The sequence below is a fragment of the Streptomyces sp. NPDC001508 genome (assembly GCF_040298665.1).
In the GTDB taxonomy this organism is placed as follows: domain Bacteria; phylum Actinomycetota; class Actinomycetes; order Streptomycetales; family Streptomycetaceae; genus Streptomyces.
This window is the reverse complement of sequence record NZ_JBEPAP010000077.1, coordinates 1-43,858: the sequence shown is the minus strand read 5'-3', so window position 1 is coordinate 43,858 and position 43,858 is coordinate 1. Positions and strand designations below refer to the sequence as shown.

Annotated in this window: 42 protein-coding genes and 3 pseudogenes; 22 read left to right on the top strand and 23 right to left on the bottom strand. The window is 72.1% G+C overall.

Features of this window, described 5'->3' with window-relative positions:
- Window positions 1-168: 168 nt before the first annotated feature.
- From ABT245_RS40265 to ABT245_RS40250, 4 genes are read left to right on the top strand one after another with little or no spacing between them, the layout of a single operon-like run.
- Window positions 169-387 (top strand): hypothetical protein, encoded by a 219-nt coding sequence (locus ABT245_RS40265; RefSeq protein ID WP_502982290.1) that lies wholly within the window; start codon window positions 169-171, stop codon window positions 385-387.
- Complete coding sequence (locus ABT245_RS40260) at window positions 368-904, top strand: DUF6879 family protein (RefSeq protein ID WP_351744353.1); 537 nt, start codon at window positions 368-370, stop codon at window positions 902-904. The genes ABT245_RS40265 and ABT245_RS40260 overlap by 20 nt, the downstream gene beginning before the upstream one ends.
- Entirely contained in the window at window positions 888-1,745 is an 858-nt protein-coding gene (locus tag ABT245_RS40255; protein WP_351744350.1) for a helix-turn-helix domain-containing protein, read from the top strand. The genes ABT245_RS40260 and ABT245_RS40255 overlap by 17 nt, the downstream gene beginning before the upstream one ends.
- A gap of 38 nt (window positions 1,746-1,783) precedes the next feature.
- Window positions 1,784-2,815 carry a tyrosine-type recombinase/integrase gene (locus tag ABT245_RS40250; RefSeq protein WP_351744347.1) on the top strand — a complete coding sequence of 344 codons (1,032 nt, stop codon included), beginning with the start codon at window positions 1,784-1,786 and terminating at the stop codon, window positions 2,813-2,815.
- Between the two features lie 199 nt (window positions 2,816-3,014).
- On the opposite strand, the gene ABT245_RS40245 is transcribed toward ABT245_RS40250, so the two are convergent.
- A complete protein-coding gene (locus ABT245_RS40245; protein WP_351744344.1) occupies window positions 3,015-4,163 on the bottom strand; it encodes an acyl-CoA dehydrogenase family protein in 1,149 nt (382 codons plus the stop codon).
- Window positions 4,164-4,246: 83 nt separating this feature from the next.
- Here ABT245_RS40245 and ABT245_RS40240 point away from each other — a divergent pair, with 83 nt between their 5' ends.
- A complete protein-coding gene (locus ABT245_RS40240; RefSeq protein WP_502982289.1) occupies window positions 4,247-4,981 on the top strand; it encodes a TetR family transcriptional regulator in 735 nt (244 codons plus the stop codon).
- Window positions 4,982-5,227: 246 nt separating this feature from the next.
- Window positions 5,228-6,430 carry an AI-2E family transporter gene (locus ABT245_RS40235; protein ID WP_351744341.1) on the top strand — a complete coding sequence of 401 codons (1,203 nt, stop codon included), beginning with the start codon at window positions 5,228-5,230 and terminating at the stop codon, window positions 6,428-6,430.
- A 22-nt stretch (window positions 6,431-6,452) separates the two neighbouring features.
- Here ABT245_RS40235 and ABT245_RS40230 read toward each other — a convergent pair whose 3' ends face one another.
- The 4 genes from ABT245_RS40230 to ABT245_RS40215 all read right to left on the bottom strand — a co-directional run bounded on the left by ABT245_RS40230 (window position 6,453) and on the right by ABT245_RS40215 (window position 10,218).
- Complete coding sequence (locus ABT245_RS40230) at window positions 6,453-7,232, bottom strand: maleylpyruvate isomerase family mycothiol-dependent enzyme (RefSeq protein WP_351744338.1); 780 nt, start codon at window positions 7,230-7,232, stop codon at window positions 6,453-6,455.
- A 154-nt stretch (window positions 7,233-7,386) separates the two neighbouring features.
- Window positions 7,387-8,151 (bottom strand): polysaccharide deacetylase family protein, encoded by a 765-nt coding sequence (locus ABT245_RS40225; protein ID WP_351744335.1) that lies wholly within the window; start codon window positions 8,149-8,151, stop codon window positions 7,387-7,389.
- A gap of 118 nt (window positions 8,152-8,269) precedes the next feature.
- On the bottom strand, window positions 8,270-8,974 hold the full coding sequence (locus ABT245_RS40220; RefSeq protein WP_351744332.1) for a response regulator transcription factor: 705 nt from the start codon (window positions 8,972-8,974) through the stop codon (window positions 8,270-8,272).
- Window positions 8,971-10,218, bottom strand: coding sequence for a sensor histidine kinase (locus ABT245_RS40215; RefSeq protein WP_502982293.1), 1,248 nt, complete (start codon window positions 10,216-10,218; stop codon window positions 8,971-8,973). The genes ABT245_RS40220 and ABT245_RS40215 overlap by 4 nt, the downstream gene beginning before the upstream one ends.
- Window positions 10,219-10,352: 134 nt before the next feature.
- On the opposite strand from ABT245_RS40215, the gene ABT245_RS40210 reads away from it, so the two are divergent.
- The 4 genes from ABT245_RS40210 (at window position 10,353) to ABT245_RS40195 (ending at window position 13,256) form a co-directional block, all read left to right on the top strand.
- Window positions 10,353-10,997, top strand: coding sequence for a class I SAM-dependent methyltransferase (locus ABT245_RS40210; RefSeq protein WP_351744365.1), 645 nt, complete (start codon window positions 10,353-10,355; stop codon window positions 10,995-10,997).
- An 89-nt stretch (window positions 10,998-11,086) separates the two neighbouring features.
- Window positions 11,087-11,851 (top strand): GNAT family N-acetyltransferase, encoded by a 765-nt coding sequence (locus ABT245_RS40205; protein WP_351744363.1) that lies wholly within the window; start codon window positions 11,087-11,089, stop codon window positions 11,849-11,851.
- 23 nt (window positions 11,852-11,874) lie between these two features.
- Window positions 11,875-12,003 (top strand): hypothetical protein, encoded by a 129-nt coding sequence (locus tag ABT245_RS40200; RefSeq protein WP_351744326.1) that lies wholly within the window; start codon window positions 11,875-11,877, stop codon window positions 12,001-12,003.
- An 86-nt stretch (window positions 12,004-12,089) separates the two neighbouring features.
- The gene (locus ABT245_RS40195; protein WP_351744323.1) at window positions 12,090-13,256 is read left to right on the top strand and encodes a S1 family peptidase; all 1,167 of its coding nucleotides are present in this window, start codon (window positions 12,090-12,092) and stop codon (window positions 13,254-13,256) included.
- Window positions 13,257-13,689: 433 nt separating this feature from the next.
- Here the strand turns inward: ABT245_RS40195 and ABT245_RS40190 are convergent, their stop codons facing one another.
- The 3 genes and pseudogenes from ABT245_RS40190 to ABT245_RS40180 all read right to left on the bottom strand — a co-directional run.
- Window positions 13,690-14,601: a serine hydrolase gene (locus ABT245_RS40190; RefSeq protein ID WP_502982288.1), complete on the bottom strand. Its 912-nt coding sequence runs from the start codon at window positions 14,599-14,601 to the stop codon at window positions 13,690-13,692.
- 147 nt (window positions 14,602-14,748) lie between these two features.
- The gene (locus ABT245_RS40185; RefSeq protein ID WP_502982287.1) at window positions 14,749-15,495 is read right to left on the bottom strand and encodes a nuclease/transposase family protein; all 747 of its coding nucleotides are present in this window, start codon (window positions 15,493-15,495) and stop codon (window positions 14,749-14,751) included.
- 246 nt (window positions 15,496-15,741) lie between these two features.
- Window positions 15,742-17,145 (bottom strand): annotated as a pseudogene (locus ABT245_RS40180) (glycoside hydrolase family 2 protein); the annotation flags it as partial.
- A gap of 148 nt (window positions 17,146-17,293) precedes the next feature.
- On the opposite strand from ABT245_RS40180, the gene ABT245_RS40175 reads away from it, so the two are divergent.
- Complete coding sequence (locus tag ABT245_RS40175; protein WP_351744320.1) at window positions 17,294-18,307, top strand: LacI family DNA-binding transcriptional regulator; 1,014 nt, start codon at window positions 17,294-17,296, stop codon at window positions 18,305-18,307.
- A pseudogene (locus ABT245_RS46360) lies at window positions 18,199-18,536 on the top strand (IS630 family transposase); the annotation flags it as partial. The gene ABT245_RS40175 and the pseudogene ABT245_RS46360, both read left to right, overlap by 109 nt.
- Window positions 18,537-19,096: 560 nt before the next feature.
- Here ABT245_RS46360 and ABT245_RS40170 read toward each other — a convergent pair.
- Together ABT245_RS40170 and ABT245_RS40165 are read right to left on the bottom strand one after the other, a co-directional pair.
- Complete coding sequence (locus tag ABT245_RS40170; protein ID WP_351744317.1) at window positions 19,097-19,747, bottom strand: response regulator; 651 nt, start codon at window positions 19,745-19,747, stop codon at window positions 19,097-19,099.
- Window positions 19,744-20,886, bottom strand: coding sequence for a sensor histidine kinase (locus ABT245_RS40165; protein ID WP_351744314.1), 1,143 nt, complete (start codon window positions 20,884-20,886; stop codon window positions 19,744-19,746). Before ABT245_RS40165 ends, ABT245_RS40170 begins: the two co-directional genes overlap by 4 nt.
- 150 nt (window positions 20,887-21,036) lie before the next feature.
- Here ABT245_RS40165 and ABT245_RS40160 point away from each other — a divergent pair, with 150 nt between their 5' ends.
- Window positions 21,037-21,759, top strand: coding sequence for a class I SAM-dependent methyltransferase (locus ABT245_RS40160; RefSeq protein WP_351744311.1), 723 nt, complete (start codon window positions 21,037-21,039; stop codon window positions 21,757-21,759).
- Window positions 21,756-22,436, top strand: a complete 681-nt coding sequence (locus ABT245_RS40155) for a DedA family protein (protein ID WP_351744308.1) — start codon at window positions 21,756-21,758, stop codon at window positions 22,434-22,436. The genes ABT245_RS40160 and ABT245_RS40155 overlap by 4 nt, the downstream gene beginning before the upstream one ends.
- A gap of 488 nt (window positions 22,437-22,924) precedes the next feature.
- Here the strand turns inward: ABT245_RS40155 and ABT245_RS40150 are convergent, their stop codons facing one another.
- Complete coding sequence (locus tag ABT245_RS40150) at window positions 22,925-25,063, bottom strand: amylo-alpha-1,6-glucosidase (protein WP_351744305.1); 2,139 nt, start codon at window positions 25,061-25,063, stop codon at window positions 22,925-22,927.
- A 131-nt stretch (window positions 25,064-25,194) separates the two neighbouring features.
- Here ABT245_RS40150 and ABT245_RS40145 point away from each other — a divergent pair, with 131 nt between their 5' ends.
- The 4 genes from ABT245_RS40145 to ABT245_RS40130 all read left to right on the top strand — a co-directional run bounded on the left by ABT245_RS40145 (window position 25,195) and on the right by ABT245_RS40130 (window position 29,773).
- Window positions 25,195-26,265, top strand: a complete 1,071-nt coding sequence (locus tag ABT245_RS40145) for a LacI family DNA-binding transcriptional regulator (RefSeq protein ID WP_351744302.1) — start codon at window positions 25,195-25,197, stop codon at window positions 26,263-26,265.
- A gap of 152 nt (window positions 26,266-26,417) precedes the next feature.
- Window positions 26,418-27,662, top strand: coding sequence for a sugar ABC transporter substrate-binding protein (locus ABT245_RS40140; protein WP_351744299.1), 1,245 nt, complete (start codon window positions 26,418-26,420; stop codon window positions 27,660-27,662).
- Between the two features lie 228 nt (window positions 27,663-27,890).
- On the top strand, window positions 27,891-28,877 hold the full coding sequence (locus tag ABT245_RS40135; protein ID WP_502982292.1) for a carbohydrate ABC transporter permease: 987 nt from the start codon (window positions 27,891-27,893) through the stop codon (window positions 28,875-28,877).
- Complete coding sequence (locus ABT245_RS40130; protein ID WP_351744293.1) at window positions 28,874-29,773, top strand: carbohydrate ABC transporter permease; 900 nt, start codon at window positions 28,874-28,876, stop codon at window positions 29,771-29,773. The genes ABT245_RS40135 and ABT245_RS40130 overlap by 4 nt, the downstream gene beginning before the upstream one ends.
- Window positions 29,774-29,848: 75 nt before the next feature.
- Here the strand turns inward: ABT245_RS40130 and ABT245_RS40125 are convergent, their stop codons facing one another.
- From ABT245_RS40125 to ABT245_RS40115, 3 genes are all read right to left on the bottom strand, one after another.
- Entirely contained in the window at window positions 29,849-30,364 is a 516-nt protein-coding gene (locus tag ABT245_RS40125; RefSeq protein WP_351744290.1) for a DUF4232 domain-containing protein, read from the bottom strand.
- A gap of 696 nt (window positions 30,365-31,060) precedes the next feature.
- On the bottom strand, window positions 31,061-31,318 hold the full coding sequence (locus tag ABT245_RS40120) for an LSm family protein (RefSeq protein ID WP_351744287.1): 258 nt from the start codon (window positions 31,316-31,318) through the stop codon (window positions 31,061-31,063).
- Window positions 31,305-31,601 carry a DUF6400 family protein gene (locus ABT245_RS40115; RefSeq protein ID WP_351744284.1) on the bottom strand — a complete coding sequence of 99 codons (297 nt, stop codon included), beginning with the start codon at window positions 31,599-31,601 and terminating at the stop codon, window positions 31,305-31,307. Before ABT245_RS40115 ends, ABT245_RS40120 begins: the two co-directional genes overlap by 14 nt.
- Before the next feature lie 181 nt (window positions 31,602-31,782).
- On the opposite strand from ABT245_RS40115, the gene ABT245_RS40110 reads away from it, so the two are divergent.
- Window positions 31,783-32,283 carry a carboxymuconolactone decarboxylase family protein gene (locus ABT245_RS40110; RefSeq protein ID WP_351744281.1) on the top strand — a complete coding sequence of 167 codons (501 nt, stop codon included), beginning with the start codon at window positions 31,783-31,785 and terminating at the stop codon, window positions 32,281-32,283.
- 38 nt (window positions 32,284-32,321) lie between these two features.
- Here the strand turns inward: ABT245_RS40110 and pgm are convergent, their stop codons facing one another.
- Complete coding sequence (gene pgm, locus ABT245_RS40105; protein WP_351744278.1) at window positions 32,322-33,962, bottom strand: phosphoglucomutase (alpha-D-glucose-1,6-bisphosphate-dependent); 1,641 nt, start codon at window positions 33,960-33,962, stop codon at window positions 32,322-32,324.
- A gap of 346 nt (window positions 33,963-34,308) precedes the next feature.
- Window positions 34,309-35,055, bottom strand: a complete 747-nt coding sequence (locus ABT245_RS40100; RefSeq protein ID WP_502982291.1) for a methyltransferase — start codon at window positions 35,053-35,055, stop codon at window positions 34,309-34,311.
- Between the two features lie 301 nt (window positions 35,056-35,356).
- On the opposite strand from ABT245_RS40100, the gene ABT245_RS40095 reads away from it, so the two are divergent.
- Together ABT245_RS40095 and ABT245_RS40090 are read left to right on the top strand one after the other, a co-directional pair.
- Entirely contained in the window at window positions 35,357-36,049 is a 693-nt protein-coding gene (locus tag ABT245_RS40095; RefSeq protein ID WP_351744275.1) for an alpha/beta fold hydrolase, read from the top strand.
- Between the two features lie 360 nt (window positions 36,050-36,409).
- Window positions 36,410-37,327 carry a PfkB family carbohydrate kinase gene (locus tag ABT245_RS40090; RefSeq protein WP_351744272.1) on the top strand — a complete coding sequence of 306 codons (918 nt, stop codon included), beginning with the start codon at window positions 36,410-36,412 and terminating at the stop codon, window positions 37,325-37,327.
- Window positions 37,328-37,407: 80 nt separating this feature from the next.
- Here the strand turns inward: ABT245_RS40090 and ABT245_RS40085 are convergent, their stop codons facing one another.
- The 4 genes and pseudogenes from ABT245_RS40085 to ABT245_RS40070 form a co-directional block, all read right to left on the bottom strand.
- A complete protein-coding gene (locus ABT245_RS40085) occupies window positions 37,408-38,754 on the bottom strand; it encodes a cytochrome P450 (RefSeq protein WP_502982286.1) in 1,347 nt (448 codons plus the stop codon).
- Window positions 38,664-38,858: pseudogene (locus ABT245_RS40080) on the bottom strand (ferredoxin); the annotation flags it as partial. The pseudogene ABT245_RS40080 and the gene ABT245_RS40085, both read right to left, overlap by 91 nt.
- A gap of 83 nt (window positions 38,859-38,941) precedes the next feature.
- The gene (locus tag ABT245_RS40075) at window positions 38,942-39,619 is read right to left on the bottom strand and encodes a hypothetical protein (protein ID WP_351744266.1); all 678 of its coding nucleotides are present in this window, start codon (window positions 39,617-39,619) and stop codon (window positions 38,942-38,944) included.
- A 179-nt stretch (window positions 39,620-39,798) separates the two neighbouring features.
- Window positions 39,799-40,200 (bottom strand): cold-shock protein, encoded by a 402-nt coding sequence (locus ABT245_RS40070; protein ID WP_351744263.1) that lies wholly within the window; start codon window positions 40,198-40,200, stop codon window positions 39,799-39,801.
- 209 nt (window positions 40,201-40,409) lie between these two features.
- Here ABT245_RS40070 and ABT245_RS40065 point away from each other — a divergent pair, with 209 nt between their 5' ends.
- Window positions 40,410-40,631 (top strand): twin-arginine translocase TatA/TatE family subunit, encoded by a 222-nt coding sequence (locus tag ABT245_RS40065; RefSeq protein ID WP_351744260.1) that lies wholly within the window; start codon window positions 40,410-40,412, stop codon window positions 40,629-40,631.
- A 30-nt stretch (window positions 40,632-40,661) separates the two neighbouring features.
- Here ABT245_RS40065 and ABT245_RS40060 read toward each other — a convergent pair whose 3' ends face one another.
- From ABT245_RS40060 to ABT245_RS40050, 3 genes are all read right to left on the bottom strand, one after another.
- Window positions 40,662-41,339 carry a lytic transglycosylase domain-containing protein gene (locus ABT245_RS40060; protein ID WP_351744257.1) on the bottom strand — a complete coding sequence of 226 codons (678 nt, stop codon included), beginning with the start codon at window positions 41,337-41,339 and terminating at the stop codon, window positions 40,662-40,664.
- A gap of 133 nt (window positions 41,340-41,472) precedes the next feature.
- Complete coding sequence (locus ABT245_RS40055; protein ID WP_351744254.1) at window positions 41,473-42,672, bottom strand: TerD family protein; 1,200 nt, start codon at window positions 42,670-42,672, stop codon at window positions 41,473-41,475.
- Between the two features lie 110 nt (window positions 42,673-42,782).
- The gene (locus ABT245_RS40050) at window positions 42,783-43,367 is read right to left on the bottom strand and encodes a TerD family protein (protein WP_351744355.1); all 585 of its coding nucleotides are present in this window, start codon (window positions 43,365-43,367) and stop codon (window positions 42,783-42,785) included.
- Between the last annotated feature and the right edge of the window lie 491 nt (window positions 43,368-43,858).

The following is a 43,858-nucleotide window of genomic DNA, read 5'->3' as shown; positions in this document are numbered from 1 at the left end:
ACCGGCACCTGCGCCACCTGCCACCAGCCCCTGCCCCACACCCGAACCAGACACCGATCAGCCAGAACCACACCGACCTAACGGAGCCCTACTAGAGGCTCGCCGCTCTTGTGGCACGGGTAAGACGCTCCGTAGCTTGCTGACCACACCAGGCCGGAGGGGGTCTCAGTGGACGAACTACGCATGATCGCGGGCGGACCGTGCAAGAGCAGTGAAGACGACAAGTGCGGCAACGGCGACTGTCCGACCGTGTACGAGACGGCAGAGCCCGGGATGTTAGCCATCCAGGGGTACGACGTGGACCGGCAGACGCCCGAGGGGGAATCGGTGGTCCTGATCCCTGAGGAGATCGTGAAGGAGGCGGCCCGTGCCCGTGGATGGCTCTAGCCCGATCCTCTTGGACGGCGACGAATGGCAGTCGTGCTTCCGGGACTTCAAGCGCTCCGCGTTCCGCCTGGAGGTCCACCAGACGTACACCATGCCTGCGGAGGCTGAGACGGTCCGTGCGTTCCTCGCTGGGGAACCGATGCCGGAGGACTTCAACTCTTCGTGGCATGACCTGATCCGGGAACACGCCGTGGCCGGACGCAGGATGACGCGAGCCAAGGTCGTTCGACGGCCGCTGACCGACTACAGCCGCTACCTGTTCGAGTGGTGCATCCCCGGCAATGTCACGGCCGGGGAGAACTACCAGATAGTTGATTTGACCGACGGCGCAAACCCGGGACTTCCGGAACAGGATTTCTGGCTCTTCGACGAGGCCACGGTAGTCCACCTCAACTACCGCGCCGACGGCACACAGATCAACCGAGAACTGATCCAAGACCCCGACATCAGCAAGTACCTTGCTTGGCGGGATCTAGCACTCGAAAGCGCAGTTCCATTCAGTGCCTATCGAACCTGAGACGCAGGCACAGGAGCGCAAGGACTTGGCGGGGGCTCTACGGAGCCTCCGTCGCGCTGCTGGATTGAGCGGTGAACGGCTCGCCGTTCGCTGCAATATGAGTCAGACGAAGGTCAGCCGGATCGAGACCGGCCGCGCCTTGCCGACCGTCATGGATGTTGAGCGCATCCTGAAGGCGTTGGCGGTCCCTGGCGAAGTGGCTGACGAGATACTGCAGCTCGCTCGCCGGGCAAACGTGGACTACGCGTCCTGGCGGACCTATGCCCGTGTCGGCATGCACCAAAAGCAGGCGGAGTTGAAGGCCCTGGAGTCTTCCTCACGGGTGATGAGGCACTTCCTGCCTGCCATCCCTACGGGCCTGCTGCACGTACGGGACTACGCAACTGCCACCCTGTCGCCCACTGTTGAGACCGACCCGGCCCGTGATGTGGCCAGGGCAGTGAACGCCCGCATGGAGCGACAGAAGATCCTGGACGACACCTCACGGTCGTTCTACTTCCTGATGACCGAGCAGGCCGTCAGGTGGCGTCGTGCGCCCTCGGAAGTCATGGCTGCGCAGTGCGCGCACATGGCCAAGGTGAACGAGAAGCCGAACGTGCACCTGGGCGTCATTCCTCAGTCTGCCGAGGTTCCCGGCACCCCCATGAACATCTTCGTCGTCTACGACGATCGGCTGGTCACGGTCGAACTCTTCTCTGGGGAAGTCGTCCAGAGGGACCCCCGAGACATATCCCAGCACCTTGGTTTGTTCGAACTGTTCTGGGAGCACGCCCTCACGGATGAGGCTGCTACGGCATTCCTCACTCATGCCGCTCAGGCCTTTATGCGTCATCGTAACTAGCGTTTCCTTCAAGACCTTTGGGTCCTGATGATGGATTCATGGCGAGCAACGAGGAACCGCAGCAGCAGGGTTGGAGACTCGATCCGATTCCCAGCCAGAAGACGTACCGGGATGATGACGGATTCATTCGCGTTCCGATGTGGATTGCTCGGGATGGCAAGCACGTTGCGGACACCGAAATAATTCTGTTGCCCTCGGAAGCCGCATTTTTGAGCGAGCACCTGACCGAGGCGCTCGCCGGTTCCCTCTCGATCATGCAGGAGCTGTTTCACTGCCACGCCCTGGCGGAAGGGGAACACGGTCGCCGGACGGCCGCTCTTCCCCGACCGTTCTACGGTCACGACGATTCCCGGCAGCGCCTTCACGGTCTCTGCCGATGCCCCGACGTACGGGAGCACCTGAGAGGACGTAGCGCGCCCGCCGTTCGTTTCGATACGGGCCCGAACCTTGTCCTCAAGACTGAGCGGCTGCCGTTTTACCTTCGGGGCCGTCGTCCTTTTCGTGATCCGTACCACGTCCTGGACGGACCGGCGAACCAGAGTGAAGGCGGCCGACAGGATCTCTTCCGTGATCGTCTCGGAGCACTCGGCGGCAGCCGAACAGACTGCAACTCGGAGAGCGCGATCCAGCAGCGGCACATCAAGGCCCGGGACGAGGAAGAGCCTGGGCGTCTCGTGCCCCTTCCGCCCAACGTCGCCTTCGAGCTGCCGCGGCACATCAAGAACCACGGCGTATGGGGGCCGGAGCGGCTTCTCTTCCCCAACGTGACGCGGACTGGCTACCTCTACGCGTCGTACTTCTACCCGAAGATCTGGATGGAGGCTCTGGGCAAGGGACAGGTGAAGTACTGCAAGGCGCACTCACTCCGGCACTACTACGGGTCGCGGCTGCTGTACGCCGGAGTCCCCGAGAACGACGTGGCCGACTGGATGGGCCACAGCAGTACGGACGTGCTGAGGGAGCACTACCACTACATCTTCGAAGGGGCCGAGCAGCGCGGTCGGGCCGCCATCGCAACGATGTTGACGCCCGGCGCCGACGACCCGACGGAGGCATCAGAGGTCGCCTGATGCGTGTAGGACAACAGCCCCCGGCGCGACGCCGGGGGCTGTGTTGTTTGTGCAGGTCAGTGGCTGTTTTCAGCCCGGCATCTGCCCAGGATTCCCCCAGCATGACGCCCAGGAACGGCCCTGATCGGGCCGCAACGGGCAGAAAGCCGAGGGTGCCCCTCCGGACCTTCGAAACAGCTTCTGACCTGCAAAAACCCTGCTAGGGCAGGTTCCTCGCCATCACGATCCGCTGAACTTGGTTCGTGCCCTCATAAATCTGGGTGATCTTTGCGTCGCGCATCATCCGTTCCACCGGGTAATCCCGCGTGTACCCGTAGCCGCCCAGCAGCTGCACCGCGTCCGTGGTCACCTCCATCGCCACATCCGACGCGAAACACTTCGCCGCCGCCCCCTGGAACGTCAGGTCCGCGTCCCCGCGCTCCGACTTCGCCGCCGCCGCATACGTCAGCTGCCGCGCCGCCTCGATCTTCATCGCCATGTCCGCCAGCATGAACTGCACGCCCTGGAAGTCCGCCACCGGACGCCCGAACTGCCGCCGCTCCCGCACATACCCCTTCGCGTACTCGAACGCCCCCTGCGCCACCCCCAACGCCTGCGCCGCGATGGTGATCCGTGTATGGTCCAGCGTGCGCATCGCCGTCGCGAACCCCGTGCCCTCCGCACCGATCATCCGCTCCGCCGGGATCCGCACCCCGTCGAAATACACCTCACGCGTCGGCGACCCCTTGATCCCCAGCTTCCGCTCCGGCGCACCGAACGACACCCCCGCGTCCGACTTCTCCACCACGAACGCCGAGATCCCCCGCGACCGCGCCCCCGGATCCGTCACCGCCATCACCGTGTAGAACTCCGACACGCCCGCGTTCGTGATCCACCGCTTCACCCCGTCCAGCACCCAGTGATCGCCATCGCGGACCGCCCGCGTCCGCATCCCCGCCGCGTCCGAACCCGCCTCCGGCTCCGACAGACAGTACGAGAACATCGCCTCGCCCCGCGCCAGCGGCCCCAGATACCGCTTCTTCAACTCCGCCGAACCCGCCAGCATCACCGGCAACGACCCCAGCTTGTTCACCGCCGGAATCAACGACGACGAGACACACGCCCGCGCCACTTCCTCGATCACGATCACCGTCGCCAGCGCATCCGCCCCCGCACCGCCGAACTCCTCCGGCACATGCACCGCGTGCAGATCACCGGCCACCAGGGCCTCCAGCGCCTCCAGCGGGAAACGCGCCTCCTCGTCCACCGCCGCCGCGAACGGCGCGATCTTCGCCGCCACCAGCGCACGCACGGACGCACGGAGCATCTCGTGCTCCTCGGAGGGACGGTACAGATCGAAGTCCGACATCAGCTCTCCCACGAAGATGGCACTCAGTACCCTCATTATGCATGGCGAGTGCCACACCGGAAGGGAGCAGGTACGTTCGGGTCATGGACGAGCAGCACGACCCCGGCGCGCGCGGCGGTGCGCGCGACGCCGCAGCCGGTGACGACCAGGAGAGGGCCCCCATCAGGGATCTCCTCGTCTCCGCGGCGCTGGAGCTCTTCACCGAGCGCGGCTACGACAGCACGACCGTCGACGACATCGTGCGCAGGGCGGGTGTGGGCCGCCGGTCCTTCTTCCGGTACTTCCCCACGAAGGAGGAGGTGGTCTTCCCCGACCACGAACGGGCGCTCGCCGACATGGTCGCGTATCTGGCGGACGGGGCCCGGGATCCCGACCCGGTCGCGCGGGCCTGCGGCGCGGCCCGGCTGGTCATGCGCATGTACGCGGAGAACGCCGAGTTCTCGGTGAAGCGGTACGCGCTCACCCGCAGGGTGCCGGCGCTCAAGGCGCACGAGACATCCGTGGTGTGGCGCTACGAGCGGGCCCTCGCCGACTACCTCAAGGAGCGGTTCGCGACACTGCCGGACGGTGATGTCCGGGCGTACACGGTCGCCGCGAGTGTGGTGGCCGCGCACAACTACGGGCTGCGCGCCTGGCTGCGCTCCGGTGCCCGCGGCGACGCCGCGGCGGGCGTCGACCGGGCCCTCGACCTCGTCCACCGCACCTGGGGTGACACCGGCGAGACCCTGGTCGTGGTCACCCGGAGCAGCACCCCCATGTGGCGGATCGTGCAGCAGTTGGAGGGCGTCCGGGAGCGGGACACCGAGACAGGGAACTGAGTGCCTGGAACAGAGGCACTCAGTTCCCACGTCGTCAGCCGGTGTGGTAGCCGTCGCCGTAGACCTTCCAGTCCAGCGGCGGGTTCAGGTCCGGGTTGCCGTCGCGCAGGAACACGGTGTCCCCGGCGGCGGTGCGCCACTGGGCCTTCCAGTCGAGTGAGGTGTTTGTCCACCGACGGTGTCCGGCCCGCTCCGGGCGCGTTGCACCCCGCGGGCGGCCCCGCCTGCCCGTACCGTGCTCTGGATATGACTGGTCATCAAAGACGGCCGGGAGGCGCGGGGCGTGGGGTGCGGGGCGCGGTCCTGGGCAGCAGGCCCGCCCACTCGACGCGGCTGCCGTCGCGTGTCCGTCCCGGCACCCCGGCGGCGTCCGGCGCGCCCGGCGCCCCGGCGGTGGCGTCCGGCGGGCCGGAGCGGACGGTGCCGTGGCTGCGGGTCGGCGCGGCCTACGCCTGGCGGCTCATCCTCGTCGGCATCGTCGTCTACGGCCTGTTCACGATCCTGGGCCGCTTCCAGCTCGTCGCCGTGGCCCTGTTCCTCGCGCTGGTCATCACCGCGATCCTGCGTCCCGTCGCCGACCTGCTGAACCATGTGCTTCCCCGGCCGCTGTGCGTGGCCCTCGCGCTCGTCGGCAGCATCCTGGTCCTGCTCGGCCTGTTCGCCCTCGTGGGCCACGCGGTGGCCGGCGAGTCGGCGAAACTGGCCGGAGAGTTCCGCGGCGGCATCCATCAGATCGAACAGTGGCTCCGGCGGCCCCCGTTCCGCCTCAGCCCGGGCCGGCTCGCCGAACTGCAACGCCAAATCATGCACTACCTCAGCACGCACCGGTCGAGCCTGCTCAGCAGCGCCGCCAGTGGGCTCGGCCGGGTCGTCGAGGTGGTGACCGGGATCGCCCTCGCGCTCTTCTCCTCCGTCTTCTTCATCCACTCCGGCGACCGGCTGTGGGGCTGGGCGCGCGAGCAGTTGCTGCCCGCCGGTGCCCGCGAGGGGTGGGACCGGGCGGGGCGCGCCGCCTGGCACACATTCGCCGGGTACACGCGCGGCATCATCATCGTGGCCGCCACCAACGCGGTCCTCGTGGGGGTGGCCCTGCTCGTGCTGCGGGTGCCGCTGGCGCTGCCGCTGGCCCTTCTGGAGTTCTTCGCCGCGTTCGTACCGCTGGTGGGCTCGCCGGTCGCGCTGGCGGTCGCCACCGTCGTCGCCCTCGCCGGGCGCGGCCCCGTCACGGCGGCGCTGGTCCTGGCGCTCATCGTCGTCATCGGGCAGTTGGAGGGCCATGTGCTGCACCCGCTGGTGATGAGCTGGGCGGTCCGGCTCCATCCGCTGGTCGTCGCCCTGTCCGTCATCGCGGGCAGCATCGTCGCGGGCGTGATCGGCGCCGTCGTGGCGGTCCCGCTCATCTCCGTCGTCTGGGCGGTACTGCGCGCCCTGCGCGCGGTACCGCCCTAGGTACTGCCCTGTGCGCGGCGGGTCACTCGTTGAGCCAGAAGGCCGTCCGGCGCAGCCACAGGTCGAGCAGGGGCCGGTCGCCCTCGACCTCGGTCCGCTCGTCGACGGGCCGGCCGTAGACGAGCAGCAGCAGATCGGTGAGCGGTCCCCGTACGGTCACCGCCGCCTCCTCGCCTGCGTGCCCCCAGCGGGGAGCGTCGCCGGTGAGGTCGACGAACCAGTTCCCGGTGGGGTCGTCGGTGGCCGAGAGGCGCAGGGTGCGGCCGGCGCCGAGCAGGGGTGCGTCGTTCCCGTCGTACGCCTCAGGCACCGTGCCGAAGGACATCCACTCGTCCAGTCCGTCCCGTGCCACGGCCGGATCGAGCGCGTAGCCGCGGCTCACCGTCCAGGCGGCGTCGGCCCGGTGGACGACGGTCTCGAAGAGCATGCGCCTGGCCCAGAACGCCAGGGGCTGATCGGGCACCACGGTCCACACCCGGGTGTCCGGGCCGGCGTCCGCCAGCGCGTCCGTCAGGTGCCGTGCGCCGTCGGCGAGCCACGCGTCGAGCGTGGCCGTGTCCTCGTCGCCGTAGTCGAAGACGTCGTTGACGAGGTGGTCGGACACCGGCTCGGTGGCGCGGGTGCGGACGATGGTCTCCACCCAGCGGTGGGCGCCGCCCACGTGCCGCGCCAGCCGGCCGAGGTTCCACTCCGGGCAGGTGGGCACGCGGGCCGCGGGGTCGGCGCCGTCCAGCAGGGAACGCAACAGGTCGGTCTGCTGGAGGATTTCGGTGCGGTAGCGATCGAGGTCCCATGGAGGCATGGGGCCAGGCTAGGCGCTCCGCCGGATGCGCCGCGCTGTGCCGTCGGTCGGCTGCGGCACCGTCGTGGCCGTTCGCTCCCCCAAGTTCTCGGCTTGGCTCGAAACAGGCTTGGCTCGAAAACCGGGCCGTACCGCACGCCGTCGTTGTCCGGCGTCACGGGCCGTGGTGGTAGACCACGCCCGAGCGCATCCCGCCGCTCGTGGCGAAGAGCTGAGGGACCGTCACCGGCGCATAGCCGCGGGCCTTCAGCGCACGCAGGAGGTACGGGACGGCCTGCGGGGTGCTCGCGTACCGGTCGTGCAGGACCACGATGGCGCCGGGCCGCACCCCGGCGAGCACGCGCCGTTCGATGAGCCGGGGGTCGTGGTGCTTCCAGTCCCGGGGGTCGACGTTCCACATCACCACCGACAGGCCCGTGCCGCCCGCTGCCGCCCGCACCTTCGCGTTCCACGCGCCGAACGGCGGCCTGTAGATCGTCGGCCGGTGCCCGGTGACCGATGCGATCTGCCGCGCCGCGCTCTCCAGTTCGTGGCGGATCCGGGCGGGCGGGAGCAGGGTGAGGTGCGGATGGGTGACCGTGTGGTCGCCGATCGCGTCCCCGTCCCGGTACTCCCGCAGCACGTCCGCGCGGTGGTGGAGCGCGTGCGGTCCGATGAGGAAGAAGGTGGCCACGGCGTGCTGCCGCTCCAGCGCACGCAGCACGGCCGGGGTGTAGCCGGTGGGACCGTCGTCGAAGGTCAGCGCGACGCACGGGGTGGCCCGGCAGTCCACGGGCGGCGGCCGGCTCCCGTCGGCCGGGGTGCCGTACGGGCCCTGGGACGCGACGCCGGCCGCCGGGCCGACGGTGCATGCCACGGCCGCGAGGACGGTGCCGGTCATCAGCGTCACCGCCCGCCGCCGCAGCGCCCTGCCCGCCATCGCACCACCTCGGTCGCACGGCCCCGCCTCCATTGTCGGACCGCGGGCGGGCCCGGACGGTCGGAGTCGGGTAAGAACGCGGGAGGGTCCGTACCGGCGTCCCACCGGGCGGCGACGGTCAGCCGCCCACCCGGACCAGGCCGCTCTCATAGGCGAAGATCACCGCGTGTACGCGGTCGCGCAGGTCCAGCTTGCCCAGGACGCGGCCCAGATGGGTCTTGACGGTCGTCTCCCCGAGGAAGAGCCGGGCGGCGATCTCCGTGTTGCTCAGGCCCTGGGCGACGAGGGCGAGGACGTCCCGTTCGCGGTCGGTCAGCCGGGCGAGGCGGCCACGCTCCGCGCCGGGCGCCGACCCGGGGCCGCCCGCGCCGCATCCCGGGCCCGCGGGCAGGACGTACCGCTCCACGAGACGGCGGACGGCCGACGGCGCCATCATGACGTCGCCGCGCAGGACCGCCCGGACCGTCACCAGGATCTCCTCCCCGAGTGCGTCCTTGACCAGGAATCCGCTCGCCCCGGCCCGCAGCGCCCCGTACGCGTACTCGTCCAGGTCGAAGGTGGTGACGACCAGCACCTTGGGCGGGGACGGCAGGGCGCACAGTTCCCGGGTCGCGGCCAGGCCGTCCACCTCGGGCATGCGGACGTCCATCAGGACGAGGTCCGGCCGCAGTTCGGCGCTGCGCTCCAGGGCGGCGCGCCCGTCGGCCGCCTCCCCCACGACGGTCAGATCGGGCTGGCTGTCGATCACCATGCGCAGCCCCATCCGGATCAGTTCCTGGTCGTCGCAGAGCAGCACGCGGTACGGGGCCGCCGTCCCGCTCACCGGTGCACCGCCGCGAGCCGGCGGGGCGTGGGCCACAGGGCCGCGTCCACCCGGTAGCCGCCTTCGGGCAGCGGCCCCGCCTCGACGGTCCCGCCGTACAGCGCCGCACGTTCCCGCATGCCGACGAGTCCGCGGCCGGCCGACGCGGGAAGGGCCGGGGGTGCGCTCCCGGCGCCCGCCGAGTTGTCGACCCGGATGCGGACCCGGCGTTCGGGACCCGGCGTTCCGAGGTCGATGCGCACCCGGGCGAGAGCGCCGGGCGAGGCGTGCTTGGCCACGTTGGTGAGCGCCTCCTGCACGATGCGGTACGTCTGCTCGGCCACCGCCGCGGACACCCCGTCGCGCTCGCCGCTCAGCTCCAGGCGGGAGCCGGGGAGGCGGTCGACGAGCGGGCGCAGATCGTCGAGTGTGGGGCCTTTGCTGAACTCGCCGTAGTGGTTGGGGAGTTCGCCGGTCCGTGGGGTGTCTGCGGGTGGTTCGTCGGCGCGCAGCACGTCCAGGAGCTGGCGGAGTTCACGCAGGGCGGCACGGCCGGTGCTGCCGATGGTGCGCAGCGCGCGGTCCTGGGCCGCGGGGTCGGTGTCGCGGGCCAGCCTCGCCCCCTCGGCGTTGAGCACCATGACGGTGACGCCGTGCGCGAGGACGTCGTGGATCTCACGGGCGATACGGGCCCGTTCCTCGGCGACGGCGGCACGGGCCAGCGCCAGCCGCCGGGACTCCGCCAGTTCGGCGCGGCGCGCGAACTCGGCGAGATAGGCGCGGCGGGCGCGGACGTACGCGCCGAGGACCCAGGCGCCGGCGAGCCACAGGACGACGGAGACCGGGGTGAGCCAGGCGATGCCGCCGGTCCTCAATCGCGGGTAGTCGGCGACCCAGCCGGGCGCCCACAGCAGCACGCAGGCGCCCGCGCAGGCGGCGGTCACGGCGGCGGCGCGGCGCAGCCCGCGCACCGAGAGCGTGTAGAAGACCGCGGCCAGGGCGAGCGCCCCGCGCCCGGGTTCGCGGCCCCACACCTCGCCCAGGTACTGCGTCCAGAAGGCGGCCGTGACGCACGCGGCGACCGCCACCGGGTGCCGGCGCCGCCACAGCAGGGGCAGCACGAGCGCCGCGTACACCGCGATCTGCACCCACACGGGCCGCCAGCCGGGCTGGTCCCGGATCACCGGTGGCGCGGCGACGAGCACGACGAGCAGGACGTCCATCAGCCGGGGGTGGCGCCCTCGCCATCTCGCCAGGCTCTCCATCAGGCGAAGCACCGCCTCACGCTACGACGGCCGAAGAGCCCCGTCGTCACCCCGTGGGCTGCACCGGGGTCCTCCTGCGGGACGACCCGCACGGACCGGGAGTACGACGCCGGGTCACACCGCGGCTGCCGAGCATGGCGGCCGTGTCGATCACCACGCAATTCCTCAGGCGGCCCCTCATGACGGGGGCCGTGGCCGCCAGTTCGCGACGGCTCGCCCGCGCCATGACCCATCGCATCGGTCTGGAGCAGGCCCGGCTGGCCGTCGAACTCGGGCCGGGCACCGGCGTGTTCACGGACGCCCTGCTGCGACTGCTGCCGGCGGACGCACGGCTCGTGTCGATCGAGCTGAATCCGCGGCTCGCGGCGCACCTGGCGGCCACCCGGCGCGACCCGCGGCTGACGGTGGTGAACGGCGCCGCGGCCGAACTCGCGCAGGCCGCGGGCGGCCCGGTGGACGCGATCGTGTCCGGACTGCCGTGGACGGTCATGCCCGCCCGGGAACGGGACAGGAGCCTGGATGCGGTCGGCGACGGCCTCGCGCCCGGCGGCCGTTTCACCACCTTCGCCTATCTGCACGCCGCCTGGACCCCGCCGGGCCGCCGGCTCGCCGACGGACTGCGCGACCGCTTCGGCCTGGTCGAACGCGGGCCGGTGGTGTGGCCCAACGTGCCGCCGGCGTTCGTGTACCGGGCCCGCTCCCCGCGACCCACCGCGAGCGGCGCCCACCGAGCGGAATCGTCCGCCGCGGAGAACACACGGCTCGACGCCGGGAAATGAGGTGCGCCACCGACACGATCATGATGAAGTCGACCGCCGTGGACCCGTTGCACACCCCCGTCGCCGACCTCGCGGACCTGTCGGCCAGGATGGAACGCAACCTGGCCGAGCACGCCTGCCATCTGCATCGCGGCCTGAGCGGAGCCACGGTCACCGAGTCCGGCGATCTCCTCGTCGCGGACAGCGGCCTGGACGACGACACCTTCAACATCGTCGCCGCGGCCCGCTTCACCGCGGCCGCCGCGCCCGCACGCATCGCCGAGACCGCCCGGGCACTGGCCGCCACCGGCCGCGGCTTCTCCTGGTGGGTGGGGCCCGCCTCGACGCCGCCCGACCTGTCCGACCGGCTGTCCGCCGCCGGACTGCCTGCGGCCGAGCGGGAGACGGCCATGTGGGCCGAGTTGGACGGCTCCCTGCCGTCCGTCGACGGCACGGAGGTGGACATCCGGCCGGTCACCACGGCCGCGCGGCTCGCCGACTACGCGGAGGTCGTCGCCGCGAACTGGAGTCCGCCCTCCGACACCGTCCGCCGTTTCTTCGCCCGGGCCGCTCCCCTCGCACTGGCCGCCGGCAGCCCGGCCCGTTACCTGGTCGGCTACGCGGCGGGCCGTCCGGTCTGCTCGGCCGAGGTCTTCCGGTACGCGGGGGTCGCCGGCCTCTACAACATCGCCACCCTCTCCGCTCACCGGCGCCGCGGTTACGGCACCGCCGTCACCCTCGCCGCGCTCCACACGGCCCGGGCCCAGGGCCTGCGCGTGGCCGTGCTCCAGGCGTCCGCCGACGGCGAGCCCGTCTACCGCCGGCTGGGCTTTCGGCCATACGGCCGGTTCACCGAACACGCCGTCCATGGGTGAACTCCGGCCCCGAAGAGCCGTCCATGCGTGAACTCCGGTCCTGGGCAGGGGTGTTCGGGGTGTGCGTCGGCGCCCGCAGGGTCCGGGACGGTCCGACGGCCCGTCACGAACCCCGCTGCATTGGCATGGACCTGTTCATGATCGACGGCTAGGCTCAACTCCGCCACAGGGCTGAGAGCGCTCTCACCGTCTCTGCTGTTCCACCCCACCACCGTTGGAACGACGAAGGGCAACCCCCATGAGACGCACCAGATTCACGCATGCCGGTCTCGCCGTCCTCCTCATGCTCGGCGTCGGCGTGACGGCGGCCACGCTGCCCGCCTCCGCCGACGACACCCCGGCCGCGACCCGGTCAGCCGAAGCACCCGCCTCGGCCGCACTGCTCTCCGCGATGCAGCGCGATCTGCACCTGACGAAGGCCGAGGCCGAGGCGAGGCTCGCCGCCGAACAGCGGGCCACGACCACGGAGCCCGCGGCGCGCCGGGCCGCGGGGACATCCTTCGGCGGGTCCTGGTTCGACGCCTCCAGCGGCACCCTCACCGTCGGCGTCACCCCGGACACCTCCGCCACGACCCGCCGGGCGATCCGGGCGACCGGCGCGAGCGTGACCACCGTCGACCACAGCGCGCGCGAACTGGACGCCACCCGGGCGCGCCTCGACAAGCTCTCCGCCCCGGCGGGCGTGACCAGTTGGCATGTCGACCCGCAGGCGAGCACCGTGGTCGTGAACATCGCCGAGGGCAAGCGCGATGACAACGATGTCCGGTCGTTCGTGGCCCGGGCCCGCAAGGCCGGTCCGGTCACCGTCGAGGCCGTCCCGGGCGTGCCGGCGACGCTCGCCGCGGGCACCGTGGGCGGCGACCCGTACTACACCGGCAACGTCCGCTGTTCGATCGGCTTCTCTGTGTACGGCGGGTTCGTCACCGCCGGGCACTGCGGACAGCCCAGCGCCGGGGTGAGCGGCTGGGACGGCAGCTACATCGGCAACTTCCAGGGCTCGTCGTTCCCGGACAACGACTACGCCTGGGTCAACGTGGGCAGCGGCTGGTGGACGGTTCCGGTGGTGCTCGGCTGGGGCACCGTCTCCGACCAGCTCGTGCGCGGTTCGGCCGAGGCACCCGTCGGCGCGTCCATCTGCCGGTCCGGGTCGACCACGCACTGGCACTGCGGCACGGTGCTCGCCAAGAACGAGACCGTCAACTACAGCCAGGGCGCGGTGCACCAGATGACCAAGACCAACGTCTGCGCCGAAGGGGGCGACTCCGGCGGCTCGTTCATCAGCGGCGACCAGGCGCAGGGGGTCACCTCGGGCGGCTGGGGCAACTGCAGCAGCGGCGGGGAGACCTGGTTCCAGCCCGTCAACGAGATCCTGAACCGGTACGGTCTGACCCTGCACACCGCCTGACCGTCACGCACCCCGACGGGCCTCGGCCACCGGCCGGGGCCCGTCCCGCACAGCGCACCGAACCCACGCGCGCGGTCCCGCCGAATCGGCCTACGGGGCAGCCCTGTTGCGCCGAGGGCCGGCAGGCCCCGCCCGAACAGCGGGCGGGAACGCAAGACGACCAGCGCCGTGGACGGCAGCCCCGTCCGGCCGGCGCACAGTGCGTCCCACCCCGTCAAAGGCCGCGACAGCACCGGAAGCGGAAGAGCCCCGAGGCCGTCGACAGCCCTGCCGGGTACGACGATCGGCGGCACCTCGCGCGAACCCAGCGGACGACACAGGTCTCCCGGATCGGCGAGCGGCAAGCCGGTCGGGCCGACGGATAGCGAGCGCCTCCGACCGGCGGGCGGCAGTCCCGTCGGCCGGGGGCACCGGGCCCCGAACAGCGGGCGGGTCAGCGGGCTGCGGTCGTGGAGATCGCCGTGCGGGCCGCGCGTTCCACGAGTGAGACGCCGTCCTTCATCGACGTACTGCCGTCGGAGAGGACCGCGACGAGATAGTGGTGTCCGCCCACCGCGACACGGCCGATGCTGTTGACGTCCCACAGCCCGGTCGTCGTGCGCTGGAGCCAGCCGTTCTTCAGCTCCGCGGCGGAACGGGCCGCCGCCGAGACGCCCCAGGACTGCTCGTCCACCACACGGGACATCAGGGTGCGCAGGTAGCTGCGGGACCGGGCGGTCAGCCCCTCGGCGCCCTGGGACGCGCCGGAGGCCGGCTCGAACACCGCGCGCAGCAGCCGTATCTGGTCGCTCACCGTGGTCCGGGTGAGTCCCCACTTGGCACCGGGTCCGCCCCGCGTCGAGGTCAGTCCGAGGCGCTGGTTCGCCGCCTCCAGACCCGGCGCAAGCCCGATGCTCCGCCACAGCGCGTTGGCCGCCGCGTTGTCGCTGCGCTCGATCATGGCCTCCGCGTGGGTGCGCTCCTGTGCGGTCAGGTCCCGCCCGGCGTCCTGCGCCTTGAGCAGCAGCGCGGCGAGGATGTCGACCTTGATGATGCTCGCCGTGTCGTACGCGGTGTCGGCGCCGTACACCGTGGCGCCCCGGTCCGGGGCGTCCAGGTCGAGCACCGCGGCGGTGACCCGTTCCCTGCCCTGCGGCCGCACCTGGGCGAGGAAGTCCGCCGTGGCGGAGTCGGGCCGCGCCGCGGCCGTGGCCGTGGCGGCGGCCGCCGGCGTGGGGGTGAGGGCACCGGTCGACATGAGGGCCGCCACCGAGGCCGCGAGGGCGGTGACCCCGACCGCGGCACGCCTGCGGCCGCGCTCGGCCGCGCGCAGCGGACGGGAGAAGGGGGACGAAGGATGCGGCATGGTGCGGGACCTCGGCAGTTCATCGGGGAGGGGGCACAGCACTGCGAACGTAAACAAATCACCCGGAGCACAAAGTGACGGCCGCCACCTCGGGACGGCTTTGCCCGCGGTTTGTGGGGAAGGCCACAGCTTCCGGTGTGGGCGACGTCACGCCCCGGCCGTCACACCCCCGGCCGTCACGCCCCTGGCCGTCACGACCGCGAAGACCGTGGGCCGGCCGCGGGGCGTGCGCATCGCTCCCGCGAGCGTGCGCATCGCTCCCGAGAGGCGCGCCTGTCGCTCCCGCGGGCCGGCGCGAGGAGGCCGTATCCCTGCGGTGTCGCGCGCGGACGCCGCCGCGATCGAGCCGTGCGACCGCCCGATGCGGCCGTCGCTCACCGGCCGGAGCAGTTCGGCTTTCTCGTCGGGGTTCAGCCCCTTGTCCCGGTCGGCCTTGCCGTCCGGAAGCCGGGCGGACCGGCCGTGGTCCTGGTGGTTGCCGTCGGACAGGACGAGCGGCACATCGACGCCGCAGTCGATGCCGGCTTCCGCGCCCTGGTGCGGCTGCGGGGCCGGCTCGATCGTCGGGACGCGGAAGGCGATGTGCCGGCCCAGCGCGTCCTTGATCAGGTGGGCGCCAGTGACCCGGTTGTCGGAGTTCGCCTCCTTGCCCACGGGCAGGTCGCGGGTCCAGCGGAACCGGACCCGGCCGACCTTGGGGACGTTGACCATGCCCCAGCGTCGGTGCACCCGCGTGACCTGAAGGTCGCGGCCCTGCGGGATGTCCACGGACATCACAGACCGGAAGCGGGCCTTGAAGCCGGGTGCGTCGGCGCGGCCGTCCCAGCAGTTCTTCCACGCCTGGAAGTACGTCTTCAGGACGGCGCGGGATGCCTGCGCGTGGCAGGACCGCAAGGAAGTCGGTCTCCTTGCGGTCCTGCCTGACCACCGCATCGGCGGCGGTCAGCGACCGCTTGTCCTTCGGCAGCATCGTCCACCGGGCGGGCCCTGAAGGACGGAGCACTGCGCAGGATCAGAGGTAGAACCGGATCCACAGCAGGCTCACCACGCCGACCGGCAGCAGGTACGGGGCGAAGAAGGCCAGCCGCCACACACATCGTTGTAAACACCGGGCGAGAGCAGCCCCCGGTGCCGCCGGGACTCGTAGCAGTGCGCGTCGTAGACGTCGCTCTCCGGGACCCGGTGGGCGTATCCCGAGGCGTCGAGCACCGGACGGGTGGCGTCCGTCTGCTTGGTGGCGAGGAACATGCCGCGGGTGACGTCGTCGAGCCGGGTGATGCGGTCGTGCAGCGGCTGGTACGTCTCGTTCAGCGGGCACCAGCCGACGATCGACGGGTGCGAGTAGTCCCGTTCCAGCGCCTCCAGCCACTGGGTGACGTACGAGGCGTCGGGGCGCTGGTTGTCGTCGCGCACGCCGACCTCGCAGCCCCAGTCGCCGAACTCGCCCCACACCAGGTAGCCGAGCCGGTCGGCGTGGTAGAGGTAGCGCTCCTCGAAGACCTTCTGGTGCAGCCGGGCGCCGTTGAAGCCGGCGTGCAGGCCGAGTTCGATGTCGCGGACCAGGTCCAGGTCGGTGGGCGCGGTCATCAGGCCGTCCGGGTAGTAGCCCTGGTCGAGCACCAGCCGCTGGAAGACGGGTTCGCCGTTCAGCAGCAGCCGCTTGCCGTGGACGGACACCGAGCGCAGGCCCGCGTAGGAGCGTGCCGCGTCGACGACACCGCTGTCGGCGTCGAGGAGTTCGAGGGTCAGGTCGTACAGATACGGGTCCGCCGGGGACCAGGTGCGGCGCCGGGCTTCGGGGACGGGCAGCACCAGGCGGGGCGCGAGGTCGAGGTCGGCGCGGCTTAGCGCCACGGCCACCTCGCCGGCCTCGTCCCGGAGCGTGGCGCGCACCCGGTGACCGGGGAGGTTGGCGGTGAGCGGCAGTTCCAGGAAGAAGGAACCCGAGGCCAGGTCGGGGGTGATGCGGGGACGCTTGAGGGCGGCCGCGCGCGGGACCGGCTCCAGCCACACCGTCTGCCAGATGCCCGTCGTACGGGTGTAGTGGCAGTGCGAGTTGGCGTACCAGGTGGCCTGCTTGCCGCGGGCCTGGGGGCCGTGGCGGCTGTCCCGGGCGCGCACGACGATCGTCACCCGCTCGCCGGCCGCGGCGACCTGGCCGAGGTCGGCGGTGAAGGGCGTGAAGCCGCCGCGATGGCGGGCGACCTCGACGCCGTTCGCCCACACCGTGGTGTCGTGGTCCACCGCGCCGAAGTGCAGCAGCACCCGGGCGTCCGCCCATGCCGCGGGGACGGTGACCGTGCGCCGGTACCAGACGGCCTCCAGGAAGTCCGTCTCGCCGACACCGGAGAGCGTCGACTCCGGGCAGAACAGGACGACGATACGGCCGGTCAGCTCGCGCTCGCGCAGTCCGCGCTCAAGACCCGTGTCGGACCGGTCGATCTCGAACTCCCACTCGCCGTTGAGACTGAGCCAGGACTCGCGGACGAACTGCGGCCTGGGGTGTTCGGGGCGGGGCGGGTCCGAGGGGTGCGGAACGGACATGGTCCTCCTTGCGTCGGGAGTGCCGGTCGGTGCGGGGCACATGGCATCATGGGATTTACATCGATGTAAATACGTCGGCGCACAGCGGACCGGCCCGAAACCGATTCGTGATGGTCGGTTCGATCACGACCGACGGAAGGACGGACAGATGGCGGCGAGACCGAGGCTCAAGGACGTGGCGGAGTACGCGGGTGTCTCCCCCAAGACCGTCTCCAACGTGATCAACAACTTCGAGCACGTGTCGGAGCGGACCCGCACCGCCGTCCAGGAGGCCATCGACGCCCTCGGTTACCGGGTCAACCTCGCCGGCCGTCAACTGCGGCAGGGGCGCACCGGGGTGATCACGCTGGCGGTGCCCGAGCTGAACGTGGCGTACTTCGCCGAACTGGCGACACATGTCATGGCCGAGGCCGGGCGGCGGGGGCGTACCGTCCTCATCCACCAGACCGGGGCCGTCCGGGAGAGCGAACTGGCCGCCCTGCACGGCTTTGACGCCCAGTTCTGCGACGGCGTCCTGCTCAGCCCGCTGTCCCTGCTCCCCCACGACCTCGCCACCCGAGACCGCCGCCTGCCGGTGGTGCTGCTCGGCGAGCGCTCCCCCGGGGCCGGCACCGACCACGTCGGCATCGACAACGTACGGGCCGCGCGGGAGGCCACCGAGCATCTGCTGGCCCGCGGGCGGCGACGCATCGCCGTCGTCGGCGGGGCGGTGCGCGGGCCCCAGGGCACCGACCGGCTGCGTACGGACGGCTACCGCGAGGCCGTCGAGGCGGCCGGGCTGCCGTTCGCCGCGGACCTCGTGGTGCCGGTGGACGCCTACCACTGGCGGGACGGGGCCCGGGCGACGGCGCGCCTGCTGGAACGCGAGCCCGCCGTGGACGCCCTGCTCTGCCTCAACGACCATCTCGCGCTCGGCGCCCTGCGCGCGCTGCACGAACACGGCCGGTCCGTGCCGGGCGACATCGACGTGCTGGGGTTCGACGGCATCGAGGCGTCCCGCTACAGCGTGCCCACGCTGAGCACCGTGGCCCCCGACAAGCAGGAGATCGCCCGCGCGGCCGTGTCGCTGCTGCTGCGCCGCATAGACGAACCGGACGCGGGCGCTCCGCGGGACCATGTGGCCGGGTACCGGCTGGTGACACGGGAGAGCACAGGCGACTGACGGTGACTGCGCAGGTGACGGTGAGCGGACGACGCTCGGGACGACTGTCGGTGACAGGGATGATCGCCATGCGGCCCGGCTCCCGCACCCGGCTGTGCCACCGTCTGCGCACCCACCCCGCAGGCAAAGGCAAGGCAGGCAAAGGCAAGCGCCGCAGTAGGGGAGAGCGCACTTCATCGCGCTGGTCGACGGTGTCCACCCACTCGTCAAGGCGGCGATCGTGCTGGTGGACACGGTCGGCCGTCTGCATCCGTAGGGTTTCCCGGCGCCGCCGTTCCGCAGCAGACAGCCCGCCCCCATCTCCGTATCTGACAGACCACGGGACAGCCATCGTGCCGCGCACATCAGGCACTTCGAGCGAGTTCACCCTGACGAGCCGAAGTCAGTAACGCTATCTGACTCATCGCAAGTGGTCAGCCTGGATAAACACGCAACGCCGACCCCTTCGTAGTTCAGAGAGGTCTGCGTCCGCTGTCCCGTTCCTGGGTGTCCGGCAAATGATCTGGTGAGCCGGGGGAGCCGTTTCAGTCTGCCTGGGAGGCAGCACCGAACCCGGTTCGCCCAGTTCCGGTTCCGCGGCACCCGTGGTGGTACCGGAGCGCGCGACGACAGCGAACGGCGAAAGTCAGGCCGGACTTGAGAGTCGTTATGCGGCGTGATGCCCGTTCCGGGGTTGGGGGCGACGGTCATCTGGGACGACGTTCGGCCTGAACGTGTGCGGTGGCGTGGTCGGCCAGCGCGGATGGATGTCTCGGGCGAGCACGATGCGAGCCGCTTGATGGGTGCAGGTCAGAGAGTGAGTCCCGCGTCGCGTGCAAGAAGCGCGGCTTGGACGCGGTTGGTCACGTCGAGGGTGGCCAGGATGCGGCTGACGTGAGCCTTGACGGTGCTTTCCCGCATGGCGAGGCGGGTGGCGATGTCGGCGTTGGTGTCGCCTTGCGCGAGCAGAGTGAGGACGTCCCGTTCGCGTGGGGTGAGCCGTTCGAGCCGGTTCTGGGCTGCGGCGGCCCGGGGATGGTCGGTGGCGTGGTAACGGTCGATGACGCGTCGGGCAGCGGCGGGGTGGAGCATGGCCGAGCCGGTGGCCACGAGGTGGACGGCGCGCAGGATCTCGGTCGGGTCGGTGTCCTTGAGGAGGAATCCGTCGGCTCCGGCGGCCAGGGCGTTGTACACGTATTCGTCGAGATCGAAGGTGGTCAATGTGATGACCCTCGGGGGGTGGGGCAGGGCGCGCAGCCGGGTGGTGGCGGTGATGCCGTCCATGCGGGGCATGCGGACGTCGACGAGCGCGACGTCGATGCGGTGTGCGGTGGCCTGCTCGATCGCCTGGAGGCCGTCGCTTGCCTGGGCGGTCACTTCGATGTCCGGGTCGCCGTCGAGGAGGTCGGCCAGGCCGAGGCGGACCAGGGCGTCGTCGTCGACGATCATGGCGCGGATCATTCGGTTGTGCCGTTCTGTGCGGGGGCGGCGGGCTGGGGGATGCGGGCGGCCAGGCGCCAGGCGCTCGCGCCGGAGGGGCCGGTGCTCAGGTGGCCGCCCAGGGCGGTGACGCGTTCGCGCAGGCCGATGAGGCCATAGCCGGATTCGACGGGGGTGGCCGCGGTGCTGTCGGTGCTGCCTGAGGTATTGGTGATCTCGACCAGGGTGGCCGGCTGCCGGTAGTCGACGCGCACGGTCACGGCGGCGCCGTCGGTGTGTTTACGGACGTTGGTCAGTGCCTCCTGGACGATGCGGTAGACGGCCAGGCGGTGGGTGGTGGGGGCCTGCTCCGGTCGGCCTTGCGTCGTCAGGTCGACGCGTTGGCCGGCGGTGCGGGCTTCGTCGACGAGTTCGTGTACGTCCTTGAGCGCCGGGGCCAGTGCGGCGTCTGCCCGCGTGGCGTCGGGTTCGTGCAGGGCTCCGAGCACCTCGCGCAGATCGGTGAGGGCTTCGGTGGACGCGGTGCGCAGCAGGCCGAGGCGTTCGAGGACCGGGGCGGGCAGTGCGTCTTTCTTGGTGGCCAATACCCCGGCGTGCAGGGCGATCAGGCTGAGCCGGTGGGCGAGCACGTCGTGCATCTCGGCCGCGATGCGGGACCGTTCTGCCACGCGTGCGGCCTCTTCGCGCAGCTGTGCCTGCACGCGGAGATGCTCCATCTCGGAGGTCAGCGCCTGCATCAGGCGCCGGCGGTTGCCGAGCCACAGTCCGACGACGAAGGCGAACGTCAACGAGACCGCCACGGCCACATAGCCGCGGTCCACCCACCACCGGGTCGGCGGATATCCGAGCACATTGGCGCCGAGCGCGACAGCCACGCAGACGCCCGCCGTGCGCATCCGGCGCCCCATTGCCAGATCGAACACGACCACGGCCAGCAGAAAGAGTGTGACCGAGCCCCACCACGCGGTGACGGCCGTAACCACCCACGGCGCCACGGACAGCTGCCGGCGCGGCATCAGCAGAACCACCGCGCATACCAGCACCGAGCCGATCACCAGGGCCAGATACCGGCCGCCGCCGGCGGAGGCACCTTTCGAGACGGTCACCAGCACGCCGAACGCCACGAGCCCCACACGTCCGTAGACGGCTGCCCGTCCCACGCTCCTGCCTGCCTTCACTCGTGCAAGCCTAGGCGGCGCCCACCGACGCTCCACTCGACCATCGGGCACGCTCACCCCCTACTTTCGTAGGGGGCACCGGGCGCACAACGGCGGATCCGCTGGTGCACAGGGATTTCTAGCGTTCCCTCCATGAACGACTGGACCACCTCCCACGACCGTGTCCTGGCCCAGCGCCATGCCGAAGGCTGGATGTTCCTCATCGAGGCGGCACGCGACATACGCACCACCGGAGCCATCGCTCCCAGCAGCAAAGCCCTGGCCCGCGCCCTGACCAGCCCGCTGCGGGCCCGGCCGTCCCGCCCCCTGGCGGTCCTGGAGGCGGGAGCCGGCACCGGTGCCGTCACCCGCGTCCTGATCCCCCACCTCTCCCGAGGCAGTCACCTGGACATCGTGGAGCCCAACCCTCGCTTCACCGCCCGCCTCGACCGCCTCGTCGCCACCCACCCGCACCTCGCCGGCCACGCCGGAAAGGCCACCGTGCACCAGACCTGCGTCGAGCAGCTCGACAACGCCCAACGGTACGACGTGATCATCTCCGGCCTGCCCCTGACCAACTTCCCGCCGCAGCAGGTCGAGCGCATCATGTCCCGCTACCTGGAACTGCTGCACCCCGGCGGCACGCTGGCCTACTACGCCTACCTGGGCACCCGCACCGCCCGCACCCTGACCGCCTCCCGCGCCGCCCTGCGCCGCCACGCCGCCGTGGACGAGATCATGAGCGGCTACCAGCGCGCCTATGCAACCGGCCGCTGGACGGTCTGGGCCAACCTGCCCCCGGCCCACGTCTGGCACCTGCAACGCCCCCAGTTCGTGGCCGCCGACCGCCCGGCGCCACACGGCGGCGAGTCGTGACGGTGAACGCGATCATCCAGGGCCTCGGCCACCTGCCGCCGGCCCTGACCTACGCGGTCGTGGCTGCGGCCGTGCTGGCCGAAATGATCCTCGTGATCGGCGCGTTCGTCCCCACGCTGACCCTGCTCCTGACGGCCGGCGCACTCGCCCGCACCGGACATATCAACCTGTTCCTCGTCATCGCGGTCGCGGCCACAGGCGCTGCCGCGGGTGACTTCCTGGCCCACCGCACCGGCCGCCTCCTCAGCCACCGGCTGCGCACCGGCCGACTCGGCGGTCACATCCCGGCCACCGCCCAGGGCCGGGCCGAAGCCCTCATGACACGTCATGGCGGCAGGGCCGTGTTCCTCGCCCGCTTCCTGCCTGTGCTGCGCACCCTCACCCCGTACCTCGCCGGTGCCACCAGCCTCCCGTACCACCGCATCGCCCCCTACAGCCTTACCGCCGCCTTGCTCTGGGCGACCGCCGAGGCCGGCGCCGGGTACGCCGCCGCAACCTCCCTCCAGCACCTCCTCACGATGAGCGGCCCCGCGATAGCCCTTGTCGTCCTGATCGCTTTGGGGGCTGCGCTCCTGCGGCGCCACTACTCCCGGCCCGCACGACGCACCGACACTCCTGCGAGTGCCTCCAGCCGCCCCGACCACGACCGGCTACCGGTGCCGCCCGCTACGCGGTGATCGGACGGGAAGTGACAGACCTCCTCAGCCCGACCTTGCCACCCTTGAGCATGCGAGCTTCCTTTCCGACCGGGCCGGGCGGCGGCAAACCGATAAGCGGGTCGTCTCAGGTGGTGCGGCGGCATCGAGCGGTACCGGGCCGGCTGACGGCCCGGAGGTCGGCGTCAGGGCGCCCCGGCTGACCGGGCGCCCTGACGTGCTCTGCCGACCGGGTTCAGCCAGCGAGCACGGTCAGCCCCCTCCGGGCCCGGGTGCTCACCGTGCCGTCCGCGGCCAACGCGACGGCATGCACCGCCAGCCACGTTCAGCCGGCGAACACAGCCAGCGCCCTCCGGACCCAGGTGCTCACCACACCATCCGCAGTCGGCGCGACGGCATCCTCTGCCAACCACGTTCAGCCGGTGAACACAGCCAGCCCCCCGCCCAGGCCCGGGTACTCACCGCGCCGTCCGCAGCCGGCGCGACCGCGTGCGCTGCCAACCAGGGGTTCAGTCGGTGAGCACGGTCAGTCCCTTCGGGGCCCGGGTGTTCACCGTGCCGTCCGCGGCCAGCGTGATGTCGAGCTGTTCTCCGCCGGCCTCAAGACCGGTGACCGTGAGCGGTCCGAAGGAGCGGGCGAATCCGGGTGCCACGGTGACCGTGCCGCCGGGTACGTCCGCGTCCAGGCCGAGCGCGGCCCGCAGCACGTGCACCGACGCCGCCGCGGCCCAGGCCTGCGGGCGGCAGGACGCGGGGTAGGGGGCGGGCCGTGCCGCGGCCTGGTCGCCGTGGCCGGCGAAGAGTTCGGGCAGCCGGGCGTCGAAGGCCGTCGACGCGGTCAGCAGGCCCGCCGCAAGGGGCGCCGCCGCATCCGCGAAACCGGCCCTGACCAGGCCGTGCACGGCGATCGCCGTGTCGTGCGGCCAGATGGAACCGATGTGGTAGCCGTACGGGTTGAAGCCCGTCGCCGCGCTGCTGAGGGTGCGCAGACCATGGCCGGAGTCGAGGTCGGGCCGGGTCAGCCGGGCGGCCAGCAGCGCGCTCTCCTCCCGGTTCAGCAGGCCCGTGCCGAGGAGGTGTCCGAATCCGGAGGTGATCGCGTCGACGGGCCTGCCGTCGAGGTCGAGCGCGAGCGCCGGGTACGGGCCGTCGGCGTCCTCCACCCAGAAACGCTCGCGGAAGCGGGCGGCGAGCCGTTCGGCCCACTCCTCCCAGGCGTCCGCGCCGGGCCGGCCGAAGGCCCGCAGCAGGGCCGCGCCACCGCGCGCCGCCTCGTACGCGTACGCCTGGACCTCGCACAGCGCGATGGGCGGTTCGGCGAGGCGGCCGTCCTGGTGCCGGACGGCGTCGCCCGAGTCCTTCCAGCCCTGGTTGGCCAGGCCGCGGCCGGTCAGGTCGACGTACTTCAGGAAGCCGTCGCCGCCCGCGTCGCCGTGGTCGCGCATCCAGGCGAGCGCCGACTCGGCGTGCGGCAGGAGCCCTTCGACCTGCTCCGGGGCCAGGCCCCAGCGCCAGGCGTCGTGCAGCAGCGTGATCCACAGCGGGGTCGCGTCGACCGTGCCGTAGTACACCGGCGGCAGCGCGAAGGTGTCCGCGAACTCCCGGCTGCCGCGCCGCACTTCGTGCAGGATCTTGCCCGGCTGCTCCTCGGTGGCCGGGTCGACGACGGCGCCCTGGCGGCGGGCGAGGGTGCGCAGGGTGCCCGCGGCGAGTTCGGTGCCGAGCGGGAGCAGCATCCGTGCCGCCCACAGCGAGTCACGGCCGAAGAGGGTGAGGAACCAGGGGGCGCCGGCGGCGAGGAACTGGTCCACGCGGCCGTCCGGCGCCGCGCCGTCCTCGTCCGATCGCGGGTCGGTCAGGCGCAGCCGGTCCAGGTCGGCCACCGACTGCCGCAGCCAGTGGTCGAAGCGGTGGTCCGCGGAGCGCAGCGCGGGGGTGCGCCACGGTACGGCGCCGGCCGGGGGCGCCGGGAACTGGTCGCCGTCCGCGTGGGCGGCCGTGCAGTGCAGCGTCGCCGTCCACCGGGCGCCGGGGCCCAGTTCGACGTCGTAGGACAGGCGTCCGGTGCCGGGGTCGAGCCGGTCGGCGGCCGGTTCGGCGGCCAGCCGCACGGTGAGGCCGTCGCGCGACCAGTCCAGCGTGGCGCCGTCCGCGGCCCGCGCCGGGACGAGGGCCTGGCGGTCGCCCGATTTGACGCGCTCCATGGGGGCCAGGTCGGTTCCGGCGGTGACGGTGAGCCGGAAGGCCACGTCGCGCTGTCCGGCGTTGACGACCGTGAACTCCTCCGTCAGCCGGCCGGCCGTGACGGTGCGTCCGCGGTGCAGTTCCACGGCCGGGTCCGCGGTGCTCTCGCCGAGCCCGCGCAGGATCGCCCGGAAACCGGCCCGGTCGGCGTCGCCGAAGCCGCCCGTGACGGGCACGAGCGGGATGCCGTCGACCGCGGCGGTCAGCCGGGACAGGGCCCTGACGTCGCCGTGGTAGAAGCCGTCGACGCCGTGCTCGATCTGCCCGTCCGGGCGGGAGAGCGCGAAGCTCGGCGCGCAGAGTGTGACGACCGCGTCGTGCAGGAAGGGCTGCAGTCCCTCGGGGGTGTCCGCGGACTCCGATTCCGGGTCGCCTGTGTCCTGGGGCTTGACAGTGGTGTCCAAAAGAGAAGAACCTCTCATCGTTAGATCGTTCCAAAGACATTAATCTCCTCGTCAGAGCGATGACAATGCTTTTGGAACGCTCAAATCGATCCACCAGGGCTCTACACGGCCCTTTCTCGTCGGAGACCCGTATGCCCCGCACCCCGCGTTCCCCGGCCGCACCGGGCCCGGTCACCCTCGCCATGGTCGCCCGCCGCGCCGGTGTCTCCCCGCAGACGGTATCCAATGCGCTCAACTCCCCGCAGCTGCTGCGCCCCGAGACCCTGGAGCGGGTGCGGCAGGCCGTCGACGAGATGGGATACCGGCCGAGCCGGGCCGCGCAGACGCTGCGCACCCGCACCAGCAAGCTGATCGGCTACGGCATCCAGCCCTCCCCGGCCGGCACCACGATCCCGATCATGGACCGTTTTCTGCACGCCCTGTCCCAGGCCGCGGACGAGGCCGGATACCGGATCCTGCTGTTCGCGAGCCCGCCCGGCGAACCCACGCTCGAGGGGTACGAGGAACTGCTCGGACAGCACGAGGTCGACGGGTTCGTGCTCAGCGGGACCGCGCGCCACGACCCCCGTCAGACCTGGCTCGCCAAGCGGGGCGTGCCGTTCGTCGGCTTCGGGCGGATGTGGTCGGGGCGGCCGGTCGGCGACTGGGTCGACGTGGACGGCGCCTCGGGCACGGATGCCGCGGTGGAGCACCTGGTCGCCCTCGGACACCGGCGGATCGCCTTCCTGGGCTGGCCGCGCGGCTCCGACGTCGGTGACGACCGGGCCGCGGGCTGGCAGCGTGCGATGCGCCGCCACGGGCTGGCCACCCGGGCGCGGCGCGCACAGAGCGTGGACGACATCGAGGCCGCGCACGACGCGGTCAAACCGCTCCTGGACGCCGGTGCGACGGCCGTGGTCGCGGCCAGCGACACGCTGGCCCTCGGCTGCTACCACGCGCTGCGCGAGCGCGGTGCCGCCCCGGGCCGGGACGTCGCCGTGATCGGCTTCGACGACTCCCCGACCGCCGCGCTCCTGTCGCCCGCGCTGTCCTCGATCGAGCAGCCGCTGGAGGCGGTCGGCCGGGAGTGCCTGCGGCTGCTGCTGGCGCGGATGGCCGACGCCGGCGCGCCCCCGGAACGGGTCCTGCTGGCGCCGTCGCTGGTCGTGCGCGACAGCGTGCCCGGCGCGGAGGCGGGCGCCGACGGACCGGCAGCCCGCTAGCCGTCGCCCGCGAAGACGCGCACGGCTGAGACCTTGTACACCGGCCCGCACGGGCCCCGAACCCCCCTTTCTCCTCCCCCACCCCGGGTCGCGGTCCGCCGCGCCGCCCGGGCGGAGCCGCACGTCCCAACCCGAGTACACCGGAGGAAGCAATGACCACCCGCACGGCCGCCGCGGCCCTCGCCACCTGCGCGGCTCTGATGGCCGCCACCGGCTGTTCGTCGAGTTTCGGCGACGGCAAGGAGACCGAGCAGGACGCCGGCGCCAAGCAACACCTGACGGTGCTCATCGCCACGTCGGGCGACGCCGAGACCAAGGCCGTCAAGGACGCGGCCGCCGCGTACCAGAAGCAGTCCGGCAACACGGTGACCGTGGAGATCGCCAAGGACATGAACCAGCAGCTGGCGCAGTCCTTCGCCGGGCACAAGCCGCCGGACGTCTTCTACGTCAACTCCGACCAGTTCGCCAACTACGCGAAGGCGGGCTCGCTGTACGCGTACGGCGACCAGATCAAGGACGCGGACGACTTCTCGGCGCAGCTGCGCTCCTCCTTCACCTACGACGGTCAGCTGGTGTGCCTGCCCAAGGACACCTCCACGCTGGGTCTGGCCATCAACACCGAGCTGTGGCAGAAGGCCGGGCTGACCGAAAAGGACTACCCGACCACCTGGGCCGAGCTGAAGCAGGTCGCGGGCAAGCTCACCGGGGACGGGGTGACCGGACTCGTCACCACCAACGAGTACCAGCGGCTCGGCGTCTTCATGAAGCAGGCGGGCGGCTGGGTCACCGACGCACGGCAGACGAAGATGACCGCCGCCGGCGCCAAGAACGCGCAGGGCCTCGCCTTCGCGCAGTCCCTGCTGAAGTCGGGGTCGATGAAGTACGCCAAGGACGTCGACACCAGCTGGGGCGGCGAGGCGCTCGGCAAGGGCAAGGCCGCGATGACGATCGAGGGCAACTGGCTGGCCGGAGCCATGAAGGCCGACTACCCGGACGTCAAGTACAAGGTCGTGGAGCTGCCCGCGGGACCGGCCGGCAAGGGCACGCTCGCCTTCAGCAACTGCTGGGGCGTGGCCGCCGAGAGCGCGCACCAGAAGGCCGCCGTGGATCTGGTGAAGTACCTCAGCTCCGGTGGGCAGCAGCTGAAGTTCGCGGACGCCTTCGGTGTCATGCCCTCCCGCACCAGCTCGCTGGCCACCTACGCGCAGCAGGCGCCTGAGGCCAAGGCATGGGTGGCCGGCGCCGCGTACGCGCAGGGCCCGGTGACCATCGCCGGGTTCGAAAAGGTGCTCGGCCAGTTCAACACCGATCTGCAGGCGCTGCGCACCGCCGACCCGAAGAAGATACTCGCCGACCTCCAGAACAACGGCGAACAGGCCATGGCGAAGGGCGAATGAGCCGTCATGTCCCCCCGCACCACCCGCGCCGCGGGCCAGCCCCGCGGCGACGGTTCCTCCGACTTCGGACGGCCGCGTGCAGCGGCACGTTCCCGGTCGACCGGTTCGCCGGGCGCACCTGACGCGCCCGGCGGGGCCGGTCCCACCGCGGCGCCCCGCGCCAACCGCGCCCCGCGCGCGGGGCGCCGCCTCGGTGAGGGCATATGGGGCTGGCTGTTCGTCAGCCCCATGGTGCTCGTCCTCGGTCTGTTCCTGATGCTGCCGATCCTGATGGCGCTGTGGGTGAGCCTGCTGCACTGGGACGGGCAGTCCAATCCGTTCAGCGGCCAGGCGAAGTTCGTGGGCCTGGACAACTACCGGGCGCTGCTGACCGAGGACGGTCTCGACCGCACCCTGTTCGCGACGTCGCTGCGCAACAACGCCTACTACGTGCTGCTGACCGTGCCGTTGCAGACGGCTCTGGCACTGGTGCTGGCGCTCGTCGTCAACCAGCGGCTGCTGCGTGCCCGCAGCGCCCTGCGCACCGCGTTCTTCTTCCCGTCGGTCACCAGCTCGATCGCGGTGTCCACCGTCTTCCTGTTCCTGTTCCAGGGCAGCGGGGCCGTGAACTCGCTGCTGTCCTGGATCGGGGTGAAGGGCCCGAACTGGTTCGCCGACCCGCGCGGGGTGCTCTCGGTGCTGCTCGGCGCGCTGGGCATCGTGGATCCCGACCATCCCTCGGGCGCGCTGGCCGAGCACTCCTTCCTCGGTCTGTCCTGGTTCCAGTGGCTGTCCGGGCCGTCCGTCGCGATGTGCACGATCATCCTGCTCGCCGTGTGGACCACCTCCGGCACCTTCATGCTGATCTTCCTCGCGGCGCTCCAGGACATCCCGCGGGAACTGGAGGAGTCGGCCGCCATGGAGGGCGTCAACCGGTTCCAGATGCTGCGCCACATCACGCTGCCCGCGCTGCGGCCGGTGCTGTTCCTCGTGCTCACCCTGGGTCTCATCTCCACCTGGCAGGTCTTCGACCAGGTGTATGTGATGGGGCAGGGCGCTCCCGGCAACACGACGCTGACCCCGGCGTTCCTGTCGTACTCGTCCGCGTTCGACGACGCCGACTTCGGGCAGGGCGCGGCCATCGCGTTCATCATGCTCGCCCTGATCCTGTGCCTGACCGCGTTGCAGCGCTGGGCGTTCAGGGACCGCGACGCCCGCCCCAGGAGGAAACGATGACGTCGACGACACGGGCCGTCCGCAGCCAGCACCGTCCGGTGCTCGGCCGGTATCCGCTGTCGGTGCGGATCGTGGGGTATGTCCTGGTGGCCGGGCTGGGGCTGCTGTACATCCTGCCGTTCGTCCTGCAGTTGGTGACCGGTTTCAAGACCGATCCCGATGCCGCGTCGCACCCGCTGTCGCTGGTGCCGGTCACCCCGACGACCGCCGCGTACCAGCGGCTGCTGGGGCTGAGCGAGGCCGGCGACGGGGTGCCGTTCCTGCGCTGGCTGGGCAACTCGGCGGTGGTGGCCGTCCTGGTCACCGCCGGGCGGGTGCTGTTCGACTCGATGGCCGGGTACGCGCTGGCCCGGCTGCGGTTCCCCGGGCGGGGTCTGCTGTTCGGGTTCGTGCTCGCGGTGATGGCGGTGCCCGGGGTGGCCCTGCTGATCCCGAAGTTCCTGGTCCTGAACACATTCGGGCTGTTCGACACGTACACCGGCATGATCCTGCCGCTGATGGTGGACGCGGCGGGCATCTTCATCATGAAGCAGTTCTTCGAGTCGGTTCCCCGGGAGGTGGAGGAGGCGGCCCGGGTGGACGGCGCCGGTGTCTTCCGCACCTTCTGGTCCGTGGTGCTGCCGATGGCGAGGCCCGCGCTGCTGACCTTGACCATCCTGTCGTTCCAGAGTTCGTGGAACGAGTTCACGCACTTCCTGGTGGCCACGCAGTCCGCCCAGTACGAGACGCTCACGACGGGGCTCGCCCGGTTCGTCTCGGGTGGCCTCGGCGGTGGCACCCAGTACCCGCTGAAACTCGCCGCGGCCCTGCTGGCGACCGTTCCGGTGGCGGCGCTCTTCTTCTGCTTCCAGCGGTACTTCGTGCAGGGCGCCAACGCGGGCGCGGTCAAGGAGTGACACCGCGCCGGCGGCCGGGGTCGATGACCCGGGCGGTGCTCGGCCCCGGCCGCCGGTGACGCGTCAGCCCGGGCGCTACCGGGTGACCGGGGCCACCCGGAAGGTGCCGGAGCACACCTTCCAGCCGGCCGGCACCAGGACCGCGGTGCGGGAGGCCGGCGGATAGACCCGCAGATAGGTTCCGGTGGCCTGACAGGTCCCTACGACGGGACCGTTGGTGGTGCGGATGACCGCGGACGCCGAGTGGGCGGGGGCGAGCGTCACGGTCGAGACGGCCCCTCCGGTCCGGGTGGCGGCCGCGCCCATCTGGTGATGGGCGGCGTCGAGGACGCTGACGCCGGGGTAGCCGCGCAGGGCGCAGCCGCTGGTGCCGGTGTTGGTGAACCGGATCGGCCAGTACAGCGAGCCCGCGGCGCCCTCCTTGCGTCCCATGGACACATACAGGTCGCTCACCGTGCAGGTGGGCGGGCCGGCCGGGGCCGCCGCCGTGGTCGTGGCCCAGGCGGCACCGGCCGCCGCGCCGCCCGTGAGAAGGGCGGTCGCCGAAGCGATCGCGACGCGCCGGGTGAAGTGTCGTGAGTGAAGAAACATGCAATACCACCTCTATCGGGTGAATGGGTGGATGTGTGTCATTCTCTTGGATGCGCGCGACCGCCGAAAAGTTGTGCCGGCCGCCGATTCCCTGACCGGCGGGCGGTGGCGGAAGGGACATGCCGTGGACCGGGGCAATGAGCGGGGTGCCGCGGGGGGGCGCACCAGGCTGGCCGTCTTGTCGCCATCGCCGGGAGTCGAGTGTGTGCAGGCCGCTTGAGCCGAGCCGTCGGGCGTGTGCTTCGCCCGTTCGCCCCGCCCCGCGTTCCGCGCCCGCCGGGCGCCGGCGCGGGTGGGCGAGCGGTGAGGTCTCGCGGTCACAGCGTCCGGGCGGGTCGCGGCGGGACGACATCGCCGCTCTGACGGTCGTGCTCCTTGCGCCCGAGGGGGCGGCCGACGCGTCCGCGCGGCGCGGCACATGACGTGCCGCCCTGCGCGTCTGCCTCTCACCGCGGTCCCTCGGCCCGGGCCCCTTCCACCGGCTGCTGACCGCCGTCGTCGTACCCCGGCCCGTCGCCCTGGTCTCGACGCTCGCCGCGGACGGTGCGACGGCCGGTCCGGCCCCGCCCTCGTTGTTCACCGTGGCCTGCACCGATCCGCTCGTGGTCCGGTTCACCTCGGTGGGGCGCAAGGACACGCTGCGCAACGTCGAGGCGACACGCGCGTTCGCGCCTGACGGGCCGGGCGGGGACCGGGCTAGGGGCTGGGCAGGTCGTCGATGGTGCGCTGCCGGGCAGAGCGGGTGGCGCCGAAGCCGGTCTCGTGGTCCCAGACATGGGCGCACGAGGGGCACTGCAGATGCAGCATGCTGCCGTTGTGGGCGAGCAGATAACGCCAGTGCTCGGCACAGGTGCGCCGCTCGGCGCAGGTCGCGCAGCCGTCGCCGTCGGCGCAGTGGGGGCAGGGCACCCAGGCCCGGCGGCCGATGTCGGCCTGCGGGTCAAGCGGCAGCACGGCCACCCCCGCGCGGCGGCAGCACCCCGGCCGCGACCAGGTCGTCGTACACGCGCCGCTGCTCCTCGTCGAGGCCGGAGTACAGCAGGTCGTACGCCGCCTCCTCGCCGCGCAGCACCTCGGCCGGGTCCCAGTGCGGGCCGACGGCCGCAAGGACGTGGGCCCGTCGGTGCGCCTCGTGCGCGGTGAGGTCGACAGTGAAGTCGACCGGAGCGGAGCCGTCCGGCCGCCCGGCGGCGGGCTCGTCGGGGCCGGCGGGAGGCGTGGGGTCAGGGGCGGCCATGGGGTCGAACTTAGGTTTGCCTGCTTCACCAGGGCAAGGGTGCGTGGGCGACGTCACAGGCCCGCGCGATGCCCGTGCCGGGCCCACTGCCCTCACGGAGGGTAGTTCCGGCTTCAACAGGGGTGATGATAGGAGGGCAGCGGACGATCAACGCCGAGCGGCACAGGACGAAGGAGCACAGGTGACACAGACGGCAGCGGCGACGGACACCGAACGGCGTGTCTACGTCGACAAGCAGAGCCCGGGCGCGTACCGCGCGCTGACCGCCACGGCCGAGGCGGTACGCGTCGTGGCGGACGAGGCGGGCCTCGACCGTGCCCTGGTCGAACTGCTCAACGTCCGGGTGTCCCAGCTCAACGCCTGCGCCTACTGCCTCAGCCTGCACACCCGGGCGGCCCTGCGGGCCGGCGAGACGACGCAGCGCCTGGGCGTCCTGCCCGCCTGGCGGGACACGGAGCTGTTCTCCCCGCGGGAGCGGGCGGCGCTCGCCCTGGCCGAGGCCACCACGCACCCCGCGGACGCCGACGCCCAGACCATCGCCTACGCGCAGGCGCGGGCGGTGCTGTCGGACGCCGAGACATCCGCGGTGATCTGGGTGGCGATCACCATGAACGCCTTCAACCGGGTCTCGGTCATGAGCAAGCACCCGGTACGCGGCGCGGCCCCGCTCGGTACGGCCTGACCGTCGCCCGGGGCGAGGAGGGAGACAAACCGGGCCGGTCAGGTGCCGAGTGCCGCGAGGACCACCGCTCTGGCCTCCTCCTGGACCCGGCGCAGGTGGTCAGGACCACGGAAGGACTCGGCGTAGATCTTGTAGACGTCCTCGGTGCCGGAGGGGCGGGCCGCGAACCAGGCGTGCTCGGTGGCCACCTTGATGCCGCCGATGGCGGCGCCGTTGCCCGGGGCCTCGGTGAGCACGGCGGTGACGGGCTCACCGGCCAGCGTCTCGGCGGTCACCTGGGCCGGGGAGAGCTTCGCGAGGAGGGCCTTGTCCTGTCGGGAGGCGGGCGCGTCGATGCGGGCGTACGCGGGCTCGCCGAAGCGGTCGGTGAGCCGGGCGTAGTGCTCCGAGGGCGTCCGGCCGGTGACGGCCGTGATCTCGGAGGCGAGGAGGGCGAGAAGGATGCCGTCCTTGTCCGTCGTCCACACCGAACCGTCCCGGCGCAGGAAGGACGCGCCGGCCGACTCCTCGCCGCCGAAGCCGAGTGTCCCGCCCAGCAGCCCGTCCACGAACCACTTGAACCCGACCGGAACCTCGACCAGCCGGCGGCCGAGGTCGGCGGCGACCCGGTCGATCATCGAGGACGACACCAGCGTCTTGCCGATGCCCGTGTCCGCGGGCCACGCGTCGCGGTGGCCGTAGAGGTAGGAGATGGCGACGGCGAGGTAGTGGTTGGGGTTCATCAGACCGGCGTCCGGTGTGACGATGCCGTGCCGGTCGGCGTCGGCGTCGTTGCCGGTGGCGATGGCGAAGCGGTCCCGGCGCTCGATGAGCGAGGCCATCGCGTACGGCGAGGAGCAGTCCATCCGGATCTGGCCGTCCCAGTCCAGCGTCATGAACCGCCAGGTGGGGTCGGTGTACGGGTTGACCACCGTCAGGTCGATCCGGTGTTCCTCGGCGATGCGGCCCCAGTAGGCGACCGACGCCCCGCCCAGCGGGTCGGCGCCGATGCGCACCCCGGCCGCCCGGATCGCGTCCAGGTCCAGCACGCTCGGCAGATCGGCGACGTACCGGCCGAGGAAGTCGTACCGGCCGGTGCCGGCCGCGGCGAGCGCCCGGGCGTAGGGGATGCGCCGTACGTCCTTGAGGCCGCCGGTGATGATCTCGTTGGCGCGGTCCTGGATCCAGGAGGTGGCGTCCGAGGCCGCGGGGCCGCCGCTCGGCGGGTTGTACTTGAAGCCGCCGTCGGCGGGCGGGTTGTGCGACGGAGTGACCACCACCCCGTCCGCGAGGCCGAGGGCGCGGCCCCGGTTGTGGCTGAGGATCGCGTGCGAGACGGCCGGTGTCGGGGTGTACCCGTCCGCGTCGTCGATCAGCACCGTGACGTCGTTGGCGGCGAACACCTCCAGCGCGGTGACCTTCGCGGGTTCCGACAGCGCATGGGTGTCGGCGCCGAGGAACAGGGGGCCGGACACGCCCTGACCGGCCCGGTACTCGCAGATCGCCTGGCTGGTGGCGGCGATGTGGTCCTCGTTGAACGCGCTCGCCAGGGACGACCCGCGGTGTCCCGAGGTGCCGAACGCCACCCGCTGGGCCGGTTCGGCCGGGTCCGGGTGCAGCGCGTAGTACGCCGTGACCAGCCGGGCCACATCGACCAGGTCCTCGGGGCGGGCCGGCGTGCCCGCTCGTTCGTGCGGCATGGGTCCGTTCCTCCGCGTCGTGGGTCCATCGCTCGGCGTCCCATCTTTCCCCGCCGCGGCCCCGCTTCGCGAGGGGGCCCGGCCGGGCGCTCACCGCCGTTCCGGCCGACGTCCCGCGGGCAGGGCGTGAAGCGGCGGCCGACGGGATCGCCAGTCATGGTCTGTTCCCCTCGGAGGTCCGGGAGCCGACCACCGCAGCGTACGGCGGCCCGCCCGTCCCGGCCGGACGAGGCGGCCTGGGCGGGGCAGCGGGAGGCCGGGCACGCCGGGGTACGCCCCATGCACCGGAGTACAGGCGGGCGCCCGCAGGACGGCCGTGCGCCGGGAGCGGTCCGGGTGCGCCCGGTCAGCCGGCGTCGGCGTGGGTGACCCGGATCTTGGACTGGCCGTGCGGCAGCCGCTCCCAGTCGTCCATGAAACGCGCCCGCAGTCCATGCCGCCCGGCCAGCGCCACGAGGGTTTCGGTGCGGTAGCAGAAGTCCTCCCGCAGCACATGGTGTTCCGCGCCCTCGGTGCGGTCGAAGGTGAAGTCGAACCAGCCGCCCGGTGCGAGCACACGGCCGACATGGCTCAGGCACTCCTCGATGACCGGCAGCGGCGAGTGCGAGAACACGCTGTGCGCGTGTACGACGTCGAAGTGCGCGTCGGGCAGGAAACGCAGCGTCAGCTCGCGCACCGGGGTCAGTGTGGGCAGCCGCTCGCGCAGTCCCCTCTCCACGATGGTGTCCTGCTCCACGATGGTGTCCTGCGCGGCCAGGAGGATGTCCGGCGAGATGTCGATGCCGTAGTAGTGCCCCGGTTCCAGATGGCGGATGGACCGCCAGCCGCCGCGCAGGTTGCCGCAGCCGATCTCCAGCATGCGGTGCCCGGGGCGCAGCCCGTGCCCGAGCAGGTAGTCGAACTGCAGCGCGCCCAGCGCCAGCCACCGCTCGCGGTTGCGGCTGCCGACCGCCGCGTCCGGGCCGGCCCGGGTGTCGGAGCGCATCACGGCCCGGTAGTAGGAGATGTGGTCCGGGTGGCGCTCGCGCAGCACGACGCGGCGCGGATTGTCCTGTCCGACCAGGGCGAGACCGCGGCCGAACCGGTCCCGCAGACCGGCCGCGACGGACGACTTGCCCGAGGCGCTGTTGCCGCGCAGCACGAGCAGCCGGGTTTGTGCGGTGCCCACTGCCACGACGGGGACGCTACCGCAGCGCGGCCCGGCCGCTTCGGCGCGAGGGATGCCGTGCCCGGGCCGGGGCGCCCGGTTCACGGGACCGTGGAGTGCCCGTCCATCCCCGAGTTCACCGCACCGGACTCCCCTTCCGCATGCTGACCACTCTCGGCGGGCCTTCCGGGTTCTGGACGGAGGGCATAAAAAGATCGACGTCAACCGGACCGGAAGGGACATACCGATGAAGCTGCACACCCGTCAGTGGGGCGACGGCGAGCGGGTCGCCGTACTCGTCCACGGGATCATGGCGGACCACAGGACCTGGCGTCGTGTCGGACCGGCGCTGGCCGACCGGGGCTACCGGGTGGTCGCGGTGGACCTGCGGGGGCACGGCGCGAGCGGGCGGGGGGAGTACAGCGCCGACAACTGGGCCGACGATCTCGTCGACACCCTCCCGGCCGCCCCGGAGCTGGCGATCGGTCACTCACTGGGCGCGATGGCGCTGGCCGGCGCCGTCGAGCGGCTTGCCCCGGCCCGGGCCGTGTACTGCGACCCGGCCTGGGAGATGAGACCGGAGGCCGGCGCGGGGGCGGCACGGTTCGCGGCCTTCAAGGACGCCACCCGGGACATGATCACCAGCCTCAATCCGCGCTGGGAGGAGGCCGACGTGGACGTGGAACTGGCCACGCTCGCGGCCTGGGACCCGAAGACCGCGCACGCGATCGCCGGCGTGTACGCGGTCAGCCGTACGCCGGCCCGCGCGGTGGTGCCCTCGTTGGTGCTGGCGGCCGATCCGAGCACGCTCGTATCCGCCGAACTGCAAGGACGGCTGACACGACGCGGCTTCGAGGTACGCAAGGTCGGCGGCGCCGGTCACACCCTGCACCGCGACGACTTCGACGGTTTCATGAGCGCGCTGGCCGACTGGATCTGAACACCGACTGGATCTGAACGACGCCTCTGCCGCACACGCCGCCCGGCCGGTGCCCACCGCCGACTCCCCCGCGCACGACGGCGCGCCGTACGTCGGCTGCGCCGCCGGGACCGGCGGGACGGGGGTCCGGCGCGTTGCCCCCGGGGCCGGGCGGTCCGTGGCGTGCGCGGCCGTACCGTACGCGGCCGTACCGTGCGCGCGTGCCCGGTGTCGGGCATGCCGCCCGGCAGGGCCCGGACCCGCTCGTCGCCCCGTGTGTGCCGGCTTTTCAGCCGGTCGGCGGCGGCCGGCGCCGCGTCGTCGTGGGCCGCGGCGGTTCGTACACTGATCGCGGTGCCGGGCGGGAGGAGGTGGCCACGGATGGGACACGGCACGCGGCGGCAGCCGGTGGGGCTGTTCGTCGGCCTGTGCACCCTGGACGTCGTCCAGTTGGTGGACCATGTGCCCGGGCCCGACGAGAAGCTGACGGCCCATGACCAGACGGTGGCCGCCGGGGGTCCCGCCGCGGGCGCCGCCGCCGTCTTCGCCCATCTGGGCGGCCGGGCACGGCTTCTCACGGGTCTCGGCCGTCATCCGCTGGCCCGGGCCGCCGCGGCCGACCTCGCGGCGCTGGGCGTGAGCGTCGACGACCTGGCGGGTGACACGGCCGGGCCGCCCGCCGTCTCATCGGTGCTGGTGACCGCCGGGAGCGGACGGCGGGCCGTCGCCTCCACCAACGCCGGCCGGCACCGGCTCGCCGCGCCGGACGGTCTCGACGCCCTGGTGGCCGACTGCGACATCGTGGAACTCGACGGGCACCACATGGAGTTGGCGATCGCCGTGGCCCGTGCGGCGCGGGCCGCGGGCCGTCCCACCGTGCTGGACGGCGGCAGTTGGAAGGAGGGCACCCAGGCCCTGCTGTCCTCCATCGACGTGGCCGTCTGCTCGGCCGACTTCCGTCCGCCGGGCACCCGGACTCCCGCCCAGACGCTTGCGTATCTGCACGCGCGGGGGGTGACCTGGGCGGCGGTCAGCGGGGGCGCGGACCCCGTCGTCTGGTCGGGCCCCGACGGGAAGGGCGTGGTCGAGGTGCCACCGACCGTGGTGGTGGACACCCTCGGCGCGGGGGACTTCCTGCACGGTGCGTTCGCCTACCACTGGGCGCCTGTCCATGGCGCCGGCGCCATGGGCGAACGGGACCGCGCCGATCGGTTCGCCGTGGCCCTCGCCCGGGCGGCGGAGGTGGCGTCGCGGTCGTGCGCGTCGTTCGGCACCCGCTCCTGGATGCTCGGAAGGTGACGGCGTCGACGAGGGGCACCAACGGCCGGGCCCGGCCAGGTCCTTGGCGCCGGGAGTGACCGTGGGCAGGGAGCGCCGGATCAGGGCAGCAGGGTGTCGAAGGCGACGTCCAGATGGCGTGGGCCGCGCAGCAGCGCGTTGTGCCGGTAGGGCGGCGGGTCCTCGACGAGACGGGGGTTGTCCAGACGGCGGGCCAGCTCGGACAGCGCGATCTGGGTCTCCAGGCGGGCCAGCGGCGCGCCGAAGCAGATGTGGACGCCGCTGCCGAAGCCGAGGTGCTGGATGTCACCGCGGTCCGGGTCGAACCGGTCGGGGTCGGGGAAGCGCTCCGGGTCGCGGTTGCCGGCGGCGAGGACGAGCCAGATGCGCGAGCCCTTCGGGATGATCACCCCGCGCACGTCGATGTCCGTGATGCAGGTGCGCTGCGTCACCAGGTGCACGGGAGGCTCGTACCGCAGCAGCTCCTCCACGATCCTGACGGACAGGTCCGCGTCGTCGCGCAGCCGGTGCAGGTGCTCGGGGTGCCGCAGCAGGGTGAGCATGCCGCCCGCGATCAGGTTCACCGTCGTCTCGTGGCCCGCGATGAGCAGCAGCACCGAGGTGCTGAGCACTTCCATCATCGTCATCGCGCCGTCCGGGCCATGACTGGTCACCAGGTCGGACAGCATGTCGTCGCGGGGTTCCTTGGCGCGCCGCTCGACCAGCCCGGCCAGATACATGCCGAGCCGCATGCGCGCCTCCTGGGCGACGCGCCGCTCGTCGTCGCTCGCGTGCGAGCGGACGGCCGGGTCCAGGCTCGCGACGATCGGGTCGACCCAGGCGCGAAAGCGCGGTTCGTCCTCGCGCGGTACGCCGAGCAGCCGGCAGATCACGGTCACCGGGAACGGGTAGGCGAACTGGTCGACCAGGTCGATCTGCCGGGCGTCACCGAAGCCGTCGATCAGGTCGGTGACGATCCGGACGAGTTCGCCGCGCAGGGATTCCACCCGCCGCGGCCGGTGCGGCGGCCCGAAGGAGCTGTTGGCGATCCGCCGCAGCCGGTCGTGCTCGGGCGGGTCGAGCCGGATGAAGCTCGGCGGCAGCCCCGTCGCCTCGGGCCCGCCCGCCTCGTCGTCGCCGATCGCCGCGAGGTTGGTGGCGTCGGAGCTGATACGCGGGTCGTGCAGCAGGCTCTCGATGTCCCAGTAGGAGCTGATGACGTAGGGACCGCCCGGGCATCGCGCGCCTCCGGGGCGCCCGCGGCGGGCCGGCCGGCGGGGCCGTCGAGTCCTTCGGCCGTGATCGCCTGCACGGGGCAGGCGGCGACGGCGCGGGCGAGCCGTTGACGCTGGTCCGCCTCGGCCCGCGGGTTGTAGACGAGCGACTCCTCGCCGTGCATGGTGAAGACGTCCGGCGCGAGGAACGCGCACTGGGCGTACCCCTGGCACCTGTTGAGATCGACGACAAGCCTCATGGCGCTGCGCCCTTCCGGTGGCCGGGTCCGTCGTGCGCCGCCCGCGTCCGGACGGCGGTCATCTCCCCCGGCCAGCATGGGAGCGGCGGTGCGGGCGCCGCCCGCCGGGGCCGACCGATCGAGTGACGGACCGCGGCCACGGCACCGGTGCGCGGCCGGGTTCAGGTCGCCGCGGCCATGGACGGCAGGGGGCGGTTGGTGACGACGAGGATGTAGCCGCTGAGCACCAGCGACCAGGCCGGGAAGGCGAGTTCGGCCCAGGGCACGTTCGATGAGAGGAAGAGCAGGACGAGGGTGGTGACAAGGCCCAGCAGGATCAGCCAGCGCGGCAGCACACCGCGCCGGTAGCCGAGCACCGACAGCGAGCAGGTGAAGACGGCGGCCATGCGCATCGCGTATCCGGTCATCAGGGTGTACGCGAAGTGACTGCCGAAGGCCCAGGTCGGCAGCGCCGCTGCCGGACCGGCGGCCCGCGCGATGTCGAGTACGGCGGCGGCCGCCGCTGCCGCCCCGAACAGGGTGGCGACGAAGAGCAGACCGCTGCCGAGGAAGACGGTGGCGAGGAACCGGTCCTCGGCCTCGCCCAGGTGGCTGCGGACGACGCCGGTGAACCAGAGGAAGAAGACGCCGGCGAACGGCACGAGCGCGAGCGCCGTGTGCACCGCGTTGTGCCCAGCCGAGTCGACGAAGCCGGCGGCGGCGACCGCGTCGACACCCTCGGGGACGCCGATCCGGATGAGGACGATCGCCGCGGCGAGCAGCAGCGCGAAGACGACCCCGGCGAGCCCGGCGGCCCGTGGGGTCTGCAGTGCCCGCTCTCCCGACGACGTTGTCTGCATGCGCGGCTCGCTTCCTGTGCGGCGGCTGATGCCACCAGCAAGCCGTCTTCCGCAGCTCGCCGCCACCGGAACACGGCCGAACGGCACACCCGGAGGTCCGCGCGGGTCACCCGCCGGGACGGCGGGGTCTCACGGCGCCGGGGCGGGCGGCGTCCCGGCGCGCGTCATGGGAGCGAGGGTCAGTCCTCGGTCCAGCCGTGCTTCTTGGCGAACTGCAGGAACTCGCGCCGGATCTGCACGATCTGCTGGCCCGTCAGGGTCGGCGCCGTCTGCAGCAGAAGTTCCGTGATCTCGTTGGTGAACTCCACCGTCTGCAGCACATCGCACAGCGAATCGTCACCGACGGACCCCGACGCGGAGGCGGCACGTGCCGTCGCCCCCGGTGCCAGCCGGATCGACGACGCCTTGGGGCCCCGCTCCCCCTCCTCGATCTCGAACTCGACCGCGAGTCCGGTACGCACCATGGACTCGGGGATCAGAAGGTCGTTCACATGCAGAAAGACATCCTCGTCCCCGTGTTCCGGGGCGATGAACCCATATCCGCGAACGCTGTCGAACCTCACCACACGGCCTGCTGCCACACCAACCCCCAGACAACCCGGGCCACCTGCCCGAACGAATCAGCCCGCGAGTCTAGCAGCTGCCCCGCGCCCCTTCACCCGGGCGGCGGATCCGGCGGGCGGGCTTGTAGCACGATCCGTCCACGGGAGAGACTTCTACAACAGTGTAGATTGACGCATGTCGCCGGTACGCCGTGCCGGTCGGCTCCGCCACCGGGAGGGCGTTTCAGATGTTCGGCTTGAGCGAACTGGCCATGATCCTCATCGTCGTCATCGTGGTCCTGGGCATCAAGAAGCTGCCCGAACTGACGCGTTCGGCGGGCAAGGCGGCCCGGATCTTCAAGAGCGAGGCCAAGGCGCTCAAGGCACAGGACGCGCCGAGCGGCCCGTCCGCCGCCGGGGACGTGGTCAGCGGCACCGTGGTCGACCGGGACGGCTCGCCCCGCGCCTGACGGCACGGGCACCCGGCCGCCGGCGGTGCGTCAGCCGCCGACGGCCCGGCCCGCCTCGGCCCAGTCGGTGTGGAGCTTGTCGAGGCAGGCCCGGGCCTGGCCGCCGGGCGGGGTGCCCCGGGCGAAGGCCAGCATGTTGCCGGCGCCCGTGTTGTAGCCGAGGGCCAGCAGTTCGTCCCTGTCGTAGGCGGCGGGCCACTGGGCGGGGAGCCGGCCGCCCAGGTCGTGCAGGTACCAGGCCTCGGCCTCTATGGCGAGGTCCCGGTCGTCGGGCAGTTCCTCCAGGCGGCGGTCGGCGAAGTCCCGGCCCTTCTTGACCTCGTCGAAGGCGGCGCGGTGCATGTTCGCGATGCCGAAGGAGGCGTCGGGCCTGTACTTCTGCCAGGCCCGCTCCAGGCCGGGATCGTGCGGCTTGTACGACTCGTTGTAGAGGATCGCCATCAGCAGCTGGGCGCTGACGCCGGTGCGCCGGGCCCAGTCACGGACCTGGCGGGCGTAGTCGGCGGGGTCGTAGGAGGATGCCGCCGCCGGGGAGGCGGTGGCCGAGGGCACCCCGGTCGATGCGCGCGAGGGAGAGGCGGACGACCTCGCGGGCGGCGGGGTGTCGCCCTGCGGGGTGTTGGCGGCGCGCACGATGACGTACACGGCGAGGGCGAAGACCAGCACGGGCAGCCAGCGCCAGTGTCTCGGCGCCCGGGAATCGGACATGTCCGGTCCTCTCTCGCATCCCTCCCCCGGCCAGCACCCTTCTACCCGACCGGGGCTAAGACCCATGTGAGGCTGCGCCGCGCGGCCCCGGTCCGGCTCCGGCGCGGCGTGGTGCCCGCGGTGGGCGGACGGGTCACTCCTCCTCGTAGTAGTTGTTGACCACGACATCGGGTTCGTCGTCGGACAGGGCCTCGTTCAGCAGGGCGCCGCCGACCAGGCCCGCCGCACCCGCGCCGATGAGCGCGCCGGTGCCGAAGCGGCGTCCGCCCTGGTGCTGTTGGTCGCCGTGCGGCGCCGGGTGGCCCTGCTGCGGGTAGCCCTGCTGCACAGGGCCGGGCTGCGGGTAGCCCTGCTGCACAGGGCCGGGCTGCGGGTAGCCCTGCTGCACAGGGCCGGGCTGCGGGTAGCCCTGCTGCATCGGCTGTGGATACCCCGGCTGCGGCGGTGTGTAGAACGGCGGCGCCGTGGTCTGCACCCGCTGCGCGCAGCCGCCGCACACCTGCACCGGGCGCGGCACGCCCCACTGCGGCGACCACGTCACCATCGTCGCGCCGGGGCCGTGGTCGGGGTCGAAGAAGCAGGTCACGGGGGAACTTTCTGGGGGTTGGGGGGAACCGGGGTACGTCGGGGCGGGCGTGGAGACGAGGGTCGGCGTCGGCGCCACGGGTACCGGTGCCGCCACGGGCGGCGCTGCGGCGGCGGGCGGTGGCAGGTGCGGGCCCGTGCCCGCCGGCGGCGGGCTGACGGGTTCCGGGCCCGCCTCCGGCTCGCGCAGGACATCCACGCCGTAGTCGGCGGCGATGCCCGCGAGCCCGGAGGCGTGCCCCTGCCCGACCGCGCGGAACTTCCACTCGGCGCCATGCCGGTACAGCTCGCCGAAGACCAGCGCGGTCTCGTTCGACAGGCCGCCGGCGGCGAGGTCGTAGCGGGTCAGTTCGGCGCCGCCGTGCCGGTCGAGCACCCGGATGTGCGCCCGGTGGACCTGCCCGAAGGACTGGCCGCGGGCCGCGCCCTCGTAGAGGGAGACCAGGAAGACGATCTTCGATACGTCCGCCGGCACCCGGTCGAGGTCGACGTGGATCTGCTGGTCGTCCGGGCCGATCGGGCCGCCGCCACCGCAGTGCCGGACCGAACCGTCCGGACTGCTCAGGTTGTTGAAGAAGACGAAGTGCTCGTCGGAGGGCACCTTGCCCGACCCGTCGCACAGCAGTGCGCCGGCGTCCAGGTCGTAGCCCGTGTTCGCCTGCCAGCCGAGGCCGAGCGTCACCGCGCTCAGACCCGGGGCCTGCCGGCCCAGCGCCACGTTGCCGCCCTTGGTCAGGGGCACACTCATGCACGTCCTCCGCTGCTGCTTGCGCATCCCGTGCTCCTCGTGATCGACCAGAGCCCGGCCCTTACAGTTCCCCGATTGCGCAATGGATGAAGTGATCGCATGCGTCCGGCTCAGAGGTGGCCGACGATGGTGGGCAGCAGGTCCTGGAAGGTCCGGCCGGCCGCGGGCTCCCCGATGGCCTTCAGCTGCCAGCCGTCCGTCCCGCGGTGCAGCTTGGCCATGATCTGGGCGGTGTATGTGCCGCCGCCGCTCAGGGTGTACCGGGCCATTTCCTGCCCGGTGTTCTCGTCGACGAGGCGGCAGAACGCGTTCTGCACCTCGGCGAAGGTCTGTCCGGTGAACGAGTTGACCGTGAAGACGATCTGGTCGATGTGCGCGGGAACGCGGCCGAGGTCGACGAGGATCACCTCGTCGTCGCCGCCGGCGCCGCTGCCGCCGGTGAGGTTGTCGCCCAGGTGGCGCACCGATCCGTCGTCACTGGTCAGATGCTGGAAGAAGGCGACGTCGGCCAGCTGTCCGCCGGCGAAGAGCAGCGCCGAGGCGTCCAGATCGATGTCGCGGGGACCGGCCAGCTTGGCCAAAAAGCCCTTGCGCTGGGCCGCCTGCCAGCCGAGCCCCATCCGGACGGCGTTCAGTGCGGTGCCGTCGGACTTGCTCAGACTGATCTGCTGACCCTTGCTCAGATTGACCGACATGTGGGGTCTCGCTTTCTGTCGTGGGGGGCGGGTGAGGCCCTGGGGGCGGGGGATTCGGGCAGCCGGCGGCGCAGACGGGGCAGGCAGGACGCCGCGTTCCAGGTGTGCCTGCCGCCGGCGCCGCCGGGCCCGTTCGACGTCGTCGGCGTTCACCGGGCTCACCGGCCCGCGCGTCCCGGACTGCCCGGTGTCCCGGCCCTGGGCCGCCGCCCGGGGCGGCGTCGCCACGCCGAGGGCCGCGGCGGCCACCGCCACCACGGCGAGCACCCGCCCCGCCGAGCGGAGCGAGCCGGCGAACCGGACCGCCGTGCCGGCGGGGAGCAGCCCGTGTCCGACGAGCAGGAGTACGGCCGCAAAGACGGCGGAGATCAAGGACGGCAGCACGGCCGGCGGCAGCACGGCGCCGCCGGCGAGCGCGGGACCTTCGGCCGGGTACGCGCGGTGACCCGCCCTCGCGCGGCCGGCCGCACAGGCGCGGTACTCGTCGCCGG

Bases quoted from the DNA above. Each gene is read 5' to 3' on its own strand.
- ABT245_RS40140 (WP_351744299.1), top strand. From the start codon at position 26,418: ATGACCACCCGCACGGCCGCCGCGGCCCTCGCCACCTGCGCGGCTCTG.
- ABT245_RS40125 (WP_351744290.1), bottom strand. From the start codon at position 30,364: ATGTTTCTTCACTCACGACACTTCACCCGGCGCGTCGCGATCGCTTCG.
- ABT245_RS40050 (WP_351744355.1), bottom strand. From the start codon at position 43,367: ATGTCGGTCAATCTGAGCAAGGGTCAGCAGATCAGTCTGAGCAAGTCC.
- ABT245_RS40060 (WP_351744257.1), bottom strand. From the start codon at position 41,339: ATGTCCGATTCCCGGGCGCCGAGACACTGGCGCTGGCTGCCCGTGCTG.
- ABT245_RS40090 (WP_351744272.1), top strand. From the start codon at position 36,410: ATGGGACACGGCACGCGGCGGCAGCCGGTGGGGCTGTTCGTCGGCCTG.
- ABT245_RS40160 (WP_351744311.1), top strand. From the start codon at position 21,037: ATGAACGACTGGACCACCTCCCACGACCGTGTCCTGGCCCAGCGCCAT.
- ABT245_RS40095 (WP_351744275.1), top strand. From the start codon at position 35,357: ATGAAGCTGCACACCCGTCAGTGGGGCGACGGCGAGCGGGTCGCCGTA.
- ABT245_RS40130 (WP_351744293.1), top strand. From the start codon at position 28,874: ATGACGTCGACGACACGGGCCGTCCGCAGCCAGCACCGTCCGGTGCTC.
- pgm (WP_351744278.1), bottom strand. From the start codon at position 33,962: ATGCCGCACGAACGAGCGGGCACGCCGGCCCGCCCCGAGGACCTGGTC.
- ABT245_RS40170 (WP_351744317.1), bottom strand. From the start codon at position 19,747: ATGATCCGCGCCATGATCGTCGACGACGACGCCCTGGTCCGCCTCGGC.
- ABT245_RS40230 (WP_351744338.1), bottom strand. From the start codon at position 7,232: ATGCCTCCATGGGACCTCGATCGCTACCGCACCGAAATCCTCCAGCAG.
- ABT245_RS40225 (WP_351744335.1), bottom strand. From the start codon at position 8,151: ATGGCGGGCAGGGCGCTGCGGCGGCGGGCGGTGACGCTGATGACCGGC.
- ABT245_RS40065 (WP_351744260.1), top strand. From the start codon at position 40,410: ATGTTCGGCTTGAGCGAACTGGCCATGATCCTCATCGTCGTCATCGTG.
- ABT245_RS40250 (WP_351744347.1), top strand. From the start codon at position 1,784: ATGGCGAGCAACGAGGAACCGCAGCAGCAGGGTTGGAGACTCGATCCG.
- ABT245_RS40175 (WP_351744320.1), top strand. From the start codon at position 17,294: ATGGCGGCGAGACCGAGGCTCAAGGACGTGGCGGAGTACGCGGGTGTC.
- ABT245_RS40145 (WP_351744302.1), top strand. From the start codon at position 25,195: ATGCCCCGCACCCCGCGTTCCCCGGCCGCACCGGGCCCGGTCACCCTC.
- ABT245_RS40245 (WP_351744344.1), bottom strand. From the start codon at position 4,163: ATGTCGGACTTCGATCTGTACCGTCCCTCCGAGGAGCACGAGATGCTC.
- ABT245_RS40195 (WP_351744323.1), top strand. From the start codon at position 12,090: ATGAGACGCACCAGATTCACGCATGCCGGTCTCGCCGTCCTCCTCATG.
- ABT245_RS40075 (WP_351744266.1), bottom strand. From the start codon at position 39,619: ATGCAGACAACGTCGTCGGGAGAGCGGGCACTGCAGACCCCACGGGCC.
- ABT245_RS40235 (WP_351744341.1), top strand. From the start codon at position 5,228: ATGACTGGTCATCAAAGACGGCCGGGAGGCGCGGGGCGTGGGGTGCGG.
- ABT245_RS40205 (WP_351744363.1), top strand. From the start codon at position 11,087: ATGGAACGCAACCTGGCCGAGCACGCCTGCCATCTGCATCGCGGCCTG.
- ABT245_RS40190 (WP_502982288.1), bottom strand. From the start codon at position 14,601: ATGCCGCATCCTTCGTCCCCCTTCTCCCGTCCGCTGCGCGCGGCCGAG.
- ABT245_RS40200 (WP_351744326.1), top strand. From the start codon at position 11,875: ATGCGTGAACTCCGGTCCTGGGCAGGGGTGTTCGGGGTGTGCGTCGGC.
- ABT245_RS40210 (WP_351744365.1), top strand. From the start codon at position 10,353: ATGGCGGCCGTGTCGATCACCACGCAATTCCTCAGGCGGCCCCTCATG.
- ABT245_RS40055 (WP_351744254.1), bottom strand. From the start codon at position 42,672: ATGAGTGTGCCCCTGACCAAGGGCGGCAACGTGGCGCTGGGCCGGCAG.
- ABT245_RS40240 (WP_502982289.1), top strand. From the start codon at position 4,247: ATGGACGAGCAGCACGACCCCGGCGCGCGCGGCGGTGCGCGCGACGCC.
- ABT245_RS40135 (WP_502982292.1), top strand. From the start codon at position 27,891: ATGGTGCTCGTCCTCGGTCTGTTCCTGATGCTGCCGATCCTGATGGCG.
- ABT245_RS40215 (WP_502982293.1), bottom strand. From the start codon at position 10,218: ATGGAGAGCCTGGCGAGATGGCGAGGGCGCCACCCCCGGCTGATGGAC.
- ABT245_RS40115 (WP_351744284.1), bottom strand. From the start codon at position 31,601: ATGGCCGCCCCTGACCCCACGCCTCCCGCCGGCCCCGACGAGCCCGCC.